This window comes from Plesiomonas sp. (assembly GCF_051652165.1).
Lineage (GTDB): Bacteria > Pseudomonadota > Gammaproteobacteria > Enterobacterales > CAMTGL01 > Plesiomonas.
Map to the genome: position 1 here is coordinate 1 of NZ_JBOFTR010000005.1, position 57,671 is coordinate 57,671.

Consider the following 57,671-nt stretch of genomic DNA (forward strand, 5'->3'; position numbering starts at 1 on the left):
AAAGATGAAAGATGAAAGATGAAAGATGAAAGATGAAAGATGAAAGATGAAAGATGAAAGATGAAAGATGAAAGATGAAAGATGAAAGATGAAAGATGAAAGATGAAAGATGAAAGATGAAAGATGAAAGATGAAAAGAATAAACGAAATTGGCGTCCTACCAATAGGATGCAAGACGCACGAGAGCCATAAATAGCGATGATTATAATAAAATAATCGAATAATTAAACGCCGATCACTCGGTATTAATAAGATGTTGGTTGCTGTGATTTTTCAGCTTGGATCCGCTGATAAATCTCTTCGCGGTGTACCGAGACTTCTTTTGGTGCATTTACACCGATGCGAACTTGGTTCCCTTTAACACCTAAAACGGTGACAGTGACTTCATCACCAATCATCAGGGTTTCACCAACTCGACGAGTCAGAATTAGCATTCTTTGCTCCTTGAACTAATAGCTTCTGTGTCAGCATTATACTGACATTATCCAATATAAGTCACAAAAACGTAAGTGTATCTACGAAAGTTCTTGCTTACTTAATTAATAAAACTTGGTCCTTGCTGCTTAACTCTGCCCTAATCTATGCAATTCACTGCAATTTATTGTGGCATTAGTCTTGGTATTAGCAAGCGACGTACTGCACAAAATTAAAACGTACTGACTAAAATAGCCATCAGTACGTTTATTTTTACAAGATGCGGTGATTATAGACGTTCTGCAACCCATGTAGGAACAGAGTCAAGTGCACAAGGGAGTGCCTGTACATCTGAACCACCGGCTTGTGCCATATCAGGGCGACCACCACCTTTACCGCCAACTTGTTGAGCAAGCATATTCACTAATTCTCCGGCCTTCACTTTTCCAACCAGATCTTTAGTGACACCTGCAATTAAGCTGACTTTATCATCTTGCACTAAACCCAGTACAACAATGCCTGAACCGAGCTGATTTTTCAGATCGTCAACCATTGTACGCAAGGCTTTTGCATCACCACCTTGGAGTAAACTGACCAGCAATTTTGTTCCTTTGATGTCGATAGCATTATGCACTAAATTGGCGCTCTCTTGTGCTGCTGCTTTATCTTTCAATTGTTGCAATTCTTTTTCTAATAGCTTGCTGCGATCAAGCAGTGCACGCAATTTATCTGCAACACTAAAAATATCTGATTTAACTAATTGGGCTGCATCATCAAGCTGATCTTGTTGACGCTCTGTAAAATCAATGGCTCTTTGCCCTGTTACCGCTTCGAGGCGACGAATGCCCGCCGCAATACCACTTTCAGAGGTGATGCGGAATAAGCCTATATCCCCTGTACGCGTTGTATGCACGCCACCACACAATTCAGTAGAGAAACTGCCCATACTCAAGACACGCACTTTCTCTTCATATTTCTCACCAAATAGTGCCATTGCACCTTTAGTTTTCGCTTCTTCTAGATCAACAATTTCAGTGTTAATCAGGTGATTCTGGCGAATTTGCATATTCACTAGCCGCTCTACTGCACGCAACTCTTCAGCTTTCATAGCTTCAAAATGCGAGAAGTCAAAACGCAGACTATCTGCGGTAACAAGTGAACCCTTTTGAGAAACGTGCTCGCCTAATACTTGACGCAATGCAGCGTGCAACAGGTGAGTTGCTGAGTGGTTTAAGCTGATATTTTCACGGCGATCGGCATCAACGAGGGTGTCTAAAGTATCACCAATACTTACACTCCCTAACACTACTTTACCGATATGCCCAAAAGCATTGCCATATTTTTGGGTATCAATCACGTTGAATGTGGCATTTGCTGATTGTAAATGGCCACTATCACCCACTTGACCGCCAGATTCTGCATAGAATGCGGTGTGATCAAGCACAATAATAGCATCTTCACCAGCAAAAACGTGTTCAACAGCCTGACCTTCACGGAACAGAGCAACAACCTTCCCTTGATGTGTGGTGGCCGTATAACCGTGGAATTGAGTCTGGCTATCAACACGGATCATGGCGTTGTAATCAGCACCAAAATTACTGGCAGCTTGTGCACGCTGACGCTGTGCTTCCATCGCGACATCAAAACCGGCTTCATCAACGGTCAAATTGCGCTCGCGGCATACATCTGCGGTTAAATCGAGTGGGAATCCATAGGTATCGTACAGTTTAAATGCGGTTTCACCATCAAGAACATTATCTGTCAGGTTAGCTAATGCATCATCAAGCAGCATCAAGCCGCGCTCTAGTGTTCGAGCAAATTGCTCTTCTTCTAAGCGCAATACTTTTTCAACTAATGTCTGTTGTTGTTGTAGTTCATTTGCTGCATCACCCATCACGGTAATCAGCGTTCCAACCAGCTTATAGAAGAAGGTCTCTTTTGCACCTAGAATATGGCCATGACGTACAGCACGACGGATAATTCGGCGCAGCACGTAACCACGGCCTTCGTTTGATGGCATTACGCCGTCAGACACGAGGAATGCACACGAGCGAATATGGTCAGCAATGACACGCAATGATTTGCTGTTTAAATCTGTTGCACCTGTAATTTCAGCCGCTTTTGCAATAAGCGTTTGGAATACGTCAATCTCGTAGTTAGAGTTGACATGCTGCATCACCGCGGTGATCCGCTCAAGGCCCATCCCTGTATCAACCGACGGTTTTGGCAGTGGCAGCAGTGTGCCATCAGCCTGACGGTTAAACTGCATGAACACGTTATTCCAGATTTCGATATAACGGTCACCATCTTCTTCTGGGCTTCCCGGTGGGCCACCCCAGATGTGATCACCGTGATCATAGAATATTTCGGTACATGGGCCACACGGACCGGTATCACCCATTTGCCAGAAGTTGTCAGAGGCGTAAGGTGCACCTTTATTGTCACCGATACGGATAATACGCTCTGCTGGTATACCTACTTCTTTTGCCCAGATATCGTACGCTTCATCATCAGAGGCATATACAGTGACCCACAATTTCTCTTTCGGTAATGCTAACCACTGGGCTGAGGTTAGAAACTCCCATGCATAACGAATAGCATCATGCTTGAAGTAATCACCAAAACTGAAGTTACCCAACATCTCAAAGAAGGTGTGGTGACGTGCAGTATAACCTACATTTTCAAGGTCATTATGCTTACCACCAGCACGTACACAGCGTTGTGATGTGGTTGCGCGGGTATATGAGCGTTTATCAAGGCCAAGGAAAACATCCTTAAACTGGTTCATACCGGCATTAGTAAACATCAGTGTCGGGTCATTACCCGGCACGAGTGAGCTACTAGACACAACGTGGTGCCCTTTGCTCTGGAAGAAGTCGAGATAGGCTTTACGGATCTCGGCAGTGCTTTTGCTCATGCAGCTAAATCCTGAGTCAGAGTAAATCACTTGAGGTATCTATTCTGTACGACAAGAGATGATGTTGTCGTGCAAGAAGTACCCGTATTAAAGTGTGGATAATTAAATTTTCTCACACATGACGTACATTCTGGTAGCACTTTCCCACGATAAAATATGCTTTACTGTACTTTACGGCAGTGAATTACCATAACAAATGGATATCTTCTTGATAAAAGCCGCGGTACAACATAAAGCGAATGATTTTACTGCGTTGTTCACGGGTTATCGGCAGCGGTTCACCAAAGCGCCGATAGGCGATCTGTTTGGCTAATTCAGCCCAGTCAATGTCCGTTTCTGCCAGCGCATCTTGAATAATCTCACCGCTGACTCCGCGCTGACGCAGCTCTTGCTCGATACGGCGCGGGCCATGCCCTTTATGGCTACGGCTACGAATAAACAACTTGGCAAAACGGTAGTCATCAACCCAGTGCTGTTGTTCGCAGTGTTCAAGAACCTCATCGAGCGCCAGATCAAAAGCGACTTGTGTTGTAGGCAGTGCACTTTGTGTTGTGAAATGCAGTGTGGCTTTGGCCGGTTGGCAACGGGCAGATTTAGCCTTTGCCGTAAAACGAGGTGCGGTATATGCAGGCTTATAAGCCGCCTTTTGTTCACGGAAGTGATCAGCCGATTCGGAGAACAGGGTCTCTACGGATGCGTCATCATCAGTAGCAGGTTCTGAAATAAACAGCGCCGCTAATTTGCGGCGCAGTTCGGTCTGGCTATGTTCGCGCTGCGCTAAAAATCGCAGCGCGCTGTTAAGTAACGCGGTATTCATTAAAATTCGTCGTTCAGGCTGTCATCAGCATCATCGGATTTTTCAGTTTCACTCACCGCACCTTCGGTACTCGTGAGCAACAATTCACGCAGTTTTACATCGATCTCTTGAGCTATTTCTGTGTGCTCTTGCAGATACTTCATGGAGTTTGCTTTACCCTGACCGATTTTGTCGCCTTGATAGCTGTACCATGCACCTGATTTTTCAATCAGTTTATGCTTAACGCCCAGATCAATTAGCTCGCCTTCTTTTGAGATCCCGCCACCATAGATAATTTGGAACTCGGCCTGACGGAATGGCGGGGATACTTTGTTTTTGACAACTTTAACGCGGGTTTCGTTACCAACAACATCTTCGCCCTCTTTTACCGCACCAATACGGCGGATATCAAGGCGCACAGAGGCGTAAAACTTCAGTGCGTTACCACCGGTGGTAGTTTCAGGATTACCGAACATAACACCAATTTTCATACGGATCTGGTTGATGAAAATGACCAAACAGTTGGCACTTTTAATATTACCTGTCAGCTTACGCAGTGCTTGTGACATTAAACGCGCTTGCAAGCCAACGTGTGAGTCGCCCATTTCGCCTTCAATTTCAGCTTTTGGTGTCAGGGCAGCAACTGAGTCAACAATGATGACATCTACAGCACCAGAGCGAACCAGCGCATCACAAATTTCTAATGCTTGTTCACCGGTGTCAGGCTGAGAGATCAGCAGATCATCAACTTGTACACCCAGTTTTGCCGCATACAATGGGTCGAGCGCATGTTCAGCATCAATAAATGCACAAGTTTTGCCTGCGCGCTGTGCTTGTGCGATAACAGATAAGGTTAACGTTGTTTTACCTGAGGATTCAGGACCAAAAATTTCAACAATTCGGCCCATCGGTAAACCACCGATGCCCAGTGCAATGTCAAGGCCTAATGAACCGGTAGAGACAGATTCAATATCAAGTGTTTTGGTATCACCCAAACGCATGATTGAGCCTTTACCAAATTGCTTTTCGATTTGCCCTAACGCTGCTGCCAGTGCTTTTTGTTTATTTTCGTCCATTATCTATCCCCACGCATCAGTCACTCGTTTTGTTGGGCATCAGTATACTGTATAGTCATACAGTATCAAGCTCTGTTTAAAAGAGAAATTCATTTTGCAAAGTTTGAAGTGCAAAATGCACCGCTTGCATACGAATCAATGCTCTATCCCCTAAGAAGCATTGCTGACAAGCAAGTGTGCGCCCTGAGCGGCTGGCAAAAGCAAACCAGATTGTGCCAACTGGCTTTTCGGGTGTGCCGCCTGCAGGCCCAGCAATGCCACTGACTGCAATAGCAACATCCGCCTCTGACATCTGTAATGCACCGTGCACCATTTCGCAGACAGTGGGTTCACTGACAGCACCGTAGGTATCAAGTGTGAGCCATGAGACACCAAGCATCTGATGTTTTGACTGATTGGTATAGGTGATAAAACCGCGATCAACATAATCGGAACTGCCGGCAATGTCCGTCAATGCGCTGATGATCCCGCCGCCAGTACAAGACTCTGCAGTAGCAATATGCCAGCCCAGTTCACGCAGGCGCGCCCCAACAGCATGGCTGATGTTAGTAGCGGAGTATTGTGCATGCAGTACTGTAGTATTTGGCTGCCAAGTATCGGATGACGACATGGGGTACAATCCTTATCAGAGTGACATTATGGCCTACAATCTGATTATTTACAGTATGTTACGTTACTGCAACTGCAATATATAACGGCTAGCAATGTACAAGAGTGCCGATAAATATACGGTTATTCAGCAGTGCCTATAATGGATGTTTTAGCAAGTGTAGCGGGTTTTGCCAGTTTAGGCAGTTCACCACTTAAACCACAGGCATGACGAATTAAACGCGGTTTGATACCAGGTAGATGGTTAGCGAATAATAATCCTATATCACGCACAAGTTTTTTAGCTGGATTTACCCCCTCAAACAGCGTTTTAAACCCTTGCATACAGGCTAACATCAGTGCAGCTTCACTTTTACGCCAACGTTCATACCGACGCAAATGGTGATGACGGCCAATATCTTTACCCTGTTGCTGTAAACGGAGCAGCTCTTGTGCAAGTGCTGCGGCATCTTGTAGACCAAGGTTAACGCCTTGCCCGGCTAACGGATGAATAGTATGTGCAGCATCTCCTACTAATGCGACACGATGTGCCGCAAAGCTACGAGCATATCGAGCCGTCAGTGGAATGGTTTTACGTGCTGATATTACCTGACAACGTCCTAAACGGGCATCAAAGGCTGCGGTAAGTGTGGCATTAAAGTCGTGCTCTGGTATCGCTTGCAATCGCTCGGCCTCTGCCGGAGGTAATGACCAGACGATAGAGCAAAGATCCGGTGCATTCAGCGGCAAAAAAGCCAGCGGCCCTTGTGGGCGGAAAATCTGACGGGCGCATTGCTGATGCGGCTGCTCAACTCGAACGTTAGCCACCAGTGCGCTGTGGCCGTAATCCCAAAATGTCAGTGGAATATCGGCTTGCTGACGCAGCCATGAGTGCGCGCCATCAGCGCCCACCAGCAAGCGAGTGGTCAGCATTTGTCCGTTATCCAGAGTGAGAAATGCTTCGCTATCGCCAAATACCGCCTGTTGTAATGTGGCGGGTACAATCAGAGTGACATTGCTCTGAGTGCTGACTTTTTCCCACAACGCAAGCTGTATGACTCGGTTTTCGATAATGTGGCCTAATGCAGGAACGGCAATTTCATCAGCGGTGAAATCTATTCGGCCAAAGCTATCTTGCTCCCAGACTTCCATTCGCTGATAAGACGCGGTGCGGTGTGGTTCAATCCGCGGCCAGACATCAAGATGAGTGAGGATATTTTGGCTGGCCAGATTCAGGGCTGAAACGCGTACATCAGGCTCATCGGTCAGCGTGGTATCGGGTTGCTGACTTTCAAGTACGGCAATCCGCAATGGGCTGTCTTGCAGTGCGGCGGCCAGAGTTAACCCAACCATTCCGCCGCCAATAATGACAATATCAAACGCTTGCACTGCAGTAACCTCTTATTTTATCAATGGGAAAAGATGCACTGAATAGCTCTGCATCCCCCCCAACGTTTTGTTGTTATATGCCGTTACGCTGTATATTCAGTAAAAATATGCTCAGTGGAAAATACCGTTGTTGGGTATAAAAGAGCACTTATTATTAAAGGATGATAAATCGCATAGCGGCAAATGCTGACTACCCGAGCATTTTTCGGGCTAATGATTCACGCCATGGCGTGCAGTGCTGCATAGCCATTAACCCCAGATTACGCCCTGCAACCAATGGAAGATGGCTATTGGCAAACAGGTGCAGCAGACCGTCAGTCACGGCAATAGTGTTGTGCTGATCTTGGCGGCGCTGTTGCTGATACGTACTGAGAACTGGATATCTGCCGAGATCGGTTTTGCCGTTTTCTAGCGCGTCAGCAAGTGTATGCGCCAATGTCATCACATCGCGTAGCCCCAGATTAAAGCCCTGCCCAGCGATGGGGTGCAGCATTTGTGCCGCATTCCCGACAATAGCAACCCGATGGTGAATATGTTGCACAGGATAACGCAGGATCAGCGGATAAGCACTGCGTGGGCCAACATGAGTAAAACAGCCTAACCGCCAGCCAAAAGCCTGTTGCAGCTCATCACGAAACTCTCGCTCACACAATGCCAACACTGATGATTGTGCCGCCAAAGGGTGACACCACACCAGTGAACAGGTATGTCCGTGCCCTGCGGCAAGGTTAACAGGAAGCAGCGCCAGTGGGCCATGAGGGGTAAAACGCTCAAATGCGCGCCCTTGATGCGGCAAGGTGGTCTGTACATTAGCGATAATGGCCACCTGATCATACGGCTGGTGTTGAGTTTTAGCCTGACACGCTTGTAATACCGTTGAGTGCGTTCCATCAGCAGCCACCAGCAGTTGAGCGGTAAGTATGCGGCCACTGCGCAAGGTTACGGTGACCTGTTCGGTTGTGCGTTGAATATGTTCAACGCTGTCTGGGCAGTGCCAGTGAATTGCGGGACGCTGATGCAACTGCTTCAGTAATACTTCGCCTACACCGGTTAAACCAACTACGTGTCCGAGTGCATCTAGCCCATACTCATTGGCATGGAGCTCGACCATTCCTGCATGCCCACGATCAGAAACGTGGATCTGGGTGATGGGTTCAGCCTGTGCCTGCAGTGCTGGCCACAACCCGATAGCCGCGAGTTGCCGACAGGTACCGTGCGCCAGTGCAATGCTACGCGCATCAAAACCGGAGCCTGACATGGTCTCCGGTGCTTGCGCTTCAATGATATCAATGTGTACCTGCCCTTGGCACAGGGTATCCAAAGCGATCGCCAGTGTTGCGCCCGCCATGGCTCCACCCACAATAATAACTGAAGCAGGCATCACTTATGCCCCCTGTTGACGATGTTCGGCGCTGGCCATCAGTGCTTCAATATCATCAATCTGTTTGGGTACGCCTGCGGTCAATACATCATTGCCTTGTGTAGTAATAAGCAAGTCATCTTCAATGCGGATCCCGATTCCGCGATATTGAGCCGGTACATTTGCATCGGGTGCGATATATAAACCTGGCTCAACAGTAATGACCATGCCCGCTTGTAAAATGCGATCACGTGCAGGGCTCTGGTAATCTCCCACATCGTGCACATCCAGCCCAAGCCAGTGGCTTAAACCGTGCATATAAAATGGCTGATAGGCTTTTTCGGTAATCAGTGTCGCAATGTCGCCGTGCAGAATACCGAGCTTGACCAAACCTTCGACCATGATGTTTATTACGATATCATTAGCTGATTTAATTGAATTTCCGGGGATCAGGTGCTCAATGGCCGCTAACTCGGCGCGCAGTACGATGTCGTACAGGGCGCGCTGTTCCGGTGAGAATGTACCGCTGACAGGAAACGTACGGGTAATATCACCGGCATAGCCTTCGTACTCAGCACCGGCATCAATCAACACCAGATCACCTTCGCGTAGCTCACTCTCATTTTCGGTGTAATGTAAAATACAGCCATTATCGCCACGGCCAACAATCGTCCCGTAGGCAGGAAAGCGCGCGCCGCTACGGTTAAATTCGTGGTGAATTTCAGCTTCTAGATGATATTCAAACAACCCCGGACGCGCACACTGCATCGCCCGGCAATGCCCACGGGCTGATATCTCAGCCGCCGTTCGCATCAGTGCAATTTCAGCCTCTGATTTAAACAGACGCATTTCATGCACCAGTGGCCGCCAGTCATACTGGGTATTAATCGGCTGTAACCCCTGACGAAATCCATTACGCAGGGCAGCCAATGTACGGCTGACCGCAAGATCAGCATAGGTATATTCACCTTCAGCATGGTACAGCGCCGACAGGCCGGTGAGCAAAGTCGGTAATGTCTGTTCAAGCGTGTCATAGCTGAAGGCTTCATCAACGGCCAGCGTTTCCAGTGCCGGTTGCTGCCCTAAACGGCGGCCATGCCAGATCTCTGCCAGCTTATCGTTAACGCGATTAAACAGTATTGTCTGTGTTTTTTGATCACGCTTAATCAAAATCAGCGCAGCTTCCGGCTCATTGAAGGTAGTGAAGTACCAAAAATCACTGTTTTGGCGGAAAGGATAATCACTGTCGCGGCTGCGGGTACGCTCTGGTGCGGCAAAAAAAATGGCGGCACTGTTCTCGACCATTTGCGCCAAAAGTGCTTGGCGGCGGCTGACTACCTGCTGAATATCCATCTGATTATCCTTCTGAGCCGTGCGGTAACAGGGTGGTTTCTGCCGCCGGCTGTTTATGATTTATAGGCTGCTTACTGATAGTGATTTAACCGTACGTGCTATCGCGCATCTGTGCGCATGCCCCCACAATCTGGCGGCATGCGCTGTATATTATGATCAATGCAGTGTTGGTTTGCTGTTTTCACCGGCTAATGGCTGCTCGGCAAACGCATTGAAACAGAGCATCGCTGCCATGCGAACGTATTCAGCCACCTCTTCGAGTGATTGTGCCAGCTCTTCTTGATCTTCCTCTTCGTCATACCCCAGTTGTGAGATATTAACCAGATCATCAATCACTTCGCCCACTTCATCGGGTGTTTTCTTTAAATCAGGCTGGGCAATACCCAAACCGACCAGAAATTGGCTTACCCATTCAGCCAGTGCGTCTACTCTATCAAAGATAGATTCATCATCACTTGGCAAAAACAGATCAAAGCCAAACTCATCATCATTTAGAGTTTGTTTGATGTTCAGCTGCATAGCTTGAACTTGCTGCAATAGCATGCTTGGATAAGCTTGCCCTTCGTTGGTCAAGTCATACAAACTGATTTTCCAACGGTCATCTTTGATCCCACCACACAAAAACCCACTCAGCAATCCGTGTAATTCCGCTGCGCTAATAGCAATACCTTGACTCATTAAGGTTGCACATAATGTTGGGTAATCTGAAATTGCCGTTGTATTCATGTATTAAGATTCCATTTTACGGTATAAAGCAGGAATTGATGTTGGTATGCTATCACCAGCCCACGCCTGCGACCAGAATGTGCATGCACCTTTCGTATGAATATACATTTAAACTGTGTATGTGAAACATCAGTGTGTAATAGCGCATATATCGGAAACAGGTTATCACGTAAGAAACCAGGCAGGAGCTTGGCATGAGCACAGCAGAACCGGTTGATATTCAAATTCTCGGACGATTAATCCGAGTTAACTGCCCAGAAGAGCAAAAACAGGCGCTTGCGCGTTCCGCAGATGATCTTAATAAGCGGTTGCAAGAGCTAAAACAACGCACTAAAGTAACTAATACAGAGCAACTTGCACTGATTGTTGCCCTCAATATGGTTAATGAACTTGCTCAGGAGCGCCGTAAAACGCAAGAGTATGCGGCCAGTATGGAACAGCGGATCCGTTTATTGCAAAGTACAATCGAGCAAGCGTTAGTTGAACAGGGACAGTTAACGCATACGCGGCATGGAGAGAATGCAAGATTTGAATAATGTGCTTTTTAAATCAGTTATAAACTGGTATAACAGCATTAAGTTCTGAACTATGCGTGTAGTGCGTATATTTTATGCTAGGGAAATACGATAAAAGAGATGCTACAAAAGTAGGTATCGCTGTATAACTGATGCATAATTAAAAGAGCATAACAAATTTGTCCCTGAGATGTTCGTCAGCGGGTTCGTCCCCTGAGCCGATATTCAATCTTTACAGAGCCTGTCGACTCTACAACCGGTGAGCATGCTCAGTTTACTGAGAAGCCTAAAAGTTGTAACGGTAGGCTCACCTTGAACCCCGGGTTCAAGGGCTACTACCCGTAGCGGCATCTTGGGGGCATCCACTTCGCTTCTCCTCTTATTATCTAGCTTTGTGTGTTGTCTGTTTTTAGCCAATGTAATGGAAAAACTCAGTGAACACGTCCTCTTTATTTTCACATCAGCAACGTATGCATTTACGCCAGCACGTTCGAGCAAAACGCCAACAACTAAGCCCCGCTCAACAACACTTTGCTGCCAAAACACTGGCTTTAAACGCACTCAAACACCCTTTTTTTCGGGATGCACAGCAGATTGCTCTCTATCTTGCCGTAGACGGGGAGTTAAACACGCTTCCGTTGATTCATGCCTTATGGCAGTGTAATAAACAGGTTTATCTGCCGGTATTGCACCCATTTTCTGCTGGGAATTTGCTTTTTTTGGCCTATAGGCCAGATACCCGAATGACACTAAACCGTTACAACATTGCCGAACCACGGCTTGATGTGCGAGATCTTATACCAGCATCGGCACTGGATTTGATCTGTACACCGTTAGTCGCATTTGATGATCATGGCCATCGCTTAGGTATGGGGGGCGGGTTTTATGATCGTACTCTGGCTGCGTTCATGCCAACCAAAATGGCAGTATCCCCCCCAAAAGTACCGCAGATTATCGGGCTGGCACATGATTGTCAGCGGGTAAATGCGGTTCCGCAAGAGGCGTGGGATATTCCGTTGCCCGCCATACTCACGCCACAACATCAGTGGTTCTGGTGAGTTCACCCGCAAATTTCACGCAATGACACAAATAGCAAAACCCCGTTACACAATTACTGCAACAATCGCGTTTAATCACTAAACGCTAAATCTGCACCGTAAGGTTGTTGCATGAAACTTATCCGAGTTCTATCGAGTTTTGCTCTGTTGTTATTACTGCAAGGCTGCGATCACGCGCCTACGGTGTCTGATACACCGGTATCCCGCCCTGTAAAGCTGTATGCACTTGAAAATACGCCGTTGCTAAATATGGTTGTTCCTGGCCGCTTAGAAGCTAATCAACGTGCAGAATTAGCCTTTGATGTTTCAGGCCGTTTAACTCAACTACCCGCAATAGAAGGAAAAAGAGTCAAGAAAAATCAGTTACTTGCTCAACTTAACGATACCGATTTTAACAGTAAACTACGCAGTGCTGAGGCTGAACACCACCGCGCTAATGCCGATTACCAGCGTGGTAAAACGCTGTTTGAGAATAAAAAAGCAATATCTCAAGCTGAGTTAGAAAAACTGCGTGCACAAGCTACCGTAACAAAAGCCACATTAGAGCAAGCCCGTAAAGCCCTTAGTGATACACGGTTACTCGCGCCGTTTGATGGCGTGGTCAGTAAAGTGCTGGTGAATAATCACGAAAATATCAATGCCAAACAAGCGGTTGTGATCATGCAAGACCTACAATCTTTTGAGATCCGCCTACAAATCACCGAAAAGCAACTGCTCAGTTCTGAGCGCCAAATGAACACCTTGTACGCCACGGTTTCTGGTATACCTGACCGTGAATTTGCACTGAAATTTAAAACCATTTCAACCGAACCCAATGCTGTTACCGGCACTTATGAAGCGGTATTAACGATGCCGGCCCCCCTTGATTTGCCCCTATTGCCGGGAATGACAGTCTCTGTGTCTACACACGCAACAGCATTGACTGAGTCAGACTCGCTCTACATTCCTGCCGTTGCCGTACTGCAAGAGAGCCACTCTCAACAACATTATGTTTGGCGTTATAACGCCTCGCTTAAACAGGCACAGCGCGTGAATATCGAGCTTGGTGCATTACAAGGTGAGTATGTGGTGGTTCGTACAGGTTTACAGCCAAACGATCAGGTCATTGTCGCTGGCATTCATGCTGTGCGTGATGGTATGCCAGTACACCCGCTGCAATAAGAGGTTATGATGAATCTGGTTCGATTTTTCCTTGAAAAAAGAACAGTCAGTTGGCTGCTCGTGATCTTTATTTTATTGGCCGGTTACAGCAGCTTCCAAAAGCTTGGTCGCTTTGAAGACCCTGAATTTACTATTCGAGTGACTGCTATCAGCACCCCTTATCCCGGAGCCAGTGCAGAACAAGTAGCAGAACGGGTTACGGATAAAATAGAAGCTGCGTTGCAACAGTTGCCCGAAGTTGATGAAATTCGCTCAAATTCATACCGAGGGTTATCCAGTATCCAATTTGAAGCACGTGTTGAGTTTGATAAACAAAGCCTACAACAGGTGTGGGATAAACTGCGTCGTAAAATGCAAGCGGTTGAACGTGAACTCCCTGCAGGCGCAGGTCCAATCATCATTAATGATGATTTTGGTGATGTCTATGGGCTGTTTTATGCGCTCACTGGCGAAGGATACTCATTTGCTGAGTTAAAACTCACCGCAGATATGTTGCGTAAAGAGCTTGCGTTAGTCTCTGGTGTAGCAAAAGTGGCACTCTGGGGTGAACAGAACCAACAAGTCTATTTGGAAATTCCAACGAGCAAGCTGGCTAATCTGGGTTTACAAGCACATCAAATCCACCAGCAGTTACAAAATGCAATTACACTTGCCCCAACTGCGACACTCGATGTAGCCAATGAACGTCTAGCTCTTGGCCCAATGAATAACATCACTGACATTAACACACTCAATGAACTATTGATCAGTGATAATAAAGGCCAAACTTTCCGTCTTGGCGATATTGGTCACATCTCTCTTGGCTACCAAGAGCCAAGCAGTACCCAACTCTATTTTGATGGTCAACCTGCTATTGGTCTGGGTATCAGCAATATTTCTGGTGGCAATGTTGTTGAAATGGGCCGTAATGTCAGCGCACGGCTGGCGGATTTACAGTCGCGGATACCTGTTGGAATGTCGTTGCAGGTTATCTCACATCAAGGTGAAACGGTTGATGCCTCAATTAACGACTTTGTTGATAACCTCATTGCAGCAGTAGTCATTGTTGTTGTCACTCTACTGATTTTTATGGGGATGCGTTCCGGGCTACTGATTGGTTTTGTGCTATTACTGACTGTTGCAGCAACGCTTATCATCATGCAGATTGATGGTATTGATATGCAGCGTATCTCGCTCGGTGCGCTCATTATCGCCCTAGGTATGCTTGTTGATAATGCCATTGTAGTAACTGAGGGTATTTTAATTCGTACCCAAAAAGGCGAAGATCCGAAAGACGCAGCACTGGCCATTGTCAAACAGACAATCTGGCCGCTGCTCGGTGGTACCGTCGTCGGTATTATGGCTTTTAGTGCCATCGGTTTATCACCTGACAACACCGGTGAATATGCAGGTAGCTTATTCTGGGTCATCATGTACTCAATGTTACTCAGTTGGTTACTTGCTGTTACCTTAACCCCACTATTTTGCGTTCAACTGTTTCGTGCAGTCAAAACTAATCAAGAAGCAGCAGTTGGCTCGTTTTTACGTGGCTACCAATCAGTACTAGCAGCCTGTATTCGATTACGCTGGCCCACGTTAATAGCTTGTGTTGTGATGTTAGTGCTGGCTGTTATCGGTATGAAATTTGTTCCACCGGGCTTTTTTCCTGCGTCAACTCGTGCACAATTTGTAGTCGATTACTGGTTGCCACAAGGCACGCGTATTGAACAAACTAATCAGGAAGTGCGCGAAATTGATGCCTTTGTTCGTAGTTTGCCAGAAGTTAAAAGTACGACAACGCTGGTTGGTTCTGGCGGATTACGCTTTATGTTGGTTTATGGGGCAGAAGAGCCAAACAGTAGCTATGCCCAACTGCTGGTCGATGTAGATGACTGGAAAGTGATTGACTCGCTCATGCCAAAAATCCGCGATCATATTGAACAAAACTATCCTGATGCCATGCCAAAAGTGTGGAAATTCCAACTCGGTCCAGGAGGCGGTTCAAAAATTGAAGCCAAATTCAGTGGCCCGGATACCAAAATACTACGCCAGTTAGCCGAACAAGCTCGCCAAATTTATATCAATGATGGCGGTATGACAGCGATTAAAGATGACTGGCGGCAACCGGTCAAAGTCGTACAACCCATTTGGGATGAAGCTAAAGCTCGACAGAGTGGTTTTAATGCTAATGATCTTGATCGTGCAGTAAGCCAGTATTTTAACGGTAATCAAATTGGTCAATACCAACACGGTGACGATCTACTGCCGGTTATTGCCCGACCACCGGCCAGTGAACGTGAAAAAATTGAAGCCTTATATAATGTACGGCTACAACCTGAAGGTAGCCATGAAACGCTTGCCTTAAGCCAATTTATTGTCCGCCTTGAACCTGTCTGGGAAAACGCGATTGTTCGTCGAGTGGATCGCTTTCCAAGCATAAAAGTACAAGGTGATCCGGCAACAGAACTCACGGGTGTCGTCTTTCAGCGTGTTAAAATAGCAGTAGAAGCGATTCCATTACCACCTGGCTACAGCTTAAGCTGGGGTGGCGAGTTTGGTGATTCATCAGAGGCGAACGCCGGTATTATGCAAATACTGCCATTGGCGTTTGCAGCAATGATCTTTACGGTGGTTGCACTGTTCAATGCTGTTCGCCAACCATTGATTATCTGGTTAATTGTGCCATTGGCCGTTATCGGTGTCAGTTTTGGCTTAGTGATCACCCAAACACCGTTTGAATTTATGGCTATATTAGCATTCTTAAGTTTAACAGGGATGCTGATTAAAAACGCAATCGTGTTGGTGGATCAAATTGACCTTGAAATCCGTGAGGGGAAACCACGCTTATTGGCAGTACTCGAATCGTCTCGATCGCGTGTTCGCCCTGTTGCAATGGGTTCTATCACCACTATATTGGGTGTTGCGCCGCTTTTGCTCGATCCATTCTTTAAATCAATGGCCATCACCATTATGTTTGGATTAAGTTTTGCTACTTTGCTCACATTGATCATTGTTCCGGTACTCTACACCGTGATGTTTCGTATCCGTAAAGATGAAATAGCATAATGCAAACAGAGTCTTACACAACATTAGTGTGCAAGGCAGCTTCATAATAAAATAGCTACATTGCACACTAAAAAGCGCATTGTGATAGACACGATGCGCTTTTCTTTATGTTAGAAAAGCCATTATCAATACAAGGTAAATTAGATTTATCGTTAATCATCATTCATATCTGTGCTACTTCGCCTCTCCTGCTAAGATCAACATTCGCGGAAATAACAGATTATTTTCGAGATGAATATGCTGATGCAAATCAGCTTCAAACTCAGCCAGTGTTGCTAAACACACTCGCCATGTTGTGCATGCATACTCTGGTGGTGTAAAACCGTTAGTCATTTCACGCAGGTTAGCCATAATGTCGCCCGCATCTTGGTGCTCGTGTTCCATAACCCGAATAGGGTTACTGATATGGCCAAAACACGTTTGCTCTTGTACCCCAGAAATGAGATTTAACATCGCGGGAAATAAAATCTGCTCCTCTTTCATCAAATGTGGCAACAAATCATCCATCAATGCTCGAATAAAGCCAGCAAAAGGTAGAATTTCGGCATATTTCTCACCATGAGCTCGCACCATTTTTTGACTATATTCAAGCAACAATGGGGCAGTACGACGAATATAAGCATGGTGAGTACTGACTAAATAATCGATTAACTCAGAAGGTGTGATCTCTGCTAATGCAGTATCAGCCTGCCCTGCTTGTTCCAACTCAGTCAGTGCCCTGACAACATCAGCTAAATTTGCCTTTGCACGTTCACATGCACTGGCTAACGTGCGGCCACCGCCACAACAAAAATCAATACCAAAACGGCTAAATACATGTGCACTACGGAAATCTTGGCTAACTAACTCACCCACACGACAATCAACTACATTCATACTTCTCTCCATCAACAAGCATAAGAATATCACCCAATAAAGTGCATATTAAATGCATCTTATTGTTTGTGCAAGATGCAAAAAAGACAAAAAAATGGCGTTTACGCTACAACCCGTAAACGCCAAATTAAATTGAGCAAAGGTGACTCAATACAAAATGCGGGCGCGAATCGTTCCGCTAATCGCTTTCATCCGCAACAGTGCACGTTCAGCAAATTCCGTTTCCACATCAATAACCACATAGCCAATTTCTGGAGTAGTCTGTAAATATTGAGCGGCAATATTGATGCCTTCTTCAGCAAAAATGTGGTTTAGTTGTGTCAGCACCCCTGGGCGATTTTCATGAATATGCAGTAAACGGCGAGCGCCTTCATGCCCAGGTAAAGAGGCCTCAGGAAAGTTAACGGCCGATAACGTTGAACCGTTGTCAGAGTACTTAATAAACTTTCCAGCAACTTCAATACCAATATTCTCTTGTGCTTCTTGGGTTGAACCTCCAATATGAGGAGTCAAAATCACGTTATCAAACTCACACAAAGGTGAAACAAACGGATCTTTGTTTGTTGCAGGTTCTGTTGGGTACACATCAATAGCTGCGCCAGAAAGGTGCTCACTTTTTAACGCATCACACAACCCCGAAATATCAACGACTGTGCCACGTGAAGCATTAATTAAAATAGCACCCCGTTTCATTTGAGCTAATTCGGTTGGACCTATCATATCTTTCGTTGAACGGGTTTCGGGTACATGTAAACTGACCACATCGCTCATGCTCAATAAATCAGTAAGGTTAGCAACTTGCTCTGCATTCCCTAACGGTAATTTATTTTCAATATCGTAAAAATAGACTTTTAAGCCAACAGATTCAGCTAAAATGCCTAATTGGGTACCGATATGGCCATAACCAATAATACCGAGCTTTTTACCGCGAGCTTCATATGAGCCATCAGCACTCTTATTCCATATCCCCCGATGCGCACGCGCATTAGCTTCAGGAATACGGCGCAGCAGCAACAAAATTTGCCCTAACACCATTTCAGCAACTGAGCGGGTATTTGAGAAGGGGGCATTAAAAACTGGAATACCTCGACGCTGAGCAACACGAAGATCGACTTGGTTTGTACCAATACAAAAACAGCCTACTGCAACCAATTTTTCTGCAGCAGAAAAAATCTCTTCTGTTAGATGAGTACGTGAGCGCAATCCAACAAAATGAGCATCACAAATCGCGATTTTCAATTCAGCATCACTTAATGCACCTTTGTGATACTCAATATTGCTATAACCTGCTGAACGTAATAAATCAACTGCTCTAGGGTGTACTCCCTCTAACAGCAAGAACTTGATTTTATCCTTTTCTAGCGAAACCTTAGCCATGTTTCAATCCTTACATCAACCCTGAAGCAGACTCCATTTCCACGTTATACGTGGTCATCCTTTAGTCAAAATAACAGAAATTAAGTAACGTAGGAAAGGAACAATTTGCTGCTAGAAAAGAAAAAATAAACACTCTCAATACATCAGCGCAATAACAAAAATGAGATGAGGATTCTCCTCAAATAGAAAAGAGCGCCATGGCGCTCTTTTATGTGCGATGTGGTGGCAATAACGCGTTTAACTGATCGTTTTCACGCCATCAGCTGAACCTACTAGCACAATATCTGCCGGCCGTTGAGCAAATAACCCCACGGTTACCACACCGACAATGTTATTAATTTGCTCTTCAAGCTTTTTAGGTTCAAAAATCGACATATTATGTACATCAAGAATAATATTGCCATTATCTGTTTTCACACCTTGACGATACACCGGATCACCGCCAAGTTTTACCAGCTCTCTGGCAACATAAGAGCGGGCCATTGGGATCACTTCAACAGGCAGTGGAAAATGACCTAACACCTCCACTTGTTTACTAGCATCAACAATACATACAAATTTTTGGGCAATTGCTGCAACGACTTTTTCACGTGTTAACGCCGCACCACCACCTTTAATCATCTGTAAATTAGTGTTGATCTCATCTGCACCATCAACATAAATTGCAAGGCAATCAACCTCATTGGCATCAAAAACATCAATCCCTAATGATCGTAGTTTGGCTGTTGAGGCTTCAGAACTTGAAACAGCGCCTTTAATCTGCTCTTTAATTGTACCGAGTGCGTCAATAAAGTGATTAACAGTTGAACCTGTACCAACACCGATTATGCTACCGGGTTGTACGTATTCTAGTGCTGCCCAGCCTACGGCTCTCTTTAGCTCATCTTGTGTCATCTCGCTATCCTCCGAGAATATATATTTGGCCAGTACATCGCTAATAGAGCACTTAGGCTGTATCTGTTCAATCCGTAAGCACTCATCGTACAAAATAGCTTATTTGCTTAAGCTAAACACCACATCAACGTGATCAGTAAAATGCAGAGTTGGTTGTTGATAGGTTTGGTTTACTTTAGCACTGGCAGCATCGGTATATGCCGCCATGCGTAACATAGGAGGCATTGGCTGCTGTTGGGCTGTGGTATCATAACGAATCTTTTCAACCTGACCTATTTTCACACCAAACCCATGTGCAATGGAGTTTGCTTTACTGATCGCATCTTTAATGGCGGCTTCGCGGGCTTTTAGCTGATAACTTTGTGGATCAGACACGCCCATCTGAATACCTTGAATATCGTTTAGCCCAGCCTTCAGTGCACCATTTAGCAGATCATTGAGTTTACTCAGATCCATCACCTTCACATCAACATGGCGAATGGCACGATACCCTATTAGGGTCGGGGCTTTATCTTGCACATACTGATATTCTGGCTGTGTAATCAAGTTTGCCGCATTAATGTCTTTTACTGCTACCCCATTTTTTTCTAAAAAAGCCATGTAATCACTGACACGGGTATCAACCTGTGTTTTTGCATCGGCTGCCGTTTTGGCACTTTGATTCACTTCAATAGAGAGCGTTGCCATATTAGATACAGCATCAACACTACCGTTTCCGGTTGTCGCTAAAGTAGGAGCAGGCGCTAATGCTGTGGCTACGTCTGCTGTTTGTGTAGTAGGTTGCATGGTAGATGCCATAGAAACACCAGGGGCTACTGCCAACATTATCGCAATCGTTAACACTTTTAAGTTCATGACAACTCCTCAGTCTTAGTATACGTAAGCCTGCATCAGCGCAGCCTTTATATCTATTCAGTATGGTAAGTTACCCTATCGCTTTCAATAGCCAGTTAACGGTTAGACATATTTGGTAATGATAAGATGCGAATCTTCTTAAAATACTGTTAAATACTGAGTCAAAAAAACCCCTTACGGGGCTTTTTGAATTTCTGCTTTAGTTTTGTGCCTATTTTATATTGTCAGTATTTTTGCAGCGTGGATCTGTGTGTATTGGATAATCACTACTGTAACATCTGCTCAATATCATCACCGTTTAAGTGCCGCACATCTTTACCTTTAACAAAGTAGAAGATGTATTCACAGATATTCTGGCAACGATCACCTATCCGCTCGATAGCCCTTGCACACCACATAGCAGTGAGTACATTCGGAATTGAGCGCGGATCTTCCATCATATAGGTCATCAGTTGACGAATAATCCCTTCATACTCTTTATCGACTTTACGATCTTCACGGTAGACTCGAATGGCTGCATCCACATCCATACGGGCAAACGCATCTAGCACATCATGTAACATTTGAACAGTATGACTACCGAGCGATTCTAAACTCACCAGCAAGGGCTGATGCTGGCTCGTAAAGTTCTCTAATGCTGTTTTTGCTATCCGCTCGGCAACATCACCAATGCGCTCTAACTCTGCAATGGTTTTGATAATTGCCATCACCAAACGCAGATCACTGGCTGTGGGTTGGCGTTTGGCAATAATTCTCACACACGCCTCATCAATAGAGACTTCTAGCATGTTGACTTTGGCATCATCTTTAATGACCCGTCGCGCGAGATTCTCATCACGATCGTGCATGGCTCGAATTGCATCAGTTAACTGTTGTTCAACTAAGCCCCCCATACTCATCACCTGAGTACGGATACTTTCCAGTTCGGTATTAAACTGGCCAGAAATGTGTTTATTTAATTGCATATTATCCATATCAGCGCCCATCCATTAACCATAACGACCAGTAATGTAGTCTTCGGTTTTCTTTTTCTTCGGGGTTGTAAACAGGGTATTGGTATCGGAATACTCAATTAACTCGCCCATATACATAAACGCCGTCTGATCGGATACGCGAGCTGCCTGTTGCATGTTGTGGGTTACAATCACCACAGTGTACTTGTTCTTCAGCTCGTTGATCAGTTCTTCAATGGTTAATGTTGAAATAGGGTCAAGTGCTGAAGTGGGTTCATCAAGTAAAAGCACTTCTGGCTCAATAGCAATAGCACGTGCGATCACTAAACGTTGCTGCTGCCCGCCTGAAAGACCAAATGCATTTTCATGTAATCGGTCTTTCACTTCATCCCAAATAGCTGCACCACGCAGTGATCGCTCGACCGCATCATCTAAGGTACGGCGATCTTTTACGCCTTGCAGACGTAGCCCATACACAACATTTTCATAAATCGATTTTGGAAACGGGTTAGGCCGCTGAAAGACCATTCCTACGCGGCGGCGTAGTGCAGCAACATCCACTGAATTATCATAGATATTCTGGCCATGTAATAAGATCTCACCATCCACTCGGCAGCTATCAACCAGATCATTCATCCGGTTGATACTGCGTAGTAACGTTGATTTACCACACCCTGATGGGCCGATAAAGGCGGTGACTTGCCCTTTTGGGATCTTCATGTTGACGTTAAACAATGCCTGCTTTGTTCCGTAAAACAGATCTAAATTTTTTACCTCCAGCGCGGTCTGTTCGGCTGTCAGGTTTTCCAAATCCAACGTCTGAGCGTCTGCTGCATCAGCATTAATCGTAATCATTGCTATTTCCTGTCAATACTGCCTATCACCGGCTAATTAAATATCCATTGAACGGTATTTTTCACGTAAATGGTTACGGATGCCAATTGCGGTTAGGTTTAACCCCACTATCACTGTCACCAACAGGAACGAGGTTGCAAACACCAGAGGGCGAGCTGCTTCAACGTTCGGGCTTTGGAAACCAACATCGTAAATATGGAAGCCTAAGTGCATAAATTTACGATCAACATGCACATACGGGAAGTTAAGATCGACAGGTAAGGTCGGTGCCAACTTCACCACGCCGACTAGCATTAACGGGGCAGTTTCACCCGCAGCGCGTGCAACCGCCAAAATCAGCCCAGTCATGATCGCAGGGCTGGCCATAGGAATAACAATTCGCCACAAGGTTTCTGCTTTTGTTGCACCCAACGCCAGTGACCCTTGGCGCACTGCACTTGGGATGCGCGAAAGCCCCTCTTCTGTGGATACAATAACTACAGGTAGTGTCAAAATAGCCAGTGTAATGGCTGACCACAACACTCCGGGTGTACCAAAAGTCGGATTTGGTAAGGCTTCTGGATAAAACAACTTATCGATATTGCCACCAATCATGTAGACAAAAAAACCGAGCCCAAATACGCCATAGACAATAGAAGGAACACCCGCAAGGTTAATCACCGCAATCCGGATCATTTTAGTAATCGCATTTTTACTTGCATATTCATGCAGATAAATAGCTGCTATAACCCCAAGCGGTGTCACTAAAATTGACATCAGCAGTACCATGAATACTGTGCCAAAAATCGCAGGAAATACACCACCTTCGGTATTAGCCTCACGCGGATCTTCTGTCAGGAATTTCCAAACTTGATGAAACCAGTGTCCCACTTTTGCAATACCGTGCATGTCATTTGGGTAATAAGCATCCACCACATTTGACATTGCAATACTGACAATCTCTCCACGCATATCACGTACAAGCAGTGCATCACGATCGGTTTGATCGCGCAGGCTCATCAATTGTTTTTCAAGTACTGCATACTGGCGGTTAAAACCTTCTCGATCGGCGGCAATTTGTGCTTCTTCTTTTTCGTTTACTGAACCACTTAGTTGTAAACGGCGCTCTTTCATTCGGAGCTTTTCAAGCCCGTAGTTAATGGCACCAATTTCAACTTTTTGCAGCCGCTCAATTTGGTCGTTAAGCTCAAGTACCCGATTTAAGCTGCGTTGCATGTCGTTTTTCAGATCAGAAGTGATCAACGGTTGACCATTTTCTGTCATGCCAGTCAGAAAGCCGTAAAAATTGCCATTTTTGGTACGCTCAATTACCATGACCCCTTCAGGTACGGTACGTTTAGTAATTTCAGTATCGAGCAGTGTCCGAAAATCAAGATTTACGTATTCACGATTACCGGTTTTAATCAGGTAACGTGGAATATCAGTTTCTTCACTGCCATACAGGTCAACGTTATTGGCCAGCAAGCGTTCACGCGGCACCAACTCTTTGCCGTGTATTTCACCGATAACCTGCTCAATACCCTGCGGCGTTTTTGTCTCAAACTGATACACAGTGTGCGGCCAGAAATAGACTAAACCGCGCGCACCAATCAGCACCAACAGCCCAATCACTGCAATCAGGCTTAAGGAGACGGCTCCCGCCGTCATCCAGATCCAAGGCGTTCCTGATTTAAACCACTTATTCATCACTCTTCCCTTACAGCGAACTGTACTTATCGCGTAAACGCTGACGGATATATTCGGCTATGGTGTTGAACACAAATGTAAAGACAAACAGAACAAAAGCGGTCAAGAACAGCACCCGATAGTGTGTACTCGCTACTTCTGCCTCTGGCATTTCAACGGCGATGTTCGCAGCCAGCGTGCGCAGCCCTTGGAACAAGCTCCAATCGAGAATCGGTGTATTCCCGGTGGCCATCAGTACGATCATGGTTTCACCCACGGCACGACCAAGCCCTATCATCACCGCAGAGAAGATCCCTGGGCTGGCTGTCAACAATACGACCCGAGTGAGGGTTTGCCATGGGGTTGCCCCAAGTGCCAGTGAGCCGTTAGTTAAGTTACGCGGCACACTGAAAATCGCATCTTCAGCAATCGAGAAAATACTCGGGATAACCGCAAAACCCATCGCAATACCCACTACCAGCGCATTACGCTGATCGAACGTAAAGCCAAGCTCATTGCTAAGGAAATTACGAATATCGCCGCCAAAGAAGGTGTGGTCGATAACCGGACTCAGGCTAAACGAGGCGTACGCCACCAGTAAAATCACGGGTATCAGAATGAGTGCATCCCACCCTTCACGCATATAATGGCGTAAACTGTCAGGAATTTTGCCCCACAAAAAAGCGGTTAACAAAATTGAGAGTGGTAACGCAATCAAAAACGTGGCCACACCGGTTAAGTACTGCTCAAGCACAGGAGCTAACCACAATCCGGCCAAAAAGCCCAAAATAACGGTCGGCAATGCGCCCATAATTTCCAGCGTTGGCTTGATAATCTTGCGCATTCCTGCTGACATAAAATAAGCAGTATAAATTGCGCCCGACAAGGCCAATGGCACAGCAAATAGCATCGCGTAAAATGCGGCTTTTAACGTACCAAACGAGATCGGAACAAGGCTTAATTTTGATTCAAAGTCATCACTGGCTGAAGTAGATTGCCATACATACTGCGGTTCACGATAACCTTCGTACCAGACTTTACTCCACAGTGCGCTCCAACTCACTTCAGGGTGCTCATTGTGCACATCAAACAGTGCCCAGTTACCGGCCTCTTCTAATAACATACCGTTAGCACGCGAAGAAATTGTTAACGCATACGGTTGTTTATCTAGTAGTTTTTCCTGAAATAAGCGATTTTCACTGGTGGTGTAATACAGCCCGACATCACCGTTGTTGTGCAGCGTTGCAAACCCACGGCGGAAATATTCTGGCTGAATCTTTTGTACACCCACACTGCCGGTTGCCAACTCACGAATTTTCGTTAATACCGGGCCATTACCGGTATTAACATCAAACCACTGGGTGATCTTGCCATCATCACTAGCGACCAGTAACGAACTACCACCGGCCATCAGCGATAACTGTGTTGGCATTGCCTCTTTCGTCAGTGTAGTGACTTCCCGCAATTCAGGTGCGTCACCACGCAAATCGTAGATATACAGTTGTTTGGCTGATTGCACATACAAAAAACGACCATTAGGGGTGATTAACAGCTCGTTAACTTGCTTTGGCAGATCAGGAACTGTTGTCACATCTCCTTTCCACTCAATATCTCCGCTCATCATGTTCTCTTGCGCTTCGTATTTACCGAATAACAAGCGATGATCGGCCGTTAACCCAGCCAGTTCAGCCGATTCATCTTGCGTACTGATCGCTAAACGCACGAGTGGCTGTTTTTTACTATCAAGTAAAAGTGGCGTTTCCCCTAAAGGAAATTTCAATTTTGGGCGAGTGTGACGTAAATTATCTGCACCAAAATTAGAAGAAAATTGTGGCTGGAACACGGTCACTGAACCATCAGTATTTCCTAATGCATACACTCCAACACTCGGAACTGTTTTTGCAAAAGAAGAAACGTTATGGCTTAACTGCTGCTTTAACAGCACAGTACCAGGCTTCTCAGCACGATCACCCACTAACTGAATATAGGTAATCTCACCATCTTGCGTCAGTCGGTAACCCGCTTCACTGCGTTCATCCAGACCGAGTAAAATAGCCGGTTTATGTGTATCGACAGCAATTTCCTGCTGTTTCACCACAGAAGCTGACTTAAATAGCGGTAAAATAATATAAAGCAGGTAAAAAAAGATCAGCATTAAGGCGACTAAGACTAACATCCCGCCCCCTGTAACACCGTATTTTGCAAGCTTATCTTTGAACGCTCTGCTTTTGCTTCCCTTTAAAGAAAGACTGACTACGTCAACCATGAGTATTCCCATTGACTACATGATAGTTACGAATTGTATGTCGTTTATATTACAAACATGTGACAACTTACACTTATAGACTTACTTAGACTAATGTGTTGATATTGTGGCAATATTCTATATTTCTTATTATAAAACTTACGGTTGTTAATTTACGGAAAAACAGAGTATTACTGCGAGTAAATGGCAACGCGCTACATGGATGATTTAAGGACACAGTATGAGTCTGGAAAAGTTGTATATTGAAAAAGAGCTCAGTTGGCTGTCTTTCAACGAGCGAGTACTGCAAGAAGCGGCAGATAAAACTAACCCGCTGATTGAGCGAGTACGTTTTTTAGGTATTTATTCCAATAACTTAGATGAGTTTTATAAAGTTCGCTTTGCCGATGTAAAGCGCCGTATTTTGATCAATGAAGAACAGGGAACGGAAGCCAGTGCCCGCCATTTACTGAAAAAAATCCAAGCTCGTGTTCTACGCATGAATCAAGATTTCGATTCGCTTTATAACGAATTATTATTAGAGATGGCACGCAACCAAATATTTTTGGTCAATGAGCGCCAGATTGCCGATAGCCAAAAAAACTGGCTAAAAGAGTATTTCCGGCAGAATGTATTACAGTTCATCACGCCTACCATGCTGTCATCACAAGTTGATCTGGTTCAATTTTTAAAAGATGACTATACCTATTTAGTTGTCGAAATGCGTAAAGAGTCAGAGACACAATATGCATTAATTGAGATCCCTGCCAGCCGTTTACCCCGCTTTATCACATTACCACAAGAAAAGCCGCGAAACCGTAAGACCATAATTTTACTCGATAATGTGATTCGATTTTGCCTTGATGATATTTTTCGCGGCTTTTTTGAGTACGATTCACTCACCGCTTACTCGATGAAAATGACGCGTGATGCTGAGTACGATTTGGTCAATGAACTTGAGTCTAGTCTGCTTGAGCAGATGTCATTTAGTTTAAAACAGCGATTAACCGCTGAACCAGTACGCTTTGTTTACCAACGCGATATGCCTGATGAGTTAGTTGATTATTTAAAAGAAAAACTTGGCATATCCTCTTACGACTCGATCATTCCAGGTGGTCGTTACCATAATTTTAAAGATTTCATTGGGTTCCCAAATGTAGGTAAACCGTCATTGGTGAATAAGCCAATGCCACCGCTTGAGCAATCAATTTTCCTGAGCCACGATACAGCGTTTGATGCCATTAAAGAGCGGGATATTCTGCTGTACTACCCTTATCACACATTTAATCACTTTACTGAGTTGTTACGGCAAGCCTCTTTTGATCCAAACGTAGTTTCAATCAAAATCAATATTTATCGGGTAGCGAAAGACTCTCGGATTATTGATTCAATGATCCATGCGGCCAATAATGGTAAAAAAGTGACCGTGGTCGTTGAGCTGCAAGCCCGTTTTGATGAAGAAGCAAATATTCATTGGGCAAAACAGCTCACTGAAGCGGGCGTGCATGTTATTTTTTCTATTCCAGGATTAAAAATTCACTCAAAACTTTGCCTAATTACTCGCCGTGAAGGTGAAGTGTATGAACGTTATGCACACGTAGGTACGGGTAACTTTCATGAAAAAACAGCACGTTTATACACTGATTTTACCTTATTAACGCGTGATCCACGCATTACCAATGAGGTTCGGCGGGTATTTAACTTTATTGAGAACCCTTATCGCCCCGTCACCTTTGAACACCTGATTGTATCGCCACAAAACTCGCGCAAAATGCTGTATAAATTGATCGATCAAGAAATTTTGCATGCACAAAGCGGGCAAAAATCGGGGATCTCTCTTAAGATCAATAATCTGGTGGATAAAGGGCTCATTGATCGCCTGTATGCAGCTTCCAATGCCGGTGTTACCGTGCGGCTGCTGATCCGTGGTATGTGCTCACTGGTGCCGGGGTTAAAAGAGGTGAGTGAAAACATTCACATCACCAGTATTCTTGACCGCTACCTAGAGCATCCGCGGGTCTATGCATTTGAAAATGCCGGCGATACCTTGGTGTATATCTCCTCCGCCGACTGGATGACGCGCAACATTGATTATCGTATTGAAGTGGGCACCCCGATTTTAGATGCCGAACTGAAAAAGCAGGTGTTGGATATTCTTAATCTGCAATTTAATGACACTGTTAAAGCACGGATCATTGATAAAGAGCTGAGTAACCGTTATGTACCACGCGGTAATAAGCGTAAATTACAGTCTCAACTGGCTATCTATGATTATTTTAAAGGCGTAGAACTCCGCGAACAGCAGGCCGAACACGATGCCAATCACCACATTATCAGCCACAATTGAGAATAAACCCAAAGAGATTGCAGCCATTGATTTAGGGTCAAACAGTTTTCATATGGTAGTAGCAAGGGTTGTTGATGGATCTCTTCAGATTTTATCGCGCATTAAACAGCGGGTGCACTTAGCTGATGGGTTAGACAACCATAACCATCTAAGCCAAGAGGCCATTGATCGAGGTATTGCTTGTTTAGCCATGTTTGCTGAACGCTTACAAGGCTTTGATGAAGACAATGTGCGTATTGTGGCTACGCATACACTACGCCGCGCGGCCAATGTTGATGATTTTCTGGCACAAGCTGAAGCGGTACTGCCTTTCCCCATTGAAATTATTGCAGGCCAAGAAGAGGCGCGTTTAATCTATTTAGGTGTAGCCCATACCCAGCCTGAAACTGGGCGGCGATTAGTGGTTGATATTGGCGGCGGCTCTACTGAAATGGTTATCGGTGAGGGTTTTACACCGATATTTGCCGAAAGCCGCCAGATGGGCTGTGTCAGCTTTGCCCAGCGTTTTTTTCCCAACGGTAAAATCTCGGCCACGGCATTTAAAAAAGCGTGTGTCGCGGCACAACAAAAGCTCGAAAATCTAAGCTGGCAATATCGTCAGTTAAACTGGGATTTTGCGCTGGGATCTTCAGGTTCAATCAAAGCCGTGCATGAAGTGATTATTGCTATGGGCGATAAAGATGGCCGAATTTCACGTGAACGCTTAGGCCGTATTGTCGAGAAAGTGCTTGAATTTCCGGATATGGACTCACTGAAACTGGTCGGTTTGTCAGAAGACCGGCAATCGGTGTTCGTGCCCGGCTTGGCCATTTTATGCGGAATTGTTGATGAGCTAAAAATCAATGAAATGCGCTTTTCTGATGGTGCATTACGTGAAGGCGTGATGTACGAGATGGAAGAGCGGTTTCGCTTTGAAGATATTCGGGTTCGCACTGCTCTGAGCCTTGCCGAGCGTTATAAGATTGACCGTGATCAGGCAGGCCGTGTACGCGATACCGCAATGAATTTGTATCATCAGTGGCTATTTGCTAACGCTGATACTGCTAATCCAAAACTTGAAGTTTTGCTTGGTTGGGCAGCATTGCTGCACGAAATAGGCTTGAGTATTAATGATAGTGGTATTCATCGCCATTCAGCCTATCTTTTACAACACACGAATCTACCAGGTTTCAACCAAGAACAACAAAATTTATTGGCAACTTTGGTACGTTACCACCGTAAAGCACTCAAACTTGAACTGATGCCCTCATTTGCTCTGTTTAAGAAAAAATCACTCTATCCGTTAATTCGGATTTTGCGCTTGAGTGTGCTACTCAACAAGCAACGTCAGGCCACTAACCCACCTGCATTTGCACGATTATCAACGCAAGATCACGATTGGGAACTCAGTTTACCTGCACAATATCTTCAGCAAAATATGTTGGTACAGGCCGATCTTGAGATAGAGCAACAATATTTACAGGATATAGGCTGGTCATTAACGTTATCTGAAGCTTCCACTGCAGAATAAATACGCCATGGAATACCAATAAAACCAAGGATGAAATATGCAACAACGTCAACTGGCGGCCAATGGGCCGCTTTTTTCTCGTATGGTGATGGGCTATTGGCGTTTAATGGAGTGGGGTTTTAATGCCCAGCAAACAGCTACCTTCATTCAGCAGCACCTTGATTTGGGTATCACAACCACCGATCACGCAGATATCTATGGCAGTTATCAGTGTGAACAGGCATTTGGCGATGCGCTGCGTTTACAACCCTCATTACGGCAACATATTCAGATTGTCAGTAAATGTGGGATTGCATTAACCACCCGCCCTGAGTATGCGTTGAACCACTATATTACCAACACTTCCCATATTATCGCCTCAGCAGAACGTTCATTGCGTAATTTACACACTGATTATCTGGATTTGTTGTTGATCCACCGTCCTGATCCACTCATGGATGCCGATGAGGTAGCTCAAGCATTCACTACGCTGCGTAAAAGCGGCAAAGTGCGCCATGTGGGTGTCTCTAATTTTACCGCTCAGCAGTTCTCGTTACTGCAAAGCCGATTGGATTTTCCATTAGTCACAAATCAAGTCGAGATTTCACCGCTGTATCAGGATTTACTGCTCGATGGCACGCTGGATCTGTGTCAGGAAAAACGCATCCGTCCGATGGCGTGGTCGTGTCTAGGCGGTGGGCGTCTGTTTACCGATCCGGCATACCAGACGCTGCGTGATGAGATCGAGGCTATTCGCGGTGAGTTGGGCGCTATCAGTATCGAGCAAGTGGTCTATGCATGGATTTTAGCCTTGCCAAGCCAGCCACTCCCTATTATTGGATCGGGTAAAATATCTCGTGTAACACAGGCAAGCCAAGCACTTAATTATACTATCAATCGTCAGCAGTGGTTTCGTATTCGCCGAGCTGCTCTTGGTTACGATGTTCCGTAATGAACATTATAAAGAGAGCATGATCATTTTCTCTACTCTCTATTAAAAATAAATCGTTATTTAAGCAATCAAATAAGCCTGACTGGTTTTATCTTTTTATCTTTTTATCTTTTTATCTTTTTATCTTTTTATCTTTTTATATTGCTCAATTGAAGATAATAACGTTAATAAAAAGGCCACCTTAATAAAAGATGGCCTTTTTTAGCTCTTTACTTTATTGCAAAAATACGATTTATCTGTAAATCATCACGGTATTATTTAATACCCAATGCATCTAAATCTTTTGCGACAACTTTAGCCGGAACAGGGATATAACCGTCTTTCTCAACCAACTCTTGACCTTGCTTTGACAGAACCATTTTCAGGAACTCAGCCGTCATTGGATCAAGCGGTTTGTTTGGGTGCTTATTCACGTAAATATAAAGGTAACGTGATAACGGATATGAACCGTTGATAGCATTTGCTTCTGTAGGCTCGACATAAGCGGTGCCCTTCTCAGCCAGCGGCAGTGCTCGCACGCCTGAGGTTTTATAACCGATACCGGTATAACCAATGCTGTTAAGTGATGCACCAACTGATTGAACGACCGAGGCTGAACCGGGTTGCTCATTCACGTTACTGCGAAAATCACCTTTACACAGCGCATGATCTTTAAAATAACCGTATGTGCCCGATACTGAGTTACGGCCATACAATTGGATATCTTTATTAGCCAGTTCGCCAGTAACACCTAATTGCCCCCAACGGGTAACAGGCTCATTTGCGCCACATTTGAGTGTGGTAGAGTAGATAGCGTCAAGTTGTTCAAAATTCAACCCTTTGATTGGGTTATCTTTATTGACAAATACTGCCAACGCATCAATTGCAACAGGTACGCCGATAGGTTGATAACCAAATTTTTTCTCAAAGGCTTCGATCTCTTTGCCTTTCATTTTACGGCTCATTGGGCCTAATTGTGCAGTACCTTCGGTTAACGCCGGAGGTGCAGTAGAAGAACCCGCAGCTTGAACTTGAATATTAACGTTTGCGTATTCACGCTTAAATTGTTCAGCCCACAACGTCATCAAGTTTGCTAATGTATCAGAACCGACAGAAGATAAATTACCTGAAACACCACTGACTTTTTTATAATCAGCCAAATCACTGTCTACAGCAGCATAGACACTACTGGCAAATGAAGCGACGATGCTAAAACTTAAGGCGCTGACCAATGCTTTCAATTTCATTTTAAACTCTCCATAAACGGTCCTTCGTAGAAGTCGGGCTAGTATCTAGCGAACTGATGACAGTTTTATATCTTAAAGATGACATTTAAATGACATGCAGCTATTTATTTGCCTATTTTCTTTTTTTCATCTACGCACACGTTGTTCAACCAGCGATGTGATTTATTGTTTCAATATTATTAAGATTACTCAGTAAAAGCCGTATTTCGCTTCTCTTGATGAATAACAGGAATACATTGAACTAACAACGAATGCGGCATAATAAACGAGAACTGACTACCAATGCCCAGTGTGCTTTGAATATCTAACCGACTATCATGGTGAATTAATGCGTGTTTAACAATGGCTAATCCTAAGCCACTTCCCCCTGTTTTACGGGATCGCGTTTTATCTACTCGATAAAAACGCTCAGTGAGCCGACCAAGATGGTTGGCTGGAATACCAGGACCATTATCATTGACCTCAAAACAAGCTCCACTTGAGTTTTTATACCAGCGTACGTGAATTTGTGTGCCTTCTGGTGTGTGATTAATGGCGTTATACACCAAATTAGAGACTGCACTACGTAACTGATCTGCATCACCGTATACAAATAACTGATGGTCGATATCAAAACTGACTGTATGCTCTTGGCTTAAGCCGATGGTATCGTGCTCTAGCAGATCTAATATCGCCGGAATATCTACCGGTTCATTAAGGTTAATTTCTGGCGCAGCTTCAATACGCGAAAGGGTTAAAATTTGCTCAACCAGGGCTTCCATACGCTTAGTCTGTTCGAGCATTGTTTTGTGGGCTTTTGCCCAAAACTCAGGATCAGTGTCGTCGTCGTCAAGCATCTCAAGATAACCTTGTAATACGGTCAATGGCGTACGCAACTCATGGCTAACATTGGCAAAAAAGTTGCGCCGCATACCTTCTAACTGACGTATTTTGGTAATATCACGTGCGGAGATCAAAAACTGCCCTTCGCTATAGGGCATAACGCGTAACTCAACATACCGATCATGATTGGCTGGAGAGGCAATCACTAAAGGTTTACTGAAGTTTTTAGTGTGCAAATAAGCGGAAAAATCAGGGCTACGCACAAGGTTTAAAATATGCTGCCCGCTGTCTTCCGGCCAGCGAAAACCGAGAATATGCTGTGCCAGTTTATTACACCAAAAAATACTGCCATCTTCAGTACATACTACCACGGCATCGGGCAGAGACTCTGCCCCACTGCGAAAACGGCGAATGAGTGTAGCTAATTCCCGGCGACGACGGCGATTACGTTGCTGTAAGCGGTAAATACCGTTAAACAGTGGCCCCCAGCTACCTTTTCCTGTCGGTGGGGTCATGCTTTTATCTACCCATAACCAGCTTGATAATTTAAGCTGATTATAGAAGTGCCAGAGCAAAGCCATCACCGATGCAGTAATCATTAACAGTAGCGTATGCCCAAATAACAGGCTGGCAATGAGTGCGGGGATATAAAAAAACGCTAACTCTTTTGCTAACGTTTTCCATGACAAACGCTCAACCATGTTCTACTCCATACCTCGGCACTCATATTTTCAACAAGAATTTTAGGTATTAATAACGGGATGAGAATCGATAACCAGAGCCTCTAACCGTTTGTACCAGTCGATCATGGCCTGAAATTTCTAAGGCTTTTCGTAAACGACGAATGTGTACGTCTACTGTACGATCTTCGACATATACATTCGTGCCCCATACGTTATCGAGTAGCTGTTCACGGCTGTACACTCGCTCTTGATGAGTCATAAAAAAGTGCAATAGCTTAAACTCTGTAGGCCCCATATCGACAGGGTGCTCACCGGAGGTAACACGGTGAGAGATGGGATCAAGTTTTAGGCCTTGTACATCAATCACATCCTCAACTGATGTGGGTGATATTCGGCGCATCACTGCTTTTATACGGGCAACTAGCTCTTTAGGAGAGAACGGTTTGGTGATGTAGTCATCAGCACCTACCTCTAATCCACGTACTCTATCCTCTTCTTCACCACGGGCTGTTAGCATCACTACCGGAATACTGCGCGTGATCTCTTCCCGTTTAAGGTGTTTGATCAGTTGAATCCCTGTTCCCCCTGGCAGCATCCAATCGAGTAAGATCAGATCAGGGTAAGGTTCGGCCATTTTATTGATAGCCGCTTGGTAATCTTCAGCTTCTACCGGCTCATAGCCTTTTTGTTCTAACACAAAACATAACATGTCGCGGATTGGTGCTTCGTCTTCAACGACGAGAATTCGCCTTGCCATAACGATTCCTGTTTAAGTATGTCTCTCCTGAGATCCTAAAACATTATGGGTCATTTTTATTACAGTTACGTTAACATCGTGACTGACCCATTCATTTTCCGCATTTATTGTTCATATTAAAAATAACGCATACTGTTTTTAGTGAATATTATGCGCTATTTTTCGTGTCACGTTAGTGAGCTAAAATACGAATTTGGCTACATCCTCCACCAATACTTTCTACAGCAATACGTGTACCAATGCGCTCAACTAGCGTTGTAACATGTGAAATTACGCCAATCTGACGGCCTTCTGCTTGTAGCGCATCAAGGCACGAAAGTGCTTGTTCTAAGCTATCGGGATCAAGCGTACCAAATCCTTCATCAATAAATAATGTACCTAAACGGCGCGTATCAGCACACAACGACGCTAATGCCAGTGCCAGTGCTAATGAGAACAAGAATGTTTCCCCCCCTGATAACGATTCAACCGCGCGCACTTCATCCCCCATATCATGATCGATAACCTGCAATGATAAGGTGCTGTCGGGAACTTGCATCAGTTCGTAACGTGGTGCTAAAGCGTGCAAATGTTCATTTGCAGCTAATAGCAGATGTTCAAGTGTCAGCCCTTGTGCAAAAGTGCGAAATTTATTACCGCTTGCTGATCCAATAAGTTCATTGAGCTGTAACCAACGTTCTGTTTTAACTTGTTGTTCAATAATACGTTGCTGCAAATCACCGGCTCGTTCTCTGGCCTCTTTATCCTGATGTAGTGTTGTTTTCAGCGTAAATAACTGATCACGATACTGCTGTAATTGCTGCTGCACATGCGAAAAAAGTGTTGTTGGCTCAGTTTTTTCAGCAGTCGCCCATTCGACCAAGATACTCTTCGCGTGTTCTGCCCGTGGTTGTAATGCTAAGTGTTGTGCCTGCCGCTCATGTAAACGGGTCATCGCACTATTATAAGCTTTTTCATATGCTTGCAGCTCTGCACGCTCGCGCGATATCCATGAGGTATCATGTGCTAACCACGCTAATAATGTTGGTTCTGTGCATGCATACTGCTGTAGGTGTTGTTGCCATGTGGTGGCTGATTGTTGAAACAACGCTCTTGCGTGCTGTTGTTGCTCTTGCAGTGTATGCAGTGTTGCATTGTCTGCGGCCTCTTTTTGCTGTAATAACTGGTACTGTTGTTGAAGTTGTTGATACTGTTTTTCTGCTTCGCTACATGCCGTTTTAGCCTGTAGTTCAATCACTGCCAGTGGGCGGCTACCGAGCAGTTGAGATCGCGCAATTTTATGCTGCTGATATTGCTGCTGAAGTTGTGCTTTTTGCTGTTGCAGCTCACGATATTGCTGTTGCTGCTGCTGAATGACGGCAGCAAATTCTGCACATTGAGGCTCAAGTTCACGTAAACTTCCCAGTAATTGCTCTTGCTGATTTTTTTGTTGGATATACTGCTCGGCTTGCTGCTGTAACATGTGCAATTGTTGCTGGGCATGTGGCTGAGTTATCCAGCTCAACCACTGTGTATGGCCAAACTGTTCATTGATACTAGTAGCACGCAGTTGTTGCTGCTGTTGTTCATGTGCAATTTTTTCATCTAGATGATTTTTTTGATCACGTCGTTGCGCTATCTCTTGCTGCAAACGTGCGAGTGTTTGCTGCTCTTTGCTCAGTTGTAGACTTAATTGCAAACGCTGCTGTTGTTGTTGCTCTTGCTTTTGCTGGGCACTTTGCAAACGCCGCAATTGCAGTTCACGCTCTTGTATTTGCTTTTTCAGATGAAGCTGATGCAGCTCAAGCGCCTGATTCCACACAGCGACCACCTGTGTACGCTCAAAATCAGCCCATGCAAGTGCAATATCAGGTTCAATAATGTTTTGCATCGTATCGTACAGTTCACAACGATACTCTTTTTGTTGGATCTGCCATTGTGCAAGTTGGCGCTGTTGCTGAGGATATTGCAGTGCGTTTTGTTGCAGCCAGTGGCGCAGGGTTTGCTGCTCAGTTTCGGTTTTGCGCAGTTGCGTTTCTAACTCGCGTAGGCGTTGTTGCTGTAATGACAATAAACTCTCTATTTGTGGTACAGCAGTCTGATAAGGGTGTTCAGTTGCGCCGCACAACGGGCAGGGTTGACCACTTTTAAGCTGTGGACGAAATGCATCTAACTCTACGGTCGCGCGCGTCTGTTCAAGCGAATATTGTGCTTCATGATATTGGGCACGCAGTCGTATACACTGTTGTTCATACTCAGCGATGCTCTGCTCGGTTTCCGCAATTTTCTGCTGATTATCATGCTGTTTTTGCTGCTCACCGATAATAGACTGGTTAAGATACAGCCAGTGCTCACTGCGATTGCGAATATGCTGTAATAACTCAATCTGTTTTTGGTCGACATTCTGCTGTAAAGTAAGCTGTTGTTGCTCTTGATACCAAAGGTTGCACGTTTGTTCATCAGGCGCATGACCGAGTGCTGTGATTTGTTGTTCACTGTTGCCAATACGTTCTATTTGTTGTTGCAAAGCTTGTTGTTGTACCGGTTGCGCTTCATTAAGAGCTTGTGCGCTGTTTTGCCACTGAACAATGTGGTGATAACTATGTCGGTATTGCTCAAGCATGTTAGTCAGCGGTTTATATTGGGCTGCAATAGTGGCAACAGTATGCAAACCTTGTAATACATCATCAATACGAGTGAGTGCTCGCTTTCTTTCTGAGAGTTGACGCGACAGGCCATCAAACTGATGCTGACCGTTATCTATCTGCTGTTGTTGATCCCGTTCAGTATGCTGTAGACCCTGCTGACGATCGGCAATGTCTGCCATTTGCAACTCAAGTGTAGCCCCTGTTTTTAGTTGTGGCTCTAGTACTTCCCACTGTGTGCGTGCTTGTGTACAACGAAACTCAGCATCTTGTATACGCTGGTTTATGTCTGATAGTGATTGCTTACTTTTATTAATGTATCTCTGTTGTTCTACACACTGTTCAGCCACCCGTTGTTGCTGACGATCTGTTTCATGTAACCGCTGTAATGAGACACGGGCAGGCTGAATACGCTCAACATCCTGCAAATAAGCAATGCGCGGCGCAAGGCTCTCTTGTTGTGCTTGCTGGCTATCGGCATACTGTTGCGCCTGTTGTAATGCCGTTTGCAACTCCTCTTGCTGTCGGAGTAAATTCTGCTGCTCGCGAATCTGCTCACTGCGTGTTTCTGCTGTAAGAAGTTGCTGCTCTAATTGTGTATACTGTTGCTGCAATGCTTGTTTTTCAGGCTCACTCAGTAAGGCGACATCACCTAACTGTGCAGTAAGTTGAGTAAGTACTTGCTCCTCCTCTTTAGCGCGTGCATAGGCCTGTTGTGATAGACGCGAGTAAATTTCCCCTCCCGTCATTCGCTCAAGTAGTGCGGCACGCTCATCAATACCGGCCTTTAAGAATGCGGCAAAATCCCCTTGTGGTAACAACACGGCCCGCTGGAACTGATCTAGCGTCAACCCCAACAGGGTTTCAATGCGCGCCAGCACTTCGGTTTTTTTACCCGCATAGCGAGTTTGATCATGCAAATTTTCCAGCCACATTTCACTTTGCTGCAAGCGGCCCTCTGCGCGATTACGCGCCCGGCGAACACGCCAATGAGCGCGATAGATAACTCCCTCTTCAGTACTAAAATCTACCTCAGCAAAGCCTTCAGTTGCCCCACGCCGTAAAATATTGCGCACATCATTGGCGGCAATACGGTTCGGATCATCTTCCCGCCCAATTTGAGGGTCATTTTTTCGGTTACTTTGTAAGCGTGGAACACGGTCATACAGCGCCAGACAGATAGCATCGAGCAAGGTACTTTTTCCTGCCCCCGTGTTGCCAGTGATGGCAAACAGCCCTGCATCCCCCAAAATGCCTTGAGCAAAATCAATGCTGAACGCTTGCTGTAGGCTGGCTAAGTTCTCTCCGCGTAAGGCGATAATTTTCATGATTTTGCCCTCTCTTCGCCCTGTTCAAGCTCTTCAGTATGCGCCAACAACTCATTAAAAGCCTGCTGCAAGGCCGGTTCAGGGTCTCCGGCAAAACGGCGCTGATAGCAAAGGCGAAACGCCTCTTCGGGTTTGAGTTCAGCCAGTGTCTGGCGTGGCAATATCCCCTGTGTTTTTGGCGGATAGGTCACACTGATTTTTGCCAAACGTACGGCCTTTCCTGTCAACACGGCTGCAATTTTTTCACGCAGCATGGCAATCGGTTTATCCAGTAAAACCTGAACCTCAAGGAAAGGCTGCTGTGCCCGCGGTAAAGGCTCAGTATGTAACTGCTCAAGCTGTGACAATACTTCACTTAGCGGCAGTGGTTTTCCCGGTAAGCGCAGCATGTCGCAATAACGTGGTACATACAGCGGTGTAACCTGCAATAACGTTGCGCCAGCGAACTCACACAGCAGAACTTGGTGCCGATAATTGTGCTCAGCCAGTGACAACGGCAGCGGCGAACCGCTGTAGCGAATATGCTCGGTACCCGCCACGCGCTGCGCCATGTGCAGGTGTCCGAGCGCCACATAACTGAGTGTTGAGGGAAAAATATCTGCCGGTAGTGCATGCTGATTACCCCCTAGCACACGGCGCTCCGACATCTCCGATAATTGCCCTGCCGCCATATACGCATGCCCCATTCCTATTAGTGGGATAGGTGCAAGACCACGCTGAGTCTCTGCCGCCGCGACTGCCGAGCGATACACTGCCCGTACGCCTGATAACAACCGATCTTCGGTATCTTCCGTTCCGCGCAAATCAGCACTGCGCAAAAAGGGCACCGCCAGCACAGTGCCACACACTTGACCTTCGGCATCAAGTAACGGAATTTGCAGGCGTTCGGTTTCCAGCTCACCGTGCTGATCACGGCTGATTGCGCCGATTAAATGCAGGTTAAAAGCGCGCAGCAGCTCATGCGGCGCATCTAATTTACTGGGTGAGTCATGATTTCCACCAATCATCACCACATTTAAATGCGGCATCTGGCGGGTAATGTGTGCCAAAAAACGGTACAACATTTGCCATGCGGATGCCGGCGGATTTGCCGAATCAAACAGATCGCCAGCCACCAGCAATACATCAGCCTGCTCACGCAACAGTGTAGCCTGTAGCCAATCTAAAAATGCCTGATGCTCGGCACTGCGATCATACCCGTGTAGATGGTGTCCTAAGTGCCAGTCGGCGGTATGCACTATTTTTAATCGTTTTTCAGTCATATTGATCCACTTCGTTACACACAGGAAAACAGATAATTACTACGCATTGTGCCGGATAAGACGACAAGATAAAGCCTGATCCGTTATTATTGTGCGCATTACTCTCTCTTCCCACGGAAAGTCTTATGCTCTGGTTTAAAAATCTCATGGTCTACCGCTTTAGCCGCGATATCAGCTTGCAAACAGAAACGCTAGAAAAACAGTTGGCTGATTTTGCGTTTACTCCGTGTGGCAGTCAGGATATGGCCAAATTCGGTTGGGTTTCTCCTCTTGGCCGTAATGCTGATGCCTTTGTGCATGCCACGCAGGGGCAAATTTTGCTCTGCGCGCGCAAAGAAGAGAAGATGCTGCCCGCAACGGTCATCAAAGAAGCGGTCTCTGCAAAAGTGGCACGCCTTGAAGCAGAGCAGCAGCGCAAATTGAAAAAAACCGAGAAAGACAGCATTAAAGATGAAGTGCTGCAAACCCTTCTGCCGCGTGCCTTCACCAAAAGTAGCCAAACCCTCGCTTGGATTGATACGACACAGGGCTTGATCATGATTGACGCCGCTTCAGCAAAGCGGGCAGAAGATCTGCTGGCTCTGCTGCGTAAATCACTCGGCAGCCTGCCGGTACTGCCATTAAATATACAAAAGCCAATTGAGCTGACCTTAACCGAATGGGTGCGCAGTGGTGATGTACCAGCCAGTTTTAACCTGCTTGAAGAGGCAGAGCTTAAATCTATTTTAGAAGATGGCGGGGTGATCCGCTGTAAACAGCAAGAATTGGTGTGTGATGAGATCATCGCGCACATTGAAGCGAAAAAAATGGTCACCAAGCTGGCACTTGATTGGCAAGATCGCATCAGTTTTATGCTGTGCGATGATGGCTCATTAAAACGTCTGAAATTTGCCGATGCTCTGCGCGAGCAAAATGATGATATTGATCGTGAAGATACCGCCCAGCGTTTTGATGCCGATTTTTCACTGATGTGTGGCGAAGTGGCCGCTATGCTGCAACAGCTGGTTGCAGCATTAGGCGGTTTTGCCGAGAAAGCGTAACCCCGATCACACTCTTGCCGCAGGCCGTGCTAGAATGCGCGCGCTGCGGCAACTGCATGCCGTAAAACCGTTCCCAATCAGGTTGGGCACGACTGATTTGTTATCAGATATCTAAAGAGACCACCATGTTTAAACCCGAACTTTTGTCGCCCGCCGGCAGCCTGAAAAATATGCGTTATGCCTTTGCCTATGGTGCAGATGCCGTGTATGCCGGACAGCCACGTTACAGCCTGCGTGTGCGTAACAATGAATTCAACCATGAAAACCTGCAAATCGGCATTAATGAAGCCCACGCGCAAGGCAAAAAATTCTACGTTGTCGTCAACATTGCCCCGCATAACTCAAAATTAAAAACATTTTTGCGGGATCTCAAACCGGTTGTTGATATGCAGCCTGATGCATTGATCATGTCAGATCCAGGCCTGATCATGATGGTACGTGAAGCCTTCCCTGAAATTGATATTCATCTTTCAGTACAGGCCAATGCTGTAAACTGGGCGACCGTAAAATTCTGGAAAAGCATGGGGTTAACGCGAGTCATTTTATCACGCGAGTTATCACTCGATGAGATAGAAGAGATCCGCCAGAATGTACCGGATATGGAGCTAGAGATCTTCGTACACGGCGCACTGTGCATGGCTTATTCTGGCCGCTGCCTGCTTTCAGGCTACATCAACAAACGTGATCCCAACCAAGGCACCTGCACCAATGCCTGCCGCTGGGAGTACAAAATGCACGAAGGCAAAGAAGACGACACCGGCAATATTGTGCATAAACAAGAGCCGATTGCCGTCCAAACGATCGATCCGGCTACTGAACTGGCCAGTGAACCCACGCTTGGCGCAGGCGCACCGACCGATAAGATGTATCTGATCGAAGAGGCCCAGCGTCCGGGAGAATATATGAGCGCGTTCGAAGATGAACACGGCACATATATGATGAACTCTAAAGATCTACGGGCCATTCAGCATGTTGAACGCCTGACACAAATGGGCGTGCACTCACTGAAAATTGAAGGGCGCACCAAATCGTTTTACTACTGCGCTCGCACCGCACAGGTATACCGCAAAGCCATTGATGATGCGGCAGCCGGAAAACCGTTTGATAAAACACTGATGGATACCCTTGAATCACTGGCGCACCGCGGCTACACCGAAGGCTTTTTACGCCGCCACGTGCACGATGAGTACCAGAACTATGAGTACGGCTACTCGGTATCAGACAAACAGCAATTTGTTGGTGAGTTTACCGGTGAGCGTAAAGACGGATTGGCCGCGGTTGCAGTAAAAAATAAATTTTTGGTCGGTGACAGCGTTGAGCTAATGACACCAAATGGTAACATTAATTTTACCATTGAAATGATGCACAACAAGAAAGGCCAGCCTATTGATACTGCGCCGGGTGATGGCCACACCGTTTATTTACCCGTTCCGGCCGACCTTGATTTAAGCTATGCACTGCTGATGCGAAACTTAGGTGGCAGTAATACCCGTAACCCGCACACCGCTTAATCTGGCGTTAAAAAAACCTGTATCCACAGGCTAGAAATAGCGTTAACTGACAGATAAAACCTGATAACAGAGCAATACTGTGCTGGAAAACCCAGTGCAGTGTTGCTGTTTACAATAACTATTTTCTTTTCTTGCTCTCTTTTTTATCCTTGATTTAATTAAACTTTATCTTCAATCGCCTTCTCTTTTCCTTGATTAAAATCTTCCTTTCACTCTCTTTTCGCACAATGAATCTCTTATTTTCTATCTCTGATTGCTCGCCCTCTTCTTTCTATCACTTTTCTTTTTCCTGCTTCCCTTATCTATTATCCAGAGCTTTTTATCGGATCACATGTTGCGATATATCCAGCATTTGTACAGCATTGTAAACACCACACTATATTTGCGATACACATCATTTTTTTCACAAAAAAAGCGGTAAAAACCTGCCCATGACATTGCAGTGAATGTGCAATGTCACACCGATCAATATCACAAATTAATTAACATTTTTTAAACATATTTATCTAAGTGAAAATACTTCGATTATGTTTAGTGTCAGAGGCCAATTTTCCTTTTTTGCGCCTTTAACCCGAGTGCAGATCACTCTGACTCGGCGGATATGGCAACTCAGGGATGTCACAACTATGTCGAATAAGAACTTCCTCACTCCCGCACTCAATTTGAGTGCGCTGAGTGTCGCTTGCATGATGGCATTTTCAGCGCAAGCCGCTACGGTAGACTGTACCGGATTACCTACATGGAATAGCACCAGTGCCTATGGTGGTGCGAGCAAAGTACAACTGCAAAATAAAGCCTATCAGGCAAACTGGTGGAACCAAAACATGTCACCGGATAAGTATTCCAATGCTTATCAAGAGTGGAAACTGCTTGGTGATTGCGCCACCACCGCCCCTGTTGTCAATACGCCACCGAGTGTTAGCCTGACCGCTCCGGCCAATAACGCCAGTGTAAAAGTCGGCGATACCGTCACACTCAGCGCAACAGCCAGTGATAAAGACGGTACAGTTGCCAAAGTTGAGTTTTATATTGATGGCGTAAAAACCGCTACCAGCACTGCAGCCCCGTATAGCTATGCTTGGGTGGCCACCGCCGGTACGCATACATTATTGGCTAAAGCCTATGATGATAAAGGTGCAACCACTGACAGCAGCGTCAGCATTACCGCAACAGCGACCACACCACCAGTCACCAGTAACCAAGCGCCGACAATCACCCTTGATACACCTGCCAGCGCATCAGCAGGCCAAAGCGTGACCCTAACGGCCACAGCAAAAGATAGCGATGGCAGTGTTGCCAAAGTGGAGTTTTTTGTCGATAACGTTTCTGTCGGCAGCAGCACCAGCGCACCTTATCAAGCCGTTTGGAAAACCACTGATGGCTCGCATATCCTTGTTGCAAAAGCCACCGATGATAAAGGCGCGGTGAGCACATCAAGCAGCATAACGTTTGTTGTTGGCACAACTGCTGGCACATCACAAGATCAGTGCCGCCCAGAGGGTTTATATAAAACCCCAGGTGTCGCCGTGCCTTATTGTACTGTGTACGATAAAGAGGGCCGTGAAGTGATGGGAGCTGACCACCCACGCCGTATCATTGGCTATTTCACCTCATGGCGCACCGGTGGCAATGGCCAACCGGCTTATCTGGCCAAAGATATTCCGTGGGATAAAATCACTCACATTAACTATGCCTTTGCGCATATCGGCCCAGACTTTAAAGTGTCAGTGGGCAATGAAGCTGATCCGGCCAACGCTGCAACTGGTCTGCAATGGCCGGGCGTGGCAGGGGCAGATATGGACCCGAGCCTGCCTTACAAAGGCCACTTCAACCTGCTGAATAAATTCAAAAAGCAGTATCCGAATGTCAAAACACTGATCTCTATCGGTGGCTGGGCAGAAACCGGTGGCTATTTTGATGACAACGGTAAGCGTGTTGCCTCCGGTGGTTTCTACACCATGACCACCAACCCTGACGGCAGCACCAATACCGCAGCCATTCAGACCTTTGCTAAATCAGCGGTCGATTTTATCCGTAAATACGGTTTTAACGGCGTTGATATCGATTACGAATATGCCACATCCATGACAGGTGCCGGTAATCCAGATGACTTTGCCGTCTCTGATAAACTGCGCCCATACCTGATGAAGTCTTATTCTGTCTTGATGAAAACCCTGCGCGAAGAGCTCGATAAAGCCGGTGCTGCTGATAAAAAGCACTACATGCTGACCGTTGCCGCGCCATCATCGGGCTATATGCTACGGGGTATGGAGACCTATCAGGTTACTCAATATCTCGATTACATCAACGTGATGTCTTATGACTTGCATGGCTCATGGAACAACTACGTTGGCCACAATGCCGCGCTGTATGATACCGGTAAAGATGGTGAACTGGCCGCATGGAACATGTATGGCACAGCACAATACGGTGGCTTAGGCTATCTGAATACTGACTGGGCAGCACACTACTTCCGCGGCTCAATGCCAGCAGGCCGTATTAACATCGGTGTACCTTACTATACCCGTGGATGGCAAAACGTAACCGGCGGTGATAACGGTTTGTGGGGTAGTGCTGCCCTGCCAAACCAATCTCAGTGCCCATCAGGGACTGGCGGCGATCCGAAAAATCAGTGTGGTAACGGTGCTGTGGGTATCGATAACCTCTGGTACGATGTGGATGTTAAAGGCAAAGAGATGGCCGGTGGCGGCAACCCAATGTGGCATGCCATGAACCTTGAGAAAGGGATATTGCCAAGCTATATCCAATCATACGGTTTAGATCCAGCCAATGATCCGCAAGACAAACTGACCGGTAAATATGTGCGTTACTATGACAGCGTAGCAGTTGCGCCGTGGTTGTGGAACGCCGATAAGAAAGTCTTTATCTCTACCGAAGATGAGCAATCAATCAAAACCAAAGCGGGCTATGTGGCCAACCAAGGTTTGGGTGGGGTAATGATCTGGGAGATGGCCGGTGACTATGCATGGTATCCGAACCGTAACGGGGGTGAGTATTACATCGGTAATACCATGACCAATGCACTGTACGATACACTGAAAAATGCCCCAGCCTATGGCAATAAACTTGCTGATCGCGCGATGCCAGCAAAAGCGGTAGATATCGCCGTCACCATTGATGGCTTTAAAGTGGGTGATCAAAACTACCCAATCAACCCGAAAGTTCACTTTAAAAACAACACCAGTAGCGATATTCCAGGCGGTACAGAGTTCCAGTTTGATATTCCAACTTCAGCACCGGCTAACGCCGCTGACCAATCAGGTGCAGGGCTGAAAGTGATTCAAACGGGCCACACGGGTAATAACATCGGCGGTCTGAAAGGTAATTTCCACCGTGTGGCATTTACCTTGCCAAATTGGAAAACACTGGCCAAAGGTGAGACTTATGATCTAGATCTGGTCTACTACCTGCCAATTTCAGGCCCTGCTAACTATACGGTAAAAATTAGCGGTACTGAGTATGCCTTTAGTGGTGAATACCCTAGCCTGCCGTTAGCTGACTTGAGCAGCACAGGCGGTGCGACCGGTGGTGGCAGCACTGGAGGAACGGGCGGTGCGGTATCTGATAGCTGCACCAGCAAAAATATTGATGCCAGCAAAGTCAAAGTGTATCCAAACTGGACACAAAATGGTTTTGCAACCGGTGGTGACCAAATGGCGAATCTGAACAAGGTGTATAAAGCCAACTGGTGGACAAACTCGGTTCCGGGCAGTGACACTAGCTGGACCTTTGTATGTAGCTATTAATTAATAGATAGCACGTTTAATTAATGGATAACACGTTGATTTGATATCAATCACCATGATAACAATCGTATTAATACGAACCGCGTAAATAGTCATTCCATGACTTTCAAGTTCGTTGAAATAAAAAAGGCATCTGTAAAGATGCCTTTTCTTTTACTCTTTTCGTTCTGCTTGTGCTTTGGCTGTTTATCCCACCCACGTATTTTGCTTTGCTTTTATTGCGCAGCAATACAGCAGTTCCCTATTTATTACTCTTTTGGGTCTTCAAACCCAAGCAGCAGAGTAAAGAGGAAGCCGGCCAATACCGTTACTGCCATTCCTGCAAAATAGAGCAGAACTTTACCCGGTACAATGGTTACTGCCAGCGGCACGCCGGATAATCCAAAGGTAATCACGGTAGAGACTTTCCAGTAACAGACCAGCGCACCACCGATTGCCCCGCCCAGACATGCTGCAATAAACGGGCGACCAAGCGGCAGAGTAACACCAAAAATCAACGGTTCGCCAATCCCCAAGATCCCGACCGGCAATGCGCCTTTGGTCATGGTTTTTAAGCGGGTATTTTTGGTTTTTATCAGTACTGCAATCGCCGCACCCACCTGCCCCATGCCCGCCATAGCAAGAATTGGCAGCAGAGGGTTAGAGCCATATTTTTGCAGCAACTCAACATGAATCGGCACAAGACCCTGATGTAACCCTGAAAGAACCAGCGGCAGGAATGTACCCGATAAAATAGCACCAACCAGTAAACCACCTTTATCAATGGCAAGGCTTGCACCGTGGGCAATCAGGTCTGAAATATAACCGCCCAACGGTTGCAGCAGGACTATCGCCAGACTTGCCGTAATTAACGTAGTCAGTAATGGGTTAAGTATCAGCTCTAATGATTCCGGCAGCCGCTGGCGCAGTTGTTTTTCCACCCAGCACATAAAAGCAACCACCAGCAGCACGGCAATAACACCGCCGCGCCCCGGTTGCAGATGCTCACCAAACAGTTCAACTTGAGCCAGACCTGGGTGGGTTAAAATCCCCGCCATTACCCCGCCCATGGCCATTGAGCCGCCGAATACCCGCGCAGCATTGACACCGACCAAGATACTCATAATGGAGAAAACGGCATTACCAAAAATACCGAGTAGCGCCAGAATATTCGGGTATTGCTCAATCAGATTACCGGCAATATCAGGGCGCTTAAGCACGTTGATAATACCGAGGATCATCCCTGAGGCAATAAAGGCCGGAATAATCGGGATAAACACATTCCCCAGCATTTTCAGCGCGCCGCTCATCGGGGCTTTGTATTTCTCTTTGGCGGCATTTTTATTGCTGCTTACCGTATCAGTAGGGGCTTGCGCAGGGGCACCGGTTAGCAAGGCTTTCATCGCATCAACCACTTTCGCTGCCGCACCCGGCCCGATAATAAATTGATGCTGCTCACCTTGTTTGAGATAACCTTTCACTCCTGGCAGCATTTTCAGTGCTGCAACATCTAGCACCGAATCATCGTGAACTTCAATCCGAACCCGTGTCATGCAGTTTTCTAATTTACTGATATTGGCCTCACCGCCAATACCCGCCAGCAGTTGTGCTGCCAGTGAAGAGAGATTACTCATAGTGTCATCCTGCCTATCTTGTTATTATTTTAACGCTTGGCGCAAGTATCCGTGGGTCTGCTGTAAACGGGCGATAGCCGCTTCAGCACTCAGCCCGGTCAGGTGCATTAAAATGGCCGGCTTCACTTCATTCTCAGTTTGCTGCAATAACGCCTCGGCCTCGGTACGGGTTGCACCAGACGCTTCCATCACAATACGGCAGGCTCTATCCACCAATTTTTCATTTGTGGCTTTCACATCCACCATCAGGTTTTGATAGGCTTTACCCAACTTGACCATGGCGCCAGTCGTCAGCATATTCAGCACTAGCTTTTGTGCGGTACCGGCTTTCATGCGGGTTGAACCCGTCAATGCTTCTGGACCCACAACCGGCGAAATTGCGATATCAGCGGCATCTGCAATCAGCGAATCAGGGTTGCATGAGACCGCAGCGGTGGTGCAACCAGTAGCGCGTGCATAAGCTAACCCACCCAGTACATACGGGGTTCGGCCTGAAGCAGCAATGCCGACTACCACATCTTTTGCTGTCAGTTGTAAATTGCGCAGGTCATCAGCGCCCAGTTGCGCGTCATCTTCTGCTCCTTCAACCGCTTTGAGAATGGCGCTTTCGCCCCCCGCAATCAGGCCAATCACCATACCGTGCGGTACGCCATAGGTTGGTGGGCACTCAGAGGCATCAAGGATCCCCAAACGGCCACTGGTACCGGCCCCCATATAAATCAGGCGGCCGCCCTGCTGAAATGCCGCAGTAATCACATCAACAGCACGGGCAATAGCTGGCAGCTCTTGTTTTACCGCCAAAGGCACACGCTGATCTTCTTCATTGAAACGCTGTAACATCTCAACCGTTGGCAGAGTATCTAAATCCATTGTATTGCTGTTACGGCTTTCTGAGACTAAACGACCTAGATTCATATGTGACTCGCTTAAATATTTAATTACTTCGTTAAACAAATAATGGAATAATATATTCCAAGAAACAAATTATTGTTGGAATAATGAGCGTTTAATCACAAACTATCTGTCGCCAGATCAAACAGATAAAATAAAAAGCATAAAAATCATTATGTTATAGGATGCAGAGCATATCAGTGTTTATCTATGCCAGAACCTCTGCCAACGTAATAACGGCTTTTCTCATTTTCTGGTACAAGGTATAAAAGTACCGAGCGGATAAAAATAAGGACCTTTGGATGAGCTGCCTGCTAAAACTGCAACAACTGTTGAATACGCTGTCGCATAGCGAGCAAAAACTGGCACTTTTTCTGCAAAGTCATCCAGATAAAGCGCGGGATATGTCTTCACAAGCACTGGCTAAAGCTGCAAATGTCAGCCAATCAAGTGTCGTTAAGTTTGCCCAAAAATTGGGCTACCGTGGATTTACCGAACTGCGTTTAGCACTGGGAGAAGCGGTGGTACTGCAACAGCAGCAGAGTCACGGTGTTACACTTCATCACCAAATCCGCAGTGATGACACGCTACCGATTGTAGGCGAAAAGCTGATTGCCGAAAGTATTCGTACACTGCAAGCCACATTACAGCTAAACCCCGAATTGGCGCTGGATCATGCAGTAAATATGTTGACTGGCGCTAAACGGATTTTACTGTGTGGTATTGGCTCATCGGCGCTGGTGGCAAAAGATTTCAGCTATAAATTACTGAAAATTGGCATAACTGCGCTAACAGAAACCGATCCCCACGTGCAACTGACCATTGCTCAAACCTTGTCACCCGACGATTTGCTGTTGGCGATCTCTTTTTCTGGTAGCCGACGTGAAGTCAATGGTGTAGTCCAAGAGGCGCTTAAACAAGGCACTCCGGTACTAGCACTCACCGGCTACCAACCTAATGCGCTACACCCGCTGGCCACACACTGCCTGTATACCGTTGCGGATGAAGTGGCAGTGCGCAGTTCGGCCATGTTTTCACGTACCGCACAACTGGCCATGACCGATCTGCTGTTTATGGGGCTAGTACAGCGTGATGTGGGCAATGCACGCCACCGGATTTTATACAGTGAAGAGCTGGTGAAAAAATTGGTGTGATATCTGCAGACAGGTATAATTAATGTTTATGTGTATAGTGTAGTCAGCATGATTGAGTCAATCCGGCAGCCAATAAGCACAAAAGTACACCACAAACTTGAAAAATAGCGGAACAACTATGGCACTGCTGATAACTGATAAATGCATCAATTGCGATATGTGTGAGCCTGAATGCCCTAACAAAGCTATCGCAATGGGTGAGCTGATTTATGAGATAGATCCTAACCTCTGTACTGAATGTGTTGGCCACTATGAAACACCAACTTGTATAAAGGTCTGTCCAATTGATTGTATTATTGTGCACCCTGAACATACTGAAACAAATGAACAGTTATGGGAAAAATTTACGCTACTACACCACGCTGATAAACTATAATAATAAATAAAAAAATCAGTACGTTATCAGCTTTTCCACTACACTGTCATATATAACACATGTGCTATGAGAAAGATAAAAAAAGCGGGCATAATCTGCCCGCTTTTTATTTTATCTGCATATCATCAGCGTATATCGCCAATATATCAGGCTTTCGCTTTTACGCCATGCTGACGCCACCACTCGGCCAGCAACACGCCAGTCGCAACTGAAACGTTCAGGCTTTCAACATGGCCAGTACCCGGAATGGATAATGCCAGATCACCTTGCGCCTGAGTATCAGCACTGATACCTGAACGCTCCTCACCAAAGACAATCACCACTTTAGCCGGCAACTCAGTGCTAAACACTGACTGCCCTTGGTGGCTTGAGGTTGTCACAATGGTATAACCGGCGCGACGCAACTGATCCAAACCCGCAGCAAAATCTTCGGTATTGATTGGTTGCAGGTATTCAGCGCCGCCTTCAGCAGTACGTACTGCCGCACCAGATTCCAGCATACCGGCATTGCGCATAACAACACCATCAACACCAAAGTGTGCGCAAGAGCGCATGATACCGCCCAGATTGTGTGGATTACCCACATCTTCAAGTGCCAATAGGCAATCTGATTCACGCGGCTGTACCAAATAATCAGTCAGGCTCAGTGGCTCACGCTTTTTAATCAGCAGACACACTCCACCATGATGATCACTTCCCGCAACCTTGTTCAGCTCTTGATCATCAACCAGATGATAGGCTTTACGGTTTTGTGCCATCCAGCGCAGTGTATCGCTAAAACGTGTGGTGGCCTGCTGGGTAAACCAGCCGCGCACGATAGCTTCAGGGCGTTTTGCAAATAGCATCTGGCAAGCATTTTCACCGTAGATACGGGTCTCTTCCGCACGCTGACGACGAATTTGCTCCATATCGATATCGTTGTGCATCGGGATGCCAGACAGATCAAGATCAATACCAAAATCGCTTGGTACTGTACGGAACTCGGTCTCTGTTGCTGCCGCTTCGCGCTTGAGGCTCAGTGTTTTATCACCACGCGGACGTGATTCACGTACTGGGCGAGCACTCTGCTCTTGGCGCACGAAACGAACCTGACCATCAGCTCCCTCTTCACGGTTAAAGCGTGGCTTTTCGCTGCTGCGTGCCGAATCATTGGAGCGAGCCTGACGATCATGCTGGCTACCACGCTCAAAACGCGGCTTATCACCGGCATACGGCTTACGCTCGCTATCACGCTCAGTGCGTGGGCGATCGCTACGACGATCATCGTTGAAACGCGGTTTATCACCGGCATACGGCTTACGCTCGCCATCACGCTCGGTGCGCGGGCGATCGCTACGACGATCATCGTTGAAACGCGGTTTGCGGTCACCGTCGCGCTCAAATCGTGGTTTGTCACCGGCGTATGGCTTGCGGTCGCCGTCGCGCTCAAATCGTGGTTTGTCACCGGCGTATGGCTTGCGGTCGCCGTCGCGCTCAAAGCGTGGTTTGTCACCGGCGTATGGTTTGCGGTCACCGTCGCGCTCAAAGCGTGGTTTGTCACCGGCGTATGGCTTGCGGTCACCGTCGCGCTCAAAGCGTGGTTTGTCTCCGGCATATGGCTTGCGGTCACCGTCACGCTCAAAGCGTGGTTTGTCACCGGCGTATGGCTTGCGGTCAGCATACGGCTTACGATCACCGTCATTGCGCGGACGATCATTACGGCGATCATCATTAAAACGTGGCTTACGCTCGCCATCACGTTCAAAGCGAGGTTTATCAGTTTGCGATCCACGGTTACCGTACGGGTTTTCGTAACCTGAATCATTTGGGTTTGAACGCGGTTTGCGATCGTCAGTCATCAGTGCTTCTCCAAAAAATGAGGCCGCGCAGCTTACCGGCCCTTCCCTTTGGCAGCAAGCAACAAATTATTCGGCACAGTGTAGCACCGATCACAGTAAAAGAGGTTATCTATCCACGTTATTCTCTATCATATTCATAGGTAAAATCATGTCGTCTTTTACGCTATGCTCCCTTATAGTAAGAAAAAACAACTGCATACAATATGTGCAACTTATCGCATTTTAATGAGGGAATCATGAATACTGTCTGTCCGGCCTGCCAAGCTAAAAATCGCGTACCTGAAGAGCGTTTGAATGATGGTGCTAAATGTGGCCGCTGTAATCATGAACTGTTTGATGGTGCAGTCATTAATGCCAGTGAAACCACCTTTGATGCACTGATTAGTGATGATGTTCCGGTCGTGGTCGATTTTTGGGCGCCGTGGTGTGGGCCATGCCAAAATTTTGCCCCTATTTTTAGTGATGTCGCCAAAGAGCGGGCAACATCAGTGCGTTTCGTTAAAGTAGATACTGAAAGTGCCCCGCAACTGAGTGCGCGTTTTCGTATTCGCAGTATCCCTACATTAATGGTTTTTAAGCAGGGTAAAATGGTTGAAATGCTTAGTGGTGCGCTGCCAAAAGCACAGTTTAATGCATGGTTGGATCAAGCCCTGCAAAAATAACGCAATCCCCATTAAGGTGCTGCATTTGCGGTAATAACGGAACGGTCTACAATAACCCATGCTTTTTTATCTGGGTTACTTATGTTACCGAATGCTGTTCTTACTCTGCGTGAAGCACGCTTAGCACACTCAACGCGGCCATTTCTAGCAAGGGGATGCCGCGTTGTTCGTTGCCAACGCTGTTTATTGGCTGTATCACACTGTTTATGCGCGCATATTCAACCAGTATCAGCAAACAGCCAGTTTTGTCTGATAATGTATGATACTGAGCCGCTAAAACCGAGCAACACCGGCCGTTTAATTGCCGACATTTTGCCCGATACGCAGGCCTTTTTGTGGTCACGTACCGAGATTAATCCAGCACTGTTGGCGCTGCTGCAAGACCCAACATTGCAACCGTATATCATCTTCCCAGAGAGCTATGCCGCGCCCGAGCGTGTGGTGCATGATCTGCTGACATCAACACCCAACCCGCTTACACCGCCAAATCCAGCAGTAACTCTGCGCCCTTTTGCCACTAAACCGCTGTTTATTATGCTGGATGGAACCTGGACTGAAGCACGGAAAATGTTCCGTAAAAGCCCTTATCTGGATCAGTTTCCAGTATTGCCACTGCGCCCAACCTCACAATCAGAATACCAATTACGTGAGGCCAGTACTGATGAGCAACTGTGTACCGCTGAAGTGGCAGCTCAACTGCTGCTAATGGCCAACGATCAGCAAGCGGCACAAGCACTCGATACACTCTTTGTTCGCTTCAAACAGCACTATCTGGCCGGAAAATTTAATCGCCGGATCGATTCGATCACAGCGACAACAGAACGCTGATGCTTTTTGCACACAAAGCCACCAAGATAACCTAATCTCAAAATGTACAGCCTTACGGATGAGGGTCAACATGAGTCAACAAGGTTTACATGCGCTGTTGCGCCCGCAATCTATTGCTGTTATTGGCGCATCAACCCGTGCCGGCCGAGCCGGATTTCTGATGATGCGCAACTTACTTGAAGGTGGTTTTAACGGGCCAATTTTGCCGGTAACACCCCGCTATCAGGCAGTCAGCGGGGTATTGGCGTATGCCTGTATTGCCGATTTACCGTTGATCCCCGATCTGGCGGTTATTTGCACCCACGCACGGCACAACCTCAGTTTACTCGAACAGTTAGGTGAAAAGGGCTGTAAAGCAGTACTGCTACTGTCGGGGGATAGCCGCGATTATTCAGCATTACGGCAACAAGCGTTGCGCTATAACATGCGCCTGCTTGGGCCAAACAGCTTAGGTATTCTTGCCCCATGGCAAGGGCTAAATGCCAGTTTCTCTCCGATTCCTGCCCGCACAGGAAAATTGGCGTTTATCTCGCAATCAACGGCAGTCGCCACCACGATCCTCGACTGGGCACGCCCACAAGATATCGGTTTTTCCTATTTTATTGCCCTGGGCGATAGCCTTGATGTCGATCTTGATGATCTGCTCGACTATCTCGCCCGCGATAGCAAAACCTCCGCCATCTTGCTGTATCTTGAAGAGCTGCAAGATGCCAGACGCTTCTTATCGGCGGCACGTGCTGCATCACGCAATAAACCCATTTTGGTGGTAAAAAGTGGCCGTACACCTCAATCCCGCCAATTGCTTGGCTCATCAGGATTAGACAGTGTCTATGATGCCGCATTTGCTCGTGCAGGTCTGCTGCGTGTACAAGATACCCACGAACTGTTTGCCGCAGTAGAAACTCTGCACCATACCCTGACAGTGAAAGGGGAACGGCTGTTTATTCTCAGCAATGGCGCAGCCCCTGCAGCCATGGCGGTAGATGAGCTGCTTAGCAGAGGCGGTAAACTGGCACAATTAACAGAAACCGAACAGCAAGCGCTGGAAGCGGCACTGCAGTTGCCAGCCGGAAACCCGCTAAATTTACGTGATGATGCCACCCCAGATCGCTACCTAAAAGCACTGGATATGCTTCTTTCCAGCCCCCAGTGTGACGGGATCTTGCTGTTATATGCACCCAGTGCTATTGCACCCGTTACCCATACAGCCGAGCAGATCACCCAACTGCTGCAACAACACCCACAAGGGCGGCACAAAGATATCCTCACTACATGGTCAGGTGAGCAAATTTCACAGCGCGCGCGCCAGCATTTTACCGAACACGGAATTCCCACCTACCGGACCATTGAAGGCGCTATCGCCGCATTTATGCACCGCGTCTCTTACCGGCGTAACCAAAAACAGTTAATGGAAACCCCCATATCTCTGGCCGGTTTACCGATAGATACCACTCTTGCCCATCAGCTATTACACAATGCACTAGAACAACAGCACTATCAGCTAGACACCTATCAGGCACAGCCTATTTTACACGCTTACAACCTGCATACCCTTAACACACTGATTGCCGCCGACAGTGCTGAAGCCGTACATATTGCAGAACAGATCGGCTATCCGGTGGCCGTAAAATTACGATCGGCTGATATTGCACATAAATCTGATGTGCAGGGCGTCATGCTTAATCTGCGCAACGCCCATGAAGTTCAGCAAGCTGCAGATGCCATTATCGAACGCTGTCAGCAGCACTTTCCGTCTGCCAGCCTGCTTGGTTTAGCGATACAACCGATGGCCCCGCGTACCGGATCGCAAGAGCTGCGCGTCAAAGTCATTCAAGATGCCGTGTTCGGCGCGGTGATTTTACTCGGAGAAGGCGGATCAGAATGGCATATGGAGCACGACGCAGTTGCTGCACTGCCTCCTTTAAATATGACGCTCGCCCGCTATCTGATTGTCAGCGCACTGAAAAGTGGTAAAATCCGCAATCGTAGTCCATTAGATATTCATGCGCTCAGTCGTCTGCTAGTACAGGTCTCTTATCTGATCCTAGACTGCACTGAAATTGAAACTCTTGATATCCACCCGTTACTTGCAACCGGCAGCGATATGACCCTACTCGATGTCACTCTGCAACTGACCGCCCGTCAGCGCGATCCTTATACCCGCTTAGCGATCCGTCCGTACCCTAAAGAGCTCGAAGAGATCACTCACCTGCGCGATGGATCGCTCTGCATGTTACGTCCGATCTTGCCCGAAGATGAACCTCTGCACCGTGAATTTATCAACCAGGTGACCCGAGAAGATCTCTACCGCCGCTACTTCAGTGAAATTGGTGAGTTCAGCCATGAAGATCTAGCACACATGACACAAATAGATTACGACCGAGAAATGGCCTTTGTTGCCGTTCGGCATACCGGCGATACCGCTGAAATTATTGGTGTCGCCCGCGCATTGGCTGATCCAGATAACCTTGATACTGAATTTGCTCTACTGGTACGATCTGATCTCAAAGGGCTGGGGCTCGGGCGCATGTTACTCACCAAATTGGTGAACTATGCCCGCAGTACAGGAGTCAAACTGCTTTCAGGAATAACCATGCCCACCAACCGCGGCATGATCACCCTTGCGCAAAAGCTCGGCTTTAGTATCGATATGCAACTTGAAGAGGGCATTGTCAGCTTACTGCTACCCATTGACGAAAATGCAGGTAAGAACACCCACTAGATCACCCAAGGTTCTCCATGTTTGGCAATTACCAATCAATCCCCTTGCGTGCTTTTAGTCCCGCATTAAAAGCATGCTTTACTGGGCGCATCTCCGTCACTGTATCTGCCATTTCAAGCAAGGTACGGTGGCAGCCGCGTCCGGTAATAATTACCGTTTGTTCTGTCGGGCGCTGTGCTATCGCCTGAACCACCTCATCGAGCGGCAGATAATCATACTGCACCATATAAGTCAGTTCATCGAGTACCACTAAATCCAACGTCGGATCAGCCAACATCCGCAGCGCATGCAACCAAGTTGCTTGTGCTGCCGCCATATCCAGCGCCTTATTTTGTGTCTCCCACGTAAAACCGGTCGCCATCACCTGAAACTCAACCCCAAGCGGTGACAGCAAATTAAGCTCACCGTTATCCCAATTCCCTTTAATAAACTGCACAACCGCCGCTTTTTGCCCATGCCCGACTGCGCGCGCTACCGTTCCCATTGCCGCGGTACTTTTTCCTTTCCCGTTGCCCGTTAAGACCAGTAATAATCCGCGCTCTTCCTGTGCATTAGCAATTTTCGCATCGACCTTCTCTTTCAGCCGTTGCTGCCGTTCCTGATGACGATCTGCCACTGTCATTTGCTCCATAATGAATTACCTTCTGCAACACACTTTGCCATTTTATTCGCGCAACACAACCAAATTCCGGTAAGCTAAACTGTTTTTACTCTTTTTGAATGGAATAACAGCCCGTATGAACAAAACACTGCATCCAGCCTTTACCCTTATGGTTCAGGGAACCACCTCTGATGCCGGTAAAAGCGCCTTTGTCACCGGATTGTGTCGCGTTCTACAACGGCGCGGATTTGCTGTAGCCCCATTCAAATCACAAAACATGGCATTGAACAGCGCCGTCAGCAAAGAAGGGGGCGAAATTGGCCGAGCACAAGCAGTGCAAGCACAAGCCTGCAATATTGAACCCTCTATTCACATGAACCCGGTACTGCTCAAACCCAACACCGATATTGGGGCACAAGTCATTGTGCAGGGCAAAGTATTTGCCAATATGGATGCCATGGTTTATCACCACCACAAACCAGAGTTACTCGGTAAAGTATTGGAGTCATTCCATATCCTGACCAACCAATACGATGCAGTAATCATTGAAGGTGCTGGCAGCCCCGCAGAGATTAATCTGCGAGATCGGGATATTGCCAATATGGGTTTTGCTGAAGAGGCCGATGTCCCGGTTATTATTATTGCCGATATCGACAAAGGCGGTGTCTTTGCCCACCTGTACGGCACACTGGCACTGCTGTCTGAAAGTGAACAACAGCGGGTCAAAGGTTTTATTATTAACCGCTTTCGCGGAGATATCACCCTGCTGCATAGCGGGCTTGACTGGTTAGAACAAAAAACCGGTAAAAAAGTATTTGGTGTACTTCCCTATCTGCACAACCTGCACTTAGAAGCAGAAGATGCCATCAATGCACAACAAAACACCAACGAAACCACACAGCTCAATATTGTTATCCCCGTGCTCACCCGCACCAGTAACCACAACGATTTTGATGCCCTGCGGGCACACCCACAAGTTAATGTACAGTTTGTCGCCCAAGGCCAGCCTTGGCCTGCCGCCGATCTCGTCATTCTACCGGGAACAAAATCAGTGCGCAAT

41 protein-coding genes, 1 other RNA gene and 1 pseudogene (1 of these 43 running past the window's edge) are annotated in these 57,671 nt (G+C 46.4%); 17 read left to right on the forward strand and 26 right to left on the reverse strand.

Features of this window, described 5'->3' with window-relative positions:
* Positions 1-245: 245 nt before the first annotated feature.
* The 9 genes from csrA to ACRC53_RS05330 form a co-directional block, all read right to left on the reverse strand.
* Positions 246-434 carry a carbon storage regulator CsrA gene (csrA, locus tag ACRC53_RS05290; RefSeq protein ID WP_438642502.1) on the reverse strand — a complete coding sequence of 63 codons (189 nt, stop codon included), beginning with the start codon at positions 432-434 and terminating at the stop codon, positions 246-248.
* A 269-nt stretch (positions 435-703) separates the two neighbouring features.
* A complete protein-coding gene (alaS, locus tag ACRC53_RS05295) occupies positions 704-3,331 on the reverse strand; it encodes an alanine--tRNA ligase (protein ID WP_438642503.1) in 2,628 nt (875 codons plus the stop codon).
* Positions 3,332-3,515: 184 nt separating this feature from the next.
* Positions 3,516-4,148, reverse strand: coding sequence for a regulatory protein RecX (locus ACRC53_RS05300; protein WP_438642504.1), 633 nt, complete (start codon positions 4,146-4,148; stop codon positions 3,516-3,518).
* A complete protein-coding gene (gene recA, locus ACRC53_RS05305) occupies positions 4,148-5,203 on the reverse strand; it encodes a recombinase RecA (RefSeq protein WP_438642505.1) in 1,056 nt (351 codons plus the stop codon). Before recA ends, ACRC53_RS05300 begins: the two co-directional genes overlap by 1 nt.
* A 76-nt stretch (positions 5,204-5,279) precedes the next feature.
* Positions 5,280-5,813: a nicotinamide-nucleotide amidase gene (gene pncC / locus ACRC53_RS05310; RefSeq protein ID WP_438642506.1), complete on the reverse strand. Its 534-nt coding sequence runs from the start codon at positions 5,811-5,813 to the stop codon at positions 5,280-5,282.
* A gap of 122 nt (positions 5,814-5,935) precedes the next feature.
* Positions 5,936-7,180, reverse strand: coding sequence for an FAD-dependent 2-octaprenylphenol hydroxylase (locus tag ACRC53_RS05315; RefSeq protein WP_438642507.1), 1,245 nt, complete (start codon positions 7,178-7,180; stop codon positions 5,936-5,938).
* Between the two features lie 190 nt (positions 7,181-7,370).
* A complete protein-coding gene (gene ubiH, locus ACRC53_RS05320; RefSeq protein WP_438642508.1) occupies positions 7,371-8,561 on the reverse strand; it encodes a 2-octaprenyl-6-methoxyphenyl hydroxylase in 1,191 nt (396 codons plus the stop codon).
* Positions 8,562-8,564: 3 nt separating this feature from the next.
* On the reverse strand, positions 8,565-9,893 hold the full coding sequence (pepP, locus tag ACRC53_RS05325; RefSeq protein WP_438642509.1) for a Xaa-Pro aminopeptidase: 1,329 nt from the start codon (positions 9,891-9,893) through the stop codon (positions 8,565-8,567).
* 156 nt (positions 9,894-10,049) lie between these two features.
* Positions 10,050-10,619: a YecA family protein gene (locus ACRC53_RS05330; RefSeq protein WP_438642510.1), complete on the reverse strand. Its 570-nt coding sequence runs from the start codon at positions 10,617-10,619 to the stop codon at positions 10,050-10,052.
* 194 nt (positions 10,620-10,813) lie between these two features.
* On the opposite strand from ACRC53_RS05330, the gene zapA reads away from it, so the two are divergent.
* The 5 genes from zapA to ACRC53_RS05355 all read left to right on the forward strand — a co-directional run bounded on the left by zapA (position 10,814) and on the right by ACRC53_RS05355 (position 16,398).
* Entirely contained in the window at positions 10,814-11,155 is a 342-nt protein-coding gene (zapA, locus tag ACRC53_RS05335; RefSeq protein ID WP_438642511.1) for a cell division protein ZapA, read from the forward strand.
* A gap of 158 nt (positions 11,156-11,313) precedes the next feature.
* Positions 11,314-11,497, forward strand: a non-coding RNA gene (ssrS, locus tag ACRC53_RS05340) — 6S RNA.
* A gap of 71 nt (positions 11,498-11,568) precedes the next feature.
* A complete protein-coding gene (locus ACRC53_RS05345; RefSeq protein WP_438642512.1) occupies positions 11,569-12,192 on the forward strand; it encodes a 5-formyltetrahydrofolate cyclo-ligase in 624 nt (207 codons plus the stop codon).
* A 111-nt stretch (positions 12,193-12,303) separates the two neighbouring features.
* The gene (locus tag ACRC53_RS05350) at positions 12,304-13,353 is read left to right on the forward strand and encodes an efflux RND transporter periplasmic adaptor subunit (RefSeq protein ID WP_438642513.1); all 1,050 of its coding nucleotides are present in this window, start codon (positions 12,304-12,306) and stop codon (positions 13,351-13,353) included.
* Between the two features lie 9 nt (positions 13,354-13,362).
* Positions 13,363-16,398 (forward strand): efflux RND transporter permease subunit, encoded by a 3,036-nt coding sequence (locus tag ACRC53_RS05355; RefSeq protein ID WP_438642514.1) that lies wholly within the window; start codon positions 13,363-13,365, stop codon positions 16,396-16,398.
* Between the two features lie 174 nt (positions 16,399-16,572).
* Here ACRC53_RS05355 and ric read toward each other — a convergent pair whose 3' ends face one another.
* The 8 genes from ric to ACRC53_RS05395 all read right to left on the reverse strand — a co-directional run bounded on the left by ric (position 16,573) and on the right by ACRC53_RS05395 (position 26,139).
* Positions 16,573-17,274: an iron-sulfur cluster repair di-iron protein gene (gene ric, locus ACRC53_RS05360; protein ID WP_438642515.1), complete on the reverse strand. Its 702-nt coding sequence runs from the start codon at positions 17,272-17,274 to the stop codon at positions 16,573-16,575.
* Between the two features lie 147 nt (positions 17,275-17,421).
* Positions 17,422-18,651, reverse strand: a complete 1,230-nt coding sequence (gene serA / locus ACRC53_RS05365) for a phosphoglycerate dehydrogenase (RefSeq protein ID WP_438642516.1) — start codon at positions 18,649-18,651, stop codon at positions 17,422-17,424.
* Between the two features lie 237 nt (positions 18,652-18,888).
* Entirely contained in the window at positions 18,889-19,545 is a 657-nt protein-coding gene (rpiA, locus tag ACRC53_RS05370; RefSeq protein WP_438642517.1) for a ribose-5-phosphate isomerase RpiA, read from the reverse strand.
* 99 nt (positions 19,546-19,644) lie between these two features.
* Positions 19,645-20,400 (reverse strand): oxidative stress defense protein, encoded by a 756-nt coding sequence (locus ACRC53_RS05375; RefSeq protein WP_438642518.1) that lies wholly within the window; start codon positions 20,398-20,400, stop codon positions 19,645-19,647.
* A 266-nt stretch (positions 20,401-20,666) separates the two neighbouring features.
* Positions 20,667-21,374 (reverse strand): phosphate signaling complex protein PhoU, encoded by a 708-nt coding sequence (gene phoU / locus ACRC53_RS05380; RefSeq protein WP_438642519.1) that lies wholly within the window; start codon positions 21,372-21,374, stop codon positions 20,667-20,669.
* 15 nt (positions 21,375-21,389) lie between these two features.
* A complete protein-coding gene (pstB, locus tag ACRC53_RS05385; protein WP_438622471.1) occupies positions 21,390-22,208 on the reverse strand; it encodes a phosphate ABC transporter ATP-binding protein PstB in 819 nt (272 codons plus the stop codon).
* A gap of 36 nt (positions 22,209-22,244) precedes the next feature.
* Positions 22,245-23,894, reverse strand: coding sequence for a phosphate ABC transporter permease PstA (pstA, locus tag ACRC53_RS05390; protein WP_438642520.1), 1,650 nt, complete (start codon positions 23,892-23,894; stop codon positions 22,245-22,247).
* Between the two features lie 10 nt (positions 23,895-23,904).
* The gene (locus ACRC53_RS05395; RefSeq protein ID WP_438642521.1) at positions 23,905-26,139 is read right to left on the reverse strand and encodes an ABC transporter permease subunit; all 2,235 of its coding nucleotides are present in this window, start codon (positions 26,137-26,139) and stop codon (positions 23,905-23,907) included.
* A 220-nt stretch (positions 26,140-26,359) separates the two neighbouring features.
* On the opposite strand from ACRC53_RS05395, the gene ppk1 reads away from it, so the two are divergent.
* Genes ppk1 through ACRC53_RS05410 form a run of 3 tightly spaced genes read left to right on the forward strand, consistent with a single transcriptional unit; the run spans position 26,360 to position 30,906 of the window.
* On the forward strand, positions 26,360-28,465 hold the full coding sequence (ppk1, locus tag ACRC53_RS05400) for a polyphosphate kinase 1 (RefSeq protein WP_438642522.1): 2,106 nt from the start codon (positions 26,360-26,362) through the stop codon (positions 28,463-28,465).
* Positions 28,434-29,975 (forward strand): exopolyphosphatase, encoded by a 1,542-nt coding sequence (ppx, locus tag ACRC53_RS05405; RefSeq protein ID WP_438642523.1) that lies wholly within the window; start codon positions 28,434-28,436, stop codon positions 29,973-29,975. The genes ppk1 and ppx overlap by 32 nt, the downstream gene beginning before the upstream one ends.
* 37 nt (positions 29,976-30,012) lie before the next feature.
* Positions 30,013-30,906 carry an aldo/keto reductase gene (locus ACRC53_RS05410; RefSeq protein WP_438642524.1) on the forward strand — a complete coding sequence of 298 codons (894 nt, stop codon included), beginning with the start codon at positions 30,013-30,015 and terminating at the stop codon, positions 30,904-30,906.
* 254 nt (positions 30,907-31,160) lie between these two features.
* On the opposite strand, the gene ACRC53_RS05415 is transcribed toward ACRC53_RS05410, so the two are convergent.
* The 5 genes from ACRC53_RS05415 to ACRC53_RS05435 form a co-directional block, all read right to left on the reverse strand.
* A complete protein-coding gene (locus ACRC53_RS05415; RefSeq protein ID WP_438642525.1) occupies positions 31,161-32,132 on the reverse strand; it encodes a PstS family phosphate ABC transporter substrate-binding protein in 972 nt (323 codons plus the stop codon).
* A gap of 185 nt (positions 32,133-32,317) precedes the next feature.
* The gene (phoR, locus tag ACRC53_RS05420) at positions 32,318-33,655 is read right to left on the reverse strand and encodes a phosphate regulon sensor histidine kinase PhoR (protein WP_438642526.1); all 1,338 of its coding nucleotides are present in this window, start codon (positions 33,653-33,655) and stop codon (positions 32,318-32,320) included.
* A 49-nt stretch (positions 33,656-33,704) separates the two neighbouring features.
* Positions 33,705-34,394: a phosphate regulon transcriptional regulator PhoB gene (phoB, locus tag ACRC53_RS05425; RefSeq protein WP_438642527.1), complete on the reverse strand. Its 690-nt coding sequence runs from the start codon at positions 34,392-34,394 to the stop codon at positions 33,705-33,707.
* Between the two features lie 172 nt (positions 34,395-34,566).
* Complete coding sequence (locus ACRC53_RS05430) at positions 34,567-38,346, reverse strand: AAA family ATPase (RefSeq protein WP_438642528.1); 3,780 nt, start codon at positions 38,344-38,346, stop codon at positions 34,567-34,569.
* Positions 38,343-39,608 carry an exonuclease SbcCD subunit D C-terminal domain-containing protein gene (locus ACRC53_RS05435; RefSeq protein ID WP_438642529.1) on the reverse strand — a complete coding sequence of 422 codons (1,266 nt, stop codon included), beginning with the start codon at positions 39,606-39,608 and terminating at the stop codon, positions 38,343-38,345. Before ACRC53_RS05435 ends, ACRC53_RS05430 begins: the two co-directional genes overlap by 4 nt.
* 125 nt (positions 39,609-39,733) lie before the next feature.
* Here ACRC53_RS05435 and rdgC point away from each other — a divergent pair, with 125 nt between their 5' ends.
* From rdgC to ACRC53_RS05450, 3 genes are all read left to right on the forward strand, one after another.
* A complete protein-coding gene (gene rdgC, locus ACRC53_RS05440; RefSeq protein ID WP_438642530.1) occupies positions 39,734-40,648 on the forward strand; it encodes a recombination-associated protein RdgC in 915 nt (304 codons plus the stop codon).
* A gap of 125 nt (positions 40,649-40,773) precedes the next feature.
* On the forward strand, positions 40,774-42,159 hold the full coding sequence (gene trhP, locus ACRC53_RS05445; RefSeq protein ID WP_438629713.1) for a prephenate-dependent tRNA uridine(34) hydroxylase TrhP: 1,386 nt from the start codon (positions 40,774-40,776) through the stop codon (positions 42,157-42,159).
* Between the two features lie 626 nt (positions 42,160-42,785).
* Positions 42,786-45,926: a chitinase C-terminal domain-containing protein gene (locus ACRC53_RS05450; protein ID WP_438642531.1), complete on the forward strand. Its 3,141-nt coding sequence runs from the start codon at positions 42,786-42,788 to the stop codon at positions 45,924-45,926.
* A gap of 248 nt (positions 45,927-46,174) precedes the next feature.
* On the opposite strand, the gene ACRC53_RS05455 is transcribed toward ACRC53_RS05450, so the two are convergent.
* Both ACRC53_RS05455 and murQ read right to left on the reverse strand, forming a co-directional pair.
* A complete protein-coding gene (locus ACRC53_RS05455) occupies positions 46,175-47,539 on the reverse strand; it encodes a PTS transporter subunit EIIC (RefSeq protein WP_438642532.1) in 1,365 nt (454 codons plus the stop codon).
* A gap of 24 nt (positions 47,540-47,563) precedes the next feature.
* Positions 47,564-48,454, reverse strand: a complete 891-nt coding sequence (gene murQ, locus ACRC53_RS05460; RefSeq protein WP_438628962.1) for an N-acetylmuramic acid 6-phosphate etherase — start codon at positions 48,452-48,454, stop codon at positions 47,564-47,566.
* Between the two features lie 278 nt (positions 48,455-48,732).
* On the opposite strand from murQ, the gene ACRC53_RS05465 reads away from it, so the two are divergent.
* Positions 48,733-49,584 carry a MurR/RpiR family transcriptional regulator gene (locus tag ACRC53_RS05465; RefSeq protein WP_438642533.1) on the forward strand — a complete coding sequence of 284 codons (852 nt, stop codon included), beginning with the start codon at positions 48,733-48,735 and terminating at the stop codon, positions 49,582-49,584.
* Between the two features lie 118 nt (positions 49,585-49,702).
* Positions 49,703-49,960, forward strand: coding sequence for a YfhL family 4Fe-4S dicluster ferredoxin (locus ACRC53_RS05470; RefSeq protein WP_438642534.1), 258 nt, complete (start codon positions 49,703-49,705; stop codon positions 49,958-49,960).
* 146 nt (positions 49,961-50,106) lie between these two features.
* Here ACRC53_RS05470 and ACRC53_RS05475 read toward each other — a convergent pair.
* Positions 50,107-51,315, reverse strand: a pseudogene (locus ACRC53_RS05475) (tRNA/rRNA methyltransferase); the annotation flags it as partial.
* A 719-nt stretch (positions 51,316-52,034) separates the two neighbouring features.
* Here ACRC53_RS05475 and trxC point away from each other — a divergent pair.
* The 3 genes from trxC (at position 52,035) to ACRC53_RS05490 (ending at position 56,010) form a co-directional block, all read left to right on the forward strand.
* Positions 52,035-52,460 carry a thioredoxin TrxC gene (trxC, locus tag ACRC53_RS05480; RefSeq protein ID WP_438642535.1) on the forward strand — a complete coding sequence of 142 codons (426 nt, stop codon included), beginning with the start codon at positions 52,035-52,037 and terminating at the stop codon, positions 52,458-52,460.
* A gap of 81 nt (positions 52,461-52,541) precedes the next feature.
* Positions 52,542-53,288, forward strand: coding sequence for a tRNA-uridine aminocarboxypropyltransferase (locus ACRC53_RS05485; protein WP_438642536.1), 747 nt, complete (start codon positions 52,542-52,544; stop codon positions 53,286-53,288).
* Between the two features lie 70 nt (positions 53,289-53,358).
* On the forward strand, positions 53,359-56,010 hold the full coding sequence (locus ACRC53_RS05490; protein WP_438642537.1) for a bifunctional acetate--CoA ligase family protein/GNAT family N-acetyltransferase: 2,652 nt from the start codon (positions 53,359-53,361) through the stop codon (positions 56,008-56,010).
* A gap of 28 nt (positions 56,011-56,038) precedes the next feature.
* On the opposite strand, the gene cobO is transcribed toward ACRC53_RS05490, so the two are convergent.
* The gene (cobO, locus tag ACRC53_RS05495) at positions 56,039-56,632 is read right to left on the reverse strand and encodes a cob(I)yrinic acid a,c-diamide adenosyltransferase (RefSeq protein ID WP_438622451.1); all 594 of its coding nucleotides are present in this window, start codon (positions 56,630-56,632) and stop codon (positions 56,039-56,041) included.
* Positions 56,633-56,747: 115 nt separating this feature from the next.
* On the opposite strand from cobO, the gene ACRC53_RS05500 reads away from it, so the two are divergent.
* Positions 56,748-57,671 carry the 5' portion of a cobyric acid synthase gene (locus ACRC53_RS05500; RefSeq protein WP_438642538.1) on the forward strand. It continues 558 nt past the right edge of the window, so only the first 924 of its 1,482 coding nucleotides appear in the window; its start codon is at positions 56,748-56,750; its stop codon lies off the right edge, out of view.

Bases quoted from the DNA above. Each gene is read 5' to 3' on its own strand.
- phoB (WP_438642527.1), bottom strand. From the start codon at position 34,394: ATGGCAAGGCGAATTCTCGTCGTTGAAGACGAAGCACCAATCCGCGAC.
- ppx (WP_438642523.1), top strand. From the start codon at position 28,434: ATGCCAATCACCACATTATCAGCCACAATTGAGAATAAACCCAAAGAG.
- trxC (WP_438642535.1), top strand. From the start codon at position 52,035: ATGAATACTGTCTGTCCGGCCTGCCAAGCTAAAAATCGCGTACCTGAA.
- ACRC53_RS05355 (WP_438642514.1), top strand. From the start codon at position 13,363: ATGAATCTGGTTCGATTTTTCCTTGAAAAAAGAACAGTCAGTTGGCTG.
- ACRC53_RS05465 (WP_438642533.1), top strand. From the start codon at position 48,733: ATGAGCTGCCTGCTAAAACTGCAACAACTGTTGAATACGCTGTCGCAT.
- ACRC53_RS05470 (WP_438642534.1), top strand. From the start codon at position 49,703: ATGGCACTGCTGATAACTGATAAATGCATCAATTGCGATATGTGTGAG.
- rpiA (WP_438642517.1), bottom strand. From the start codon at position 19,545: ATGACACAAGATGAGCTAAAGAGAGCCGTAGGCTGGGCAGCACTAGAA.
- recA (WP_438642505.1), bottom strand. From the start codon at position 5,203: ATGGACGAAAATAAACAAAAAGCACTGGCAGCAGCGTTAGGGCAAATC.
- ACRC53_RS05430 (WP_438642528.1), bottom strand. From the start codon at position 38,346: ATGAAAATTATCGCCTTACGCGGAGAGAACTTAGCCAGCCTACAGCAA.
- ACRC53_RS05375 (WP_438642518.1), bottom strand. From the start codon at position 20,400: ATGAACTTAAAAGTGTTAACGATTGCGATAATGTTGGCAGTAGCCCCT.
- ACRC53_RS05415 (WP_438642525.1), bottom strand. From the start codon at position 32,132: ATGAAATTGAAAGCATTGGTCAGCGCCTTAAGTTTTAGCATCGTCGCT.
- cobO (WP_438622451.1), bottom strand. From the start codon at position 56,632: ATGACAGTGGCAGATCGTCATCAGGAACGGCAGCAACGGCTGAAAGAG.
- ppk1 (WP_438642522.1), top strand. From the start codon at position 26,360: ATGAGTCTGGAAAAGTTGTATATTGAAAAAGAGCTCAGTTGGCTGTCT.
- ACRC53_RS05300 (WP_438642504.1), bottom strand. From the start codon at position 4,148: ATGAATACCGCGTTACTTAACAGCGCGCTGCGATTTTTAGCGCAGCGC.
- pncC (WP_438642506.1), bottom strand. From the start codon at position 5,813: ATGTCGTCATCCGATACTTGGCAGCCAAATACTACAGTACTGCATGCA.
- phoR (WP_438642526.1), bottom strand. From the start codon at position 33,655: ATGGTTGAGCGTTTGTCATGGAAAACGTTAGCAAAAGAGTTAGCGTTT.
- ACRC53_RS05435 (WP_438642529.1), bottom strand. From the start codon at position 39,608: ATGACTGAAAAACGATTAAAAATAGTGCATACCGCCGACTGGCACTTA.
- phoU (WP_438642519.1), bottom strand. From the start codon at position 21,374: ATGGATAATATGCAATTAAATAAACACATTTCTGGCCAGTTTAATACC.
- serA (WP_438642516.1), bottom strand. From the start codon at position 18,651: ATGGCTAAGGTTTCGCTAGAAAAGGATAAAATCAAGTTCTTGCTGTTA.
- alaS (WP_438642503.1), bottom strand. From the start codon at position 3,331: ATGAGCAAAAGCACTGCCGAGATCCGTAAAGCCTATCTCGACTTCTTC.
- ACRC53_RS05490 (WP_438642537.1), top strand. From the start codon at position 53,359: ATGAGTCAACAAGGTTTACATGCGCTGTTGCGCCCGCAATCTATTGCT.
- ACRC53_RS05410 (WP_438642524.1), top strand. From the start codon at position 30,013: ATGCAACAACGTCAACTGGCGGCCAATGGGCCGCTTTTTTCTCGTATG.
- ACRC53_RS05395 (WP_438642521.1), bottom strand. From the start codon at position 26,139: ATGGTTGACGTAGTCAGTCTTTCTTTAAAGGGAAGCAAAAGCAGAGCG.
- ACRC53_RS05350 (WP_438642513.1), top strand. From the start codon at position 12,304: ATGAAACTTATCCGAGTTCTATCGAGTTTTGCTCTGTTGTTATTACTG.
- csrA (WP_438642502.1), bottom strand. From the start codon at position 434: ATGCTAATTCTGACTCGTCGAGTTGGTGAAACCCTGATGATTGGTGAT.
- pepP (WP_438642509.1), bottom strand. From the start codon at position 9,893: ATGGATATTCAGCAGGTAGTCAGCCGCCGCCAAGCACTTTTGGCGCAA.
- ACRC53_RS05485 (WP_438642536.1), top strand. From the start codon at position 52,542: ATGTTACCGAATGCTGTTCTTACTCTGCGTGAAGCACGCTTAGCACAC.
- ubiH (WP_438642508.1), bottom strand. From the start codon at position 8,561: ATGCCTGCTTCAGTTATTATTGTGGGTGGAGCCATGGCGGGCGCAACA.
- ACRC53_RS05455 (WP_438642532.1), bottom strand. From the start codon at position 47,539: ATGAGTAATCTCTCTTCACTGGCAGCACAACTGCTGGCGGGTATTGGC.
- ric (WP_438642515.1), bottom strand. From the start codon at position 17,274: ATGAATGTAGTTGATTGTCGTGTGGGTGAGTTAGTTAGCCAAGATTTC.
- pstB (WP_438622471.1), bottom strand. From the start codon at position 22,208: ATGATTACGATTAATGCTGATGCAGCAGACGCTCAGACGTTGGATTTG.
- ACRC53_RS05330 (WP_438642510.1), bottom strand. From the start codon at position 10,619: ATGAATACAACGGCAATTTCAGATTACCCAACATTATGTGCAACCTTA.
- pstA (WP_438642520.1), bottom strand. From the start codon at position 23,894: ATGAATAAGTGGTTTAAATCAGGAACGCCTTGGATCTGGATGACGGCG.
- zapA (WP_438642511.1), top strand. From the start codon at position 10,814: ATGAGCACAGCAGAACCGGTTGATATTCAAATTCTCGGACGATTAATC.
- ACRC53_RS05450 (WP_438642531.1), top strand. From the start codon at position 42,786: ATGTCGAATAAGAACTTCCTCACTCCCGCACTCAATTTGAGTGCGCTG.
- murQ (WP_438628962.1), bottom strand. From the start codon at position 48,454: ATGAATCTAGGTCGTTTAGTCTCAGAAAGCCGTAACAGCAATACAATG.
- rdgC (WP_438642530.1), top strand. From the start codon at position 39,734: ATGCTCTGGTTTAAAAATCTCATGGTCTACCGCTTTAGCCGCGATATC.
- trhP (WP_438629713.1), top strand. From the start codon at position 40,774: ATGTTTAAACCCGAACTTTTGTCGCCCGCCGGCAGCCTGAAAAATATG.